Here is a 55,697-nt window from a genome sequence, read left to right as displayed (position 1 = left end):
GCAGCTGCTTCACCGTTCCTGAAATATGCTCGGCAATGGTATGCGGCGTTAAAGCCATGCGACTCTCCTGACGGTCGGGTTCAGATAGCGGGGTTGGTCGAATGGCTATCATGCCAGAAAATGGTTGTGCGTCATAACGCACAATGTTAGCGTGGCCATCCGTGCGCTATAGCGCACGATCAACATAACCACGTGGGAGCCACCCATGGACACGCCAACGACGCTGCCCTCTTCATCATCTGCCTCGCCTCATCTGTGGCGGGACATGAGCCTGTCTACGCTGATTGCCGGTTTCGTCGCCGTCATCATCGGCTATACCAGCTCCGCCGCGATCATTTTTCAGGCCGCCGCCGCTGCGGGCGCCTCCACGGCCCAGATCAGCTCCTGGCTATGGGCGCTGGGCATCGGCATGGGCATCACCTCGCTGGGGCTTTCGCTGCGTTACCGCATGCCGCTGCTGACCGCCTGGTCGACGCCAGGGGCCGCCTTCCTGGCCACCAGCCTGCCGGGAATTCCTATCGAAGAGGCCATCGGCGCGTTTCTGTTTTCGGCGCTGTTGATCACACTGTGCGGTGTCACCGGGCTGTTCGAGCGTTTGATGCGCCATATTCCCGGCGCCATCGCCTCGGCCCTGCTGGCGGGCATTCTGCTGCGTTTCGGGCTGGAGCTGTTCAACGTCATGGAAAGCCAGTGGCTGCTGCCGCTGGCCATGCTGGCCGCCTGGGTTACGGGGCGGCGCTGCTGGCCTTCACTGGCGGTGCCGGGAGTCCTGCTGGTGGGCGTGGGGCTGGCCCTGTGGCAAGGCCAGATCTCGACCCAGCCGATCCCGCTGGCGCCTACGCTGCCGGTCTTTACCGCCCCGGTATTCAACCCGATGACGCTGATCAGCATCGGCATTCCGCTGTTCGTCATCACCATGGCGACCCAGAACCTGCCCGCCGTCGCCGTCTTGCGGGCGGCAGGCTATCGCCCCAACAGCTCACCGCTGATCACCTGGACCGGTGGCGCCACCCTGCTGTTGGCGCCGTTTGGCGGCTATGCGCTCAACATGGCGGCCATCAGTGCAGCGGTATGCCTGGGCCCAGACGCCCATCCCAACCCCAAGCGGCGCTACACCGCCGGAGTGGCTGCCGGAGTCTTCTATATCGCCATGGGCATCTTCGGAGCCACCGTGACCGGGGTGTTCAGCGCCTTGCCCAGCGTTCTGGTCATGGCACTGGCGGGCATTGCCCTGCTGAGCACGCTGGGCACGGGCCTGGCGGGCGCGTTCGAGAAGAGCGAACAGCGCGATGCCGCCATCGTGACCTTCCTGCTCACCGGTTCCGGCGTGACGCTGCTGGGGCTGGGCGGGGCTTTCTGGGGCCTGGTGGCGGGGCTTGTGGTACTCAAGATCGGCACATTCAGCGCCCGCGCGCACCAGAAGGATCGCTAAAAAAACGCCCCGCCATCGTGGATGGCAAGGCGTCTATCGGCCAGCGGTGTACGGTGGTTACATCACCGCTGGTTCCATGTTGGCCAGGCGCTCTTCATCGAACACGCCGGACATGCGCACCATGGCCAGCGCTTCATCCAGGCTGCTCATCTCTTCGATGACCAGCAGCTCGTTCTCCAGCGTTACCGGCTGACCGGCCTTGTCGGACAGCAACTTCTCTAGCGAGGCCACGTCCATGGCATCGTCGAGATGATGAATATCCACGGACGCACTGTTCTCGCTGGGCAGGTAGATAGTGCCGTTGGAGAAGTCCACGGCGTAGGCGATCACGCCCGGCACGATGAAGAACAGCAGGCCAACGCTATTGGCGATGGCGACCACGGGGTCGACATCACCACTCATCTGACCTTTGCGTTCCGGATAGAAAAGCGTACCGCACCCACTCAATGCCACAATGGAGACACCAACGACCGCCCCCGTCAACCAACGGCGCACTGCTTGCTGCATGGAGGTTCCCTCGGAATTTTCAATGTAACGATAGCCATCGTATGAAGTGACACGCTTGTTATAGGCGCAGGTTATCGCGTTACAAAACGGGTCGAGTTTAGCATATTTCGTGCTAAGCACACGCCCTGACGTCGACACAGGATTTTGCCGCCTTCCCCGCTTGGCCGTACAATGCCGCTTTCAACGCTGGATTAAGCGCAACGCGCTTCTCATACTCAGCACCATCGACAACCCAAGGAATGCTCACGCCCATGCGCGCCAGCCAACTATTGATCGCCACCTTGAAAGAAACCCCGGCCGACGCTGAAGTCATCAGCCACCAGTTAATGCTGCGCGCCGGTATGATTCGCCGTCTGACCTCGGGCCTGTATACCTGGCTGCCGCTGGGCCTGCGCACGCTGCGCAAGGTCGAAGCCATCGTGCGTGAAGAGATGAACCGCGCCGGGGCCCAGGAAGTGCTGATGCCCGCCGTACAGCCCGCCGACCTGTGGCAGGAGTCGGGCCGCTGGGAGCAGTACGGTCCCGAGCTGCTGCGCCTGACGGACCGTCACGACCGCGACTACTGCGTGGGCCCCACCCATGAAGAGGTCATCACTGACCTGGTGCGCCGGGAAATTTCCAGCTACAAGCAGCTGCCGGTGAACTTCTACCAGATTCAGACCAAGTTCCGCGACGAAATTCGCCCCCGTTTCGGCGTCATGCGCTCGCGTGAGTTCATCATGAAGGATGCCTACTCCTTCCATCTCGATGAAGCGTCGCTGAAAGAGACCTACCAGGCCATGTACGATGCCTACACGCGCATCTTCACACGTCTGGGCCTCGACTTCCGCCCGGTCATTGCCGATAACGGCTCCATCGGTGGCACCGGCTCCCATGAGTTCCATGTGCTGGCCGACTCCGGCGAAGACGACATCGTCTTCTCCAACGCCTCCGACTACGCCGCCAACATCGAAAAAGCCGAAGCCCTGCCCGCCCCGTTGGGCAGCCAGGTAGAGCGCAGCGCGCCCAGCGAAGAGATGCGTCTGGTCGACACTCCCGATGCCAAGACCATTGCCGCCCTGGTCGAACAGTTCAACCTGCCTATCGAAAAGACCCTCAAGACGCTGATGGTCCACGCCGCAGAAGGTGGCCTGATTGCTCTGCTGGTGCGTGGCGATCACGCGCTGAACGAGGTCAAGGCGGAGAACCTGCCGCAGGTCAAGGCGCCCCTGACCATGGCCAGCGAAGAAGAGATTCGTGCAGCGGTAGGAGCCGGCCCGGGCTCACTGGGCCCCGTGGGCCTTGACATGCCGATCATCATCGACCGCAGCGTGGCGCTGATGAGCGACTTCGGCGCGGGCGCCAACGTCGATGGCAAGCACTACTTCGGCATCAACTGGGAGCGTGACGCCCCCCTGCCCCAGGTTGCCGACCTGCGCAGCGTGGTAGAGGGCGATCCCTCGCCGGATGGTCAGGGCACCCTGCTGATCAAACGCGGTATCGAAGTGGGTCATGTGTTCCAGCTGGGCCAGAAGTACTCCCAGGCCATGAATGCCAGCGTACTGGGCGACAGCGGCAAGACCAGCCACCCGTTCATGGGCTGCTACGGCATTGGCGTGACCCGTGTGGTTGCCGCTGCCATCGAGCAGAACCACGACGATGCAGGCATCATCTGGCCCAACGCCATCGCGCCTTTCCAGGTAGCGCTGGTGCCCATGAACGCCCACAAATCTCAGCGGGTGCGTGAAGAGTCTGAGCGCCTCTACCAGGCACTCACGGCGGCAGGTCTGGACGTGCTGCTGGATGACCGCGACACTCGTCCCGGCGTCAAGTTCGCCGACCTGGAACTGATGGGCGTGCCGCACCGCCTGGTGATCGGCGACCGTGGCCTGGACAACGGCGAGCTGGAGTACAAGGGCCGCCGCGACAGCGACGCCACCATGGTGCCCGCCGACACGATCGTCGAGTTCCTGCGTGACAAAGCGGGCCTGGCACAGGGCTGATCGCCCCCTCATGCTGCACGGCCTGGTGCGAGCCCTGATCCTGGGGCTCGCAGTGATGGGACTCAGCAGCGCCCTCACGGTAAACGCAACGGAGCCCCCGCTGCGTTCGACCCTCGATGCGGCCGCGCTGCAAACGCCCTATCACCAGTGGCACCTCCAACAGTGGCGCACCCGTCAGGATGCGCCACTGTCGCGTTTCATGAATGACCCAGACATGCGGATGGCCTTGCTGACACGGGTGTATCAGGAGGCCCATCTGGCCGGCCTGCCCCCCGACCTCGTGCTGGCGCTGATTCAGGTAGAGAGCGCCTTCAAGACAGATGCCGTTTCTTCGGCGGGGGCCGTTGGGCTGATGCAGATCATGCCCTTCTGGGTCGCCGAGCTGGGCCTGCCCATGGACGACCTGACCGAACCCAACCGAAATCTGCGCTACGGCAGCACCATTCTGGCTCATTATCTTGCCGTTGAGCGGGGTGACTTCACCCGCGCTCTGGCTCGCTACAACGGCAGTCTCGGGCAAACCTGGTACCCCGAGCGGGTATTGAAGGCCTGGCGCGACCATTGGCGTTAGCCGGTCACTCAGTCACCCTGTCAACCTCTGCTTCAACACTGTGCAGCAAGCCCGCCTTGGCCAGATTGGCCAGCAACTGTGCCACGTCACGCGTTACCTGCAGCAGCGACGCCCCTTCGAAGAACGCCACGAGCGTCTCACTCAATTCCTGCAGGTTCATCGGCTCATGCTGCAATAGAGCCCATACTGCGCGGCTGGTCGCGTTCATTCGATGAATATCACCCCCGTTCTGGCCAATCACGAACAGCTCATCGCCCAGCGACCACTCGAAGGCCGCCGGGCTGGTGTGCCAGTAGCGGGCGTCGTCCAAGGGCAGCGCAGGCACCTCCGCCCGTTCAGCACTTGCCACCGATTGCCCCTGCTGCCGATCTGCAGAGAACGGCTGACCCTCCCAGCGCTGTGCCAGCCACAGGGCTGCCTCATAAGCATCCGAGTATCGCAGCAGAAAGCACGGTAGCCGCTGCAGTAGCGGCAGGAAGCGATCCATCAGCGCCTGATCCGACTCGTGCTCGGCAAAGTTCTGTTGCAACAACTGCCATAGGCCATCGCCGGGCTGCAAGCGTGTCAGTTGGGGGGCCGTCAACGTGGGGTCTCGGTCGATCAGCAGCACGGCCCCCAGCGGGGAGCGGTCGCCATGGGCTGCCAGTTGGGAACTCGACAAGTTCAGATAACCGTAACGGTCGTCGAAAGGACCAAGATGGCAGGCCACGAAGTGCTGAAAATCTACCGACAAGGCCTCCGGGACCGGTAACCGCAAACGCGGCGCCACGCCAAGCGCGATGCCTTCACCTTCAGGATTGAGCGCCAGCACATCATCCCCGAACACACGGCAGCCTGCGGCAGCAAATGCCGAGGTCAAGGTGCTTTTTCCAGCACGGTGGGCATCGGGAAAAATCACCAACTGGCCGTTGAGCTCCACCGAGCCACAATGCAAGCCCACCAGCTCAGGGTGGCGATGCAGGAACGCCCCGGCCAAATCGGCGACGACGCTACAGGCAGTGCCGACATCAGTGTCCAACAAGGCACCTTGGGGCAGCGCGGGAGCTTCCTGCCAGTAGCCGTCGGGATGCTGCCAAACGCAGATTTCGGGGGCTTCCGGCAACGCCGAGCAGCGTTCGATGGGCCAGCCTGGCATCGCCTGCTGCAACACGGGCAAGAGCTCCTCCGCCTCTACCAGGCGCAGGCAGGGGCCGATACTGGTCAGATGGTAGTCGTGCTCATTAGGGATGGCCATGATCGGTTACCACCTGGGCAGCACGCGACTAAGGCGGATTTCAATGACGCCATCACGCTCCCAGCGGGATCGATGCGGGCGTGAATAGCCAGCCCGGCGACGATCATAGGGACGGTAGTAACGCTCATCACGATGAGCATGATGCCTGTGCCGAGGGCGTGAATAGCTGGGGCGAGAATAGCTGAGCCGCGAGCGGCTGTGACGTGAGCGGCGACCACGCGCTTCCGCCTGTCCCATCGACAGGAACGTAGGGGCGACATAAAGCGCTGCGGCACCCAGCCCAAGGCTGGCCAGTACCTGGCGGCGCGAGCGGCGCTTCTGCAACACCTCTTCGGTTTCATGGGACATGGTGGTTCTCCTCGTCAAGATGATCTTCAAGTTAACGAACACTGTTTCTCAAATTACTCTAGCCAAGGCGACCCACCGACACCAGATACCCATACCGACTTCCCCATTGTTTACTCTTTTTTACCTTTCAGGGTTTTATCGTTAGAGCAAAAACATGACTTTTCAACATAATAAATACATCATAAGGCCATTTCCCTGACCCCACTTAGGTAGCCCCCCATGCCTGCATTGCGTCAATTTGCGAGAACCCGCACTTTTGCCTGGCCACTTGGCATTGCCGCGTCGCTGTGCAGCTTTTCAGTCTTCGCAGCCAGTGTCAGCGTCACCGACACTCAAGGCGCGCCGTTGGAAGATGCCGTGGTCGAGATCTATATCGATGGGGCAACGTTACCGGCAGCCACCGAAAAAAATATCGTGCAGCGCAATGCCGCCTTCAACCCTACCGTCACCACGATCCCGGTAGGCAGCCATGTCGCTTTCCCCAATGAGGACACGACTCGACATCACGTATTCTCGTTTTCACCCGCCAAGGTCTTCGACCTGGAGCTGTTTCTGAGCGAAACACCGCCACCCGTTCACTTCGACCAGCCAGGGGTCGTGGTACTCGGCTGCAATATCCATGACCAGATGCAGGCGTTTATTGTGGTCAGCGAAGCACCCTATGTAGGCATGACCGATAGTGCGGGCAAGCTCGATCTGAGCGACCTCCCAGCAGGTGACCATCGTATTCGAGTCTGGCACCGTCGCATGGATGACAGCCAGAATGTATGGTGGGAAGGCAGCATCAGCGACGCCGACGACCTGATGGTCAGTCTGGAGCTTAACGCCCTGACCCCGGAGCCTCCCGAGCTGTCACCGCTACAGCAGCGTTTTCGTAATGCGACTCACACTCACTGAACGCTGCCAAGCAGCGATGAAACGAGGTTGAAATGCGCTTTCGCACGCGCTTGACCCTGGTTCTGCTGACCGTAGTGATCGTCTCCCAGCTCGCTACGGGCGTGGCTTTCTTGCGCGCTACCCAAAACGATGCCCTGGCAAAAGGCAATCAGCGTTTGGAGGTCGGCGCACGCGTCTTCGAGCAGTTCCTGGAGATTCGCGGTGACCAATTGCGGGACAACGTTGCGATTCTGACCGACGACTTTGGCTTCAAGAGTGCCGTGGCAACCCAGGATACGGCCACCCTCTATTCCGTGTTGGGAAATCATGGCGACCGTGCCCAGGCGGACATGGTGCTGCTGAGCAATTTGAACGGCGAGGTCCTGGCCAGCAGCCATCACGATCAGGACAGCGCCATGCCGTTTCCTGAACTGTTCGATCGCGCCCAGCAAAGCGGCAGCGGCGTGGGCGTCGTGATCGATCAGGGCCAGCCCTATGAGTTTGCACTGCTGCCCGTGCGTGCGCCCAACCTTATCGGCTGGGTAGGCATGGGCTTTCTGATCGATGAAGACGTTACTCAGGAGATCAACACGCTGACCGGCCTGGACGTGAGCGTCGTCACCTACGATGCCGCAGGCGAGCTTAGCTACCTGGCCAGCTCAAGGCCCGGGGGAGCCGAGCAAGCGCTGAACTTGGCAGGCGACCACCGTTACCTGGCCTACTCATCGGCGCTGCTATCCACCGAGCAATATCAATCCCACGTATTGATTCAGCTCTCTCGTGATGAGCTGCTGAGCGCCTATAGTCGGCTGCAGTGGCAATTGTTCGGTATCGTCGTATTGATGCTGCTGCTCACATTGGCAGCCGCGCTGTGGAGCGCTCGCAGTATCAGCCAGCCGCTGATTGCGCTGGCCCAGGCCGCTCAGCGCATTGGCCGTGGAGAACGGATGGCGCTGCCCAAAGAGGGCTCGGTGGCCGAAACTCAACAGCTGGCCAGCACGCTCTACTCGATGCAGGAAGCCATCGCCAAGCGGGAGGCCACCCTGCTGCATCAGTCTCGTCATGACCGTTTGACGAACTTGCCCAACCGGCTCAGTGCCGTCGAAGACATCGAGCAGCTCGTTGCCAGAGCGCGTCCCTTCACGTTACTGCGTTTTTCGATCAACGATTTTCGTGACATCAACGATACCTTCGGGTACGAGCTGGGGGACCATTTGCTGGTTGCCCTGGCGCACCGTTTACAGCAGTTGCCTGAACCTATTCACAAGGCCTATCGGCTGGATGGGGACGAGCTGATGCTGCTGATTCGACAGGCGCACTTCATCGAGGCACAGCGGGAAGAGATGATGACGCTGATCAGCGAGCCGATTCGCCTGGATCAGTCCATGATCGTACCTTCCCTCTCTGCCGGTGAGGTCAGCTACCCAGAACACGGCAATAGCGCCCGCTTGCTGCTGCGCCGTTCAGACATCGCCCTGGATCAGGCACGCCGACACCGCCACAGCCACAAGCGCTACCAGGATGGACAAGACGAGCAGCATCTGCGCCAGCTCATGCTGATCCGAGACCTGCAGGAAGCCGTGGATAAAAACGAGCTGTGGATGGCCTATCAACCCAAAGTGGATACCTCCACTGGCCGTGTCTGCCAATTCGAGGCACTGATGCGCTGGCGCCATCCTACGCTGGGCTTCGTGCCGCCGGATGAGTTCATCGAACTGGCCGAGCGCTCAGGCAACATCGGCCTGCTGTCGGACTGGATGCTGATCCATGTCTGCGAGCAACTGCAGCGCTGGAAACACGCGGGGCATCACCTCTCGGTGGCTATCAACCTGTCGGCCAGCGATGTCATCGATAGCGATCTCGCCTTGCACATCCAGGACCTGATGGAGAGCTACGGACTGACACCTGACCAACTGGCCGTAGAGGTCACCGAAAGCGCGGTCATGCAGGATGTCGAAGCTGCCACGCGTACGCTGCTGGCACTCAGCGACATGGGCTTGAAAATTGCGGTGGACGATTACGGCACGGGCTACTCGTCACTGGCTCAGCTCAAACGCTTGCCCGTGAATGAACTCAAGATCGACAAGTCCTTCGTGCTCAAGCTCGATACCCAGGAGGAGGATCAGACCATCGTGCGCTCGACCATCGAGATGGGCCACAACCTGGGGGTGCGTATTGTCGCGGAGGGCGTCGAAAACCTCGCCAGCGCAGCGCTGCTCAAGCAATTACACTGTGACTACCTGCAAGGCTACTGGATATCCAGACCCATGCCGGCCCAGGACGTTGCCCCCTGGCTGGAGGCCTTCGAGCCGATCAACTTTGCCGCTCCTCTGACGCAAGCACACTAAAAAAAGGGAACACCATGCGTAAAGCGCACTTACTCAAACGGCCCCTGTGGGTGGCGGCCACCGCCCTCAGTGCGCTGCTGCTGGCCAACTCGGCCACGGCAGGCAGCCGTATCATGGGCACCGGAGCGGTCACCGCCATCGAAGGGGCAGCAGGCGGCGGGCTTTCCCCATGGGCGGTGCTCGCCAGCACGGCCAGTGACGATGAAGTGGGCGTCACTGCCGCCGTGACACGAGCGTGGCTGGATGATTATCGCCTGACCGTGACCGGCGCCAACATCAACATTCATGACCGTGTGGAGGTCTCGATTGCCCGTCAACGCTTCGAACTGACGACCCTTGGCGGCGAACTGGAACAGGCCATCTACGGCGCCAAGGTGCGTTTATGGGGCGACGTGCTGTATCACCCGTGGGGTATCTGGAGCGCTGGCGTCATGCACAAGCGCCTGGACGATGGCACTGTGCCCACCGCACTGGGGGCTTATGACACGAGCGGGACCGAAGCGTACCTGAGCGCCAGCAAGCTGCTGTTCAACGCCGTGCTGGGCCGGAATGTGTTGCTCAATGGCACCCTGCGCAACACCTCCGCCAACCAGGGCGGACTGCTCGGTTTTGGCGGCGACCAGGGCGGACGATCCTGGATGGCAGAAGGGAGCGTCGGCGTGTTCATCACGCCCAACTGGATCATCGGCACCGAATACCGACAAAAACCTGACAACCTGAGCGTGGCCGACGAAGAGGATTGGCAAAGCATCTATAGCGCCTACTTCTTCAACAAGCACGTTTCCTTGACGGGGGCATGGCTGGACCTGGGCGACATCGCCGGTCTGCCTTCTCAGCGCGGTGGCTATCTCTCGTTACAGGCGGCGTTTTAACGCGGCTTCGGCCCATGAACCAGCCCTTCATTTTCAGGAGTCGACATGAGTAACCGCCACTTGGCCATCCGCAATACGCTGATCATTGGAGTCCTGTCAGGGCTCCTGCTCACTGGTTGCGCCCATCAGCAGCCATCCACCACGTTATACGAACGCGTCGGCGGGCAGGCCAGCCTGGAAAACGTCGTGGAAAACCTGCTGTATCGTATCGCCGATGACGCCGATATCGTCGGCTATTTTGCCAATAGCAACATCGATTTGTTCGCGGCGTCCTTGGTCACTCAGCTATGTGACATCAGCGATGGCCCTTGCCAGTACGAAGGCCCGCCCATGGATCGTGCTCACCAGACCATGGGCATCACCGATGCTCACTTCAACCGAGTAGTAGAGTACTTGAACGAGGCCATGATAGAGGAAGGGATACCGCTAGCCGCACGTAACGACATGCTGGGCCGCCTGGCGCCCATGTATGCCGACGTCATGCGCCTGCAGTAATCTGCCAGCCATCACGTCCGGCGGTCTTGACCTGGTACAGGGCTTTATCCGCCGCTTCGTAGGCACCGGCAAAGGCCGTTGCCATGGCAATGAAACGCGTGGCGCCCACGCTAAGCGTCACGCGCTTTTTATCCGGGTGAGCGGGATGCGGGTACTCGGCCGCATCGAGCGCCGCCTGAAGCGCTTCGCACTGCTGTGCCAGTACGCTATTGGAAGGGCACGGTAGCAACGCCGCAAACTCATCGCCTCCCAATCGATAAAGCTGGGCCGTCGGCCCCAGCGCCTGCTCGATCATGCTTGCCAGTTGGCGCAACAGTCGGTCGCCCTGAGGATGCCCCAGCGCATCGTTGTACTGCTTGAAAAAATCGATGTCGATCAAGATCAGTCCCAGCGACTCACCCTCGCGACTCACCACGTCCTGATGCAGTGCACTGCGATTACCGATCCCCGTGAGCGGGTCGCGCATGGCGCGGGCCATCCAAGCCAGCTTTTCGGCAGTGGCGTGTTCCGTCTGACGTAGCTGCCGCTCATGCATCGCCCAAAACCCTAGACCCAGCACGAAGATCAGCAGACTGGAGTAGGTCAACACCTGGTTGTGGCGACGGGTGCTTTCGGAAAAATCATTGATCGCCATACCGCGCCGATCCAACTGGTGCATTTCGATACGCGTCAGGCAATCGACGGCGATGAATAGCGCGTGGGCCGCGTCGATGGGTTCGATCTGCTGTTGTTCCAGGCGTTCGGTCATCTCGTCGACCAGTGCCAAGCTGGGCAGGGTACAGGAGTAGTTCTGACGGTATACACTGACATCGAAAAGCCCATAGGCAAGATCCAGCGCATGGTTGGCCTCGCTGATCTCCAGCGGCGACGTCGCCACCAGCAGCGACTCTTGGGCGCTCTGCACGTAGCCTCTCGCCCGAGTCGCCAGCTGCTGTCCGGTCAGGCTGCCGGTCTGGCTGAAGTAGGCCTGGATTTCCGGGTAGACCCAACGAGACTCATAGACGATCAATACCATCAGGCCCATGAAGCTCATCAAGCTCAAGGAGAGCCACGTCATGTAGCGGGGGCGACGCTTTGGCTCTCCTGGTGGCGCTGCACTCACCACTGCGCCTCGATGCTGCGAATCATCCAGATCCAGTCGTTGAATTCACGCAGGTTTTCGGTATCACGGCCAGAGTATTCACGCTCCACCAGACGCACCGGGCCCCGCGAGCGCAGCGTCAGCGGCTCACCATCTTCCACGGTGACCAGATACCAGACCGGGTTGTCCCAGCCCCCCAGGGTCACTTCGTAATCATCCCAAGCAGTGAAGTGCAGTTGCGGGGGTACCGACCCGAAGTGTTCCACCAGGAACTCACGAAACGGAATTCCCTGCATTTCCACGTCGCGCCCTTGATAAGGGTCGTAAACGGTAAACGTGGTATTGGGCTGCTCACGCAGATCACTGATGGCGATTTTCTCGGTGGTTTCCCCATCGATCAGGTTCAACGCCTGCGCCTGGGCCAAGGTCGGGAGACATAGCGCAAGGAGCAGTCCCAGCACCATGTTGCAGAGAGGTTTCAAAGAAGTGCGGGGCGTTACAGCAGTACGTGGCAGCACAGCGTTCATGGCCGTTCGGTTCCTGGTAAGGGTAGGCGTTCAAGTGGTCACACTTTACCAGAGCATCAGGCCAAAACACTTCAACGGCTGTCAACTGATTTACCACAGGCATAAAAAAGCCGGCCCAGTGGGCCGGCAAAAGGAAGTTTACACTTGCATGTAAACCCCCTCCCCTGACGACTGCTACAGCCTGCTGGATCAAGGCTTCTTGCGTTCATCCTTGCGTAGATGATCACGCACCACGAAGCCAATCCAGCCCACCATAAACGCGATCACCAATGCGACAGTTACCAAGCCGAAAATGACTGCATCGTCCCAGTACATGATGTTCCCCTCCCGCCGTGATGTATGAAGCCATCGTACGGGTTTCGAGCAGGGGAACACTGACCTGGGTCAACCTTTGAAAACCACTCCACTCTGGGGCGTGGCGAACTTGATATAGGTCAGTTTTAGAGCACTTTGCGGTCTTCGACCTTGCTGTGTTCGGTACCCGGCGGCAGCGGATGGCCTTTGGCCAACTCGGCTCGGGTCGCCTCGCGCACGTCCAGCAGCGTCACGTGGTAGCGCAGCGTGTGCCCGGCCAGCGGGTGATTGGTATCCACGGTCACGGTATCGTCTTCGATGCTCAGTACGGTGACGATCTGCGGACCGGCCTCGCCTTCGGTTTGAAAACGGCTGCCCGGCGCAAGCTCCGCGCTGCCAAACGATGCTCGGCTTACCTCTTGCACCAGCGCTTCATTGCGAACGCCATAAGCGTCTGCCGGGGTCAAGGTGACCCGCAGCTCATCGCCAACAGAGCGTCCTTCCAGGTCGCGCTCCAGGCCAGGCAGAATATTATCGTGGCCATGCAGGTACTCCAGGGGCTGTTCGCGCGCGCGGGAGTCGTCCAGCACACGGGTACTGCCATCGCTGAGCACGTCGCTGAGGACATAATGCAAGGTGACGACCTGATGGGCGGTAATCGACATGGAAAACTCCTCTCCGGTAAGCTGTCGGCTTGATAGGATGTCGGGCCCAGTTTACCACCGACCGGTTTTTAGCGGGCCTTGCGCCCTGGTTTTCTTTTGGAGCGAAACACCCCATGCCCACCCCTACCCCCCAGCGTAGCTGGCTGGCGGCACTTGCCATCTATCTCAAGGCGCCGGTCATCACCATGCTGTTTCTTGGTTTTTCCGCTGGCCTGCCCTTTCTGCTGGTATTTTCGACCCTCTCGGCGTGGCTACGCAGCGATGGCGTGGAAGTCGCCGCCATTGGCTTCTTCGCCTGGATCGGCATGCTCTACTCCATCAAGTTCTTCTGGGCACCGGTAGTCGACCGGCTGGCCCTGCCCCTGCTGACCCGCACCTTCGGGCAACGTAGAGGCTGGATGCTGCTGGCACAGGGGATGATTGCCGCAGGGCTGGTGGGGCTGGCCGGGCTCGACCCCGTGGGTAATCTGGGTTGGGTCGCGGCCTTTGCGCTGCTGGTGGCGTTTGGCTCGGCCACCCAGGACATCGCCATCGATGCCTACCGGATCGAATCGGCCAACGACGACCTTCAGGCAGCCATGGCCTCGACCTATATCATTGGCTATCGCGGGGGACTGATTGCAGCGGGCGCTGGCGCGCTTTACGTGGCGTCGGCCTTTTCCTGGAGCGCCGCCTACCTGAGCATGGCGGCGCTGGTGGGTATCGGGGTGCTGACGGTATTGATTCGCCCCGAGCCTCAGCGCGCGTCGCTGAGCGTGCAGTTGATCCATGAGCCCAGGGTGCGCGCCTTCCTCCGCGCCAGCCGCGGTCAACCCAAGGTATTCCGGCGCATCACCGCCTGGGCGATTGGGGCCATTGTCTGCCCATTCACCGATTTCTTTCGCCGCCACGGGGTGAAGGCACTCGGTATTCTGGTATTTATCGGCGTGTTTCGCATCAGTGATTTGGCCATGGGCTCCATGGCCAACCCGCTGTACATCGACCTCGGGTTTTCGCTGGGCACCATCGCCAGCGTCACCAACATCTTCGGCATCGCCATGAGCATTACCGGTGGGTTGCTGGGGGGCTTGCTGGTGGCCCGCTACGGGATTGGCCCGGTGCTGATTCTCGGCGCCGCCGCGGCCACGCTGACCAACCTGCTGTTTGCCGTGCTGGCGTTGATCGGTAACCAGGTGCCGATGCTGGTCATCACCATCATTGGTGACAATCTGGCCAATGGCCTGGCCAGCGCAGTGTTCATTGCGTTTCTTTCCAGCCTCACCTCACGGGCCTATACCGCCACCCAGTATGCGCTGTTCTCGTCCTTGATGACGCTGCCGGGCAAATTCCTGAGCGGCTTTGGCGGCCTGGTGGTCACGGCGCAGGGCTACGCCACTTTCTTCGTGGTCGCCACCCTGCTGGGCCTGCCCGCCATCCTGCTGGCCATCTGGATCAGCCGCGACAAGCAGCTGGTGCCCACGCCCAATATCGCTTCCCGCTAGCGGTGGCGCTCCAGCCAGGCCAGTGCGCCTGGCGTGGTGCGCCACTGGTCACGCATCAGGGTGCGGTACTGCCAGGCTTCCGCACGGGAGCCTGGGTCGACCTGGCCATCCGGATGGGGCATGGAGGGGCGCGGGTTTTCCGCGCAGATCAATTCCAGCGCATAGCGGCTGTGGGCCATCACATCGGCCAGCGCCGCTTCTGCGGCTTCCTGTTGGCCCAGGCGATAAAGCGCCAGCGTGCGGCCCATCAATAGTCCCAGCACCAGCGAGCCGTCGTCCTTTTGCGGCTCGTTGGTCAACGCCAGGGCCTCCTCGTTGCGGTCATCGCGCAGCAACTGGTCCAGCACCAGTTCACGCAGCCCAAGGCTATCTTCCTGGTCGATGGCCAGCAGCTCTTCGGCCAGCTCACGAGAGTGCTGGCGCGCGCCCCGCTCCATGCCCACTACCAGCGCCAAGCCGGTGCGCAGCAGCATGGCATTGTCGGCATCGTCCCAGCACAGGCTGCCTTCACCAGCGGCCCGAGCCTGCTCCAGCCAGCGCGAGAGGCGCAGCGCCAGAGGCTCCAGCAGGCTGGGTGCCATCCACGGCAGGCTACCAAAGCGGCTGGTCAGCGCCAGCGTCAAATCCTGCACGACCTGAGGGGCATCCAGCCACTCGGGGTGGGCGCACAGCTCGGACATCCAGTCGATGGCGTTGACCCAGGGGTCTTCCCGAAAACCCAGCGCCACGTCTTCGTCCACCAGCACCTGGAACTGCTCATGCCAGGCGGCAAACAGCGTCTCTTCACGGGCGGTGGTGGTGTACAGCAAACGACCCCGCTCATCGTCACGGGTAAGGGTCAACAGCGGCGCAGTGGGCAGTGCAGCCAGCAGCGCCTGCAGGGCCACCAGCGGCGTGGCCATGTCCTCTTCGGCGCTCAATAGCTGGTCGGCCAGGGTGGCCCCAGGGTTATCGGCCAGGGCGGCGAGAAAATCGAGCTGCTCGTCATCCAGCCCGCCCTGGCGTGCCAGGCGACGATACCAGAAATCGGCTCGTTCCTTGGCCTCCTGCTCATGGCCTTCGTGGAGCAGCAGCATGGCTTCGATATAGGCCAGCGTCGGCGAGTCGGGCAGCGCCTGCTGGGCTTTGACAAAGGCCCCGCGAGCGCTGTCGAGATCGTCGTTATCCAGGTGCATCAGGCATAGCCGCTCGAGGGCCACGCCGCGCAAGAACAGCGGCCCCCGCTCCATCACTTCGTCCAGCAGGTCGGCGCGTTTGCGGGTGAACCCGCGCTCCTGGTAGATATCGAGCAGAATTTCGAAGGCAGGCTCGGCCTGTTCGGGCAGCCGCGACCAGTCGCTGCCATCGAACAGCGACTCCAGTATCTGCATGGCGCGGCCGGTCTGGCCACTTTCTGCCGCGATCAGCCCGGCTTCCAGCAGCGCCTGGGGCGGTGCCTGCTGGCTCTCCAGGGCAGCCTTGAGGGTGGCGCCTTTCCACTCGCGCAGCGAGAGCATCCACATCATCTGCTCGGGAATGTCGGTAGGGAAGCTGACCCGGTAGCAGCACTGCTTGTATTTACGGCCCGAATCACACCAGCAGGGTTCGTTGCGCCCAGGCGTGGCCAGTGGCTCGCTGGCGAAATTCAGCCGCTCCAGCGGCGTCTGCGACCATAAAATGGGCGCCAGTGCCTGCGCAGTGGCCACGTTATCGTTGAAGGATGCAGCGCCTTCGGCACGCACCCAGGTCATGAAATCCGGGTAGTGCTCCTGCTGCCTGATGGCCGAGAGTGCCCCAGAGGCAAATCCCAGCAGTTGATCGACCCATACCGCCAGCATTGCCGTCTCCACTGTCTTCAATACGCGTTTTCAAAGCGCCGTAGTCTAGCATGGCTGACCACGCTGCCGCAGCGACAATCGCTCAGGGAGAACGCCCCCTCAGGGCGTGCGCGCCCAGGCCAACAGCGGCTGCGTGCGCTCATGCATGTCGAGGCGCGCCTTCAGCCTTACCAGATTCCAGTAATGGCCGTTCAGGGCTCGGGAAAGCAGCAGCGTATCCGCTGGCGGCTGCAGCCGGTCCATGGCTGCCCATACCTTGGGCGTCAGCTCACGCAGTCGGCGGTGTACACGCACATCGCTGAAGTCCTGCTGACCGGGCGCAAACAGCGGCGTGATGCACTCTGCCGACTCCTTGTAGAGCGCCAGCGGAGCGCCCTGACCCTGGCGTCCGCCCATCTTCATTAGCGCATCGTCCATGGCCATGGGGTCCTGTGCCAGGGTGGCATCTAGAAGCTGCATCATGGCTTTCAGGCGCGCTTTCGGCACCGGAATCACGGCGCCCAGATCATAAATCACCAGCCTGCCCTGCTCGTCACAGGCAAAGTTGCCTGCGTGGGGGTCGGCATGCAGCTCGCGGTAGGTGAACAGCTCTTCGGTGATCCAGTCGGCCAGCGCCACGGCCACCTGCTGGCGGGTGGCATCGTCGGCGCTCTCCAGCTCACGCAGCGGCGTTCCGCCCACGTAGCGCATGGCCAGCACATGCTGCCCGGAAAGCTCGAACAGCGGCTCGGGAATCACCAGCGCCGGGTTGCTCAGGTAGCGCTCGCGATAGCGCGCCAGCGCCTGGGCCTCGGCGTGATAATCCAGCTCGTCACGCAGGCCTGCCGCCAACTCCTCGAACAGCGCATCCAGCCGTGCCTGGGGCACCTTGAACCAGCGGCCCAGGGCCATGATCCGCTTGACCTGCTTCAAGTCGCTTTCCAGCACCTCGGCAAGCCCGGGGTACTGCACCTTGAGCACCACGGTTTCACCGTCATGGGTCACGGCCTTGTGCACCTGGCCCATGGAGGCGCTGGCGAACGGGCGCTCTTCGATGCTTTGAAAGTGCTTGTCGATATCGCCGTACTGCAACACCAACGCCTCGCGAATTTTGGGCCACGGCATCGGCTCTGCCTGACGCTGCAGGCGCGCCAGCTCGTTGGCCAGCTCTGGCGGCAGCAAATCGTCCCACTGCGACATGATCTGCGCCAGCTTCATGGCCGGGCCTTTCAACTCGGAAAGCCCCTCGAACAGCGCTTCGCCCAGTGCCTGCCAATCTGCCTGGCCGCCCAGCCGAGTCTTCAGCAGGGCACCGCCGGTGCGGGCACCCAGCCCCAGTAAACGTCGTGTTCTGCCGCGTTCGCGCATGGAGATCGCCTTTTCGGATGCTTTTGAGCCAGCTTACTCAATCAGCTAATTTTATACAAAAACTATACGCAAAAAATCATCGCCGCATGTCCATGACACCTGTATACATTTTCATGTATAGGACTCTAACCCGTTGGCCACTTCTGCTACCATGCCCTTTCGTTCTTCACTGCCTCCAGGATCACACCCCATGCGCTTGATTATCGCCGAGAAACCCAGCCTGGCGCGGGCCATTGCCGATGCCCTGCCCGGCAGCCAACGCCAGGACGGAGCGATTGTATGCGGCGATACCATCGTGACCTGGTGCCTGGGCCACCTGCTGGAGCAAGCCCCACCGGAGGCCTACGACCCTGTCGACAAACAGTGGCGGTTGGACAGGCTGCCCATCGTGCCCCAGCAGTGGCAGCTGGCTCCGCGCCCCAAGGCACGTGGCCAGCTGGCGGTGATTCGTAAACTGATCAAGCAAGCCACCAGCGTGGTGCACGCGGGCGACCCGGATCGCGAAGGCCAACTGCTGGTACAGGAAGTGATCGAGCACCTGAAATACCGTGGCCCGGTACAGCGACTGCTGGTCAGTGACCTCAACCGACCCGCCGTCAGCCGCGCCCTGGCCAGCCTGCGGCCGAACAGCGAGTTCCAGCCGCTGTTCGAAGCGGCCCAGGCACGCGCTCGCGCCGACTGGCTGTACGGCATCAACCTGACCCGTGCCTGGACCCTTACCGGCCGCCAGGCAGGCCACGACGGCGTGCTTTCCGTGGGCCGTGTGCAAACCCCGGTACTCGGGCTCATCGTGCGGCGCGACAACGCCATTCGTGATTTTGTGCCCCACCCCTTTTACCCGCTGTGGGTGGACCTTCAGGTGGCCCAGGGCCAGCTGCGCGCCTGGTGGGCACCCAAAGAGCACCAGCCGCTGGATGAACAAGGGCGCTTGATTGACCGCACCCCCGCCGATGCCCTGGCCGTTCAACTGCCCGGCGCCCGCGGCACGCTCACCACATTAGACCAGCAGGAGAAGCGCCAGGCCCCGCCGCTGCCCTACTCGCTCTCTGCACTGCAGGTAGATGCCGCCCGTCGTCATGGCCTCTCTGCACAGATGGTGCTGGATATTTGCCAGCGGTTGTATGAGCAGCACAAGCTGATTACCTACCCCCGCTCCGACTGCCGCTACCTGCCCGAGGAGCATTTGCCACTGGCCCGACAAACCCTGGCCAGCGCCTGCCAGCACGACGACACCCTGCGCGGGTGGCTCCACGGGGCTGACTTTACCCTGCGTTCAAAAGCCTGGAACGACAAACAGGTAGGCGCGCACCACGCCCTGGCCCCCACCGGCAAACCCGCCGATTTCAGCCAGCTTTCCGCCACCGAAGGGCATGTGTTTCGACTGATCGTGCGCAACGTCATGGCACAGTTCTATCGCCCGCTGCGCACTTTCGAAGTCAAAGCCGAGTTCACCCTGTTGGATGAAGCCTTCCGCACGCGGGGCCAGAGCATTCTCGACCCCGGCTGGAAGCCGCTGTTCACCACCCGAGAAGAGGCCCCGCCGCTGCCGCCACTGACCCAGGGCGAAGCCTGCCAGGCTCTCGGTGCAGGCGTGGAAGAGAAAGAGACCCGACCGCCAGAACCCTTCACCGACGCCAGCCTGATCAAGGCGATGATGAACATTGGCCGCTACGTGGACGACCCGGAAGTGCGCCGCACCCTGCGCGACACCGACGGCCTGGGCACCGAAGCCACCCGAGCCGGCATCATCGAAACCCTGGTGCAGCGCGGCTACCTGGTACGCCAGCAAAAAGCCCTGCGCGCCACACAGCTTGGCGTCGCCCTCATCGCCGCGCTGCCCAGCGCCGTCAGCACTCCCGAACGCACCGCTCTCTGGGAGCAGCGCCTGCGCGCGATCTCCGAACGCCAGGACGACCCCAACGCCTTCCAACACGCCCTGCTGGAAGACTTGCACACCCTGCTGCGCCAAAGCGATGCCAGCAAACTGCGCCACAGCCTGCAAACCGCTCAGGGCGAAGCCGCAGGCCCCGCCAAACGCAGCGGAACCAGCAAAAAGAGCTACGCACGGCGCAAGAGTACCGGCAGCAAGACGGGCAGCAAGAAAAGTACGGGAAGCCGCAGTAGCACGGCGGGGAAGCGAGTGCGCTCAAGGCGAACTGACTAAATCGGCCACATTCGATTGATGAGCCCGCAAAAAGCCATGATCACCACGTCTCATCCGTACCTGGTGGCCCCACATCCATCGGCGTATCCGGGGCGATGTCTACCACGCCTTGCACGCGTTTGAGCCGCTGGACGGTAGCGTCATCGGCGGCGCCGGTAATGCAGCCGATCTCCTCCAGCACCTCGCGGACGGTGAACCCTTCGGCGCTGAGACGCGTGGCGATGTCATGGATGGGCTGATCGCTGGAGATCGTGATCAGCCAGAGCGTTACCGTTGCCATTGAAGGTATCTCCCGAAAATCAATGCCACACGTGTTGATGGGCATGCGCTGGACGGCCGGAGAAGACCGCCAGCGCACCACGCAGCCTAAGGGGCTTGTACCAGCCCCGCGCCTACCTGCTCTTGCGATAGCGGCAAAGGGCGAGCAGAGGCTATTAACTGATCCCACAGTTTTCGGCCTCGCAATGAAGCATCCGACTGGGCCCAAAGGGCCGCACTGCCCGCCACGTGCGGAGTCGCCATGCTGGTACCGCTGATGGCCTTGTGACAGGTCGGCCGAGGCCAGGCAGACAACACGTCGCGCCCTGGAGCGGCCAGCTCGATCTTGCCATGATTGGAGAAGCTGGACACCGACAGGTTGGGATCCAGGGAAGCCACCGACATCACCGTGGGCGAGTTCGCCGGGGCGCCGGTTGGCAGGGTTGAATTGCCTGCCGCCGCTATCACCAGGCAGTCGTTGCGTAGCGCTGCCGCACCGGCATGGGTGTAGGCGGCCTGTACCGGGCTCTGGCTGCCCAGTGACATGGAGATCACTTCACAGCGATTGGCAATCGCCCAGTTCAAACCTGCCAACACGCCTGCGCCCGTACTGCTGCCCGAGTTGGTCAACACTTTCCCCACCAGCACCTGGGCATCGAAGGCAACCCCGTAACGGGGGGTATCACCGCGGGGAGACTTCGGGCCGCAGGCGGTTCCAATACAGTGTGTACCATGCCCATTGAGGTCCTGCACCGGCTCGCCGACGAAGCTGCGCGCGACAAATTCACGGCCCGCAAACTCCGGGTGGCCCAGGTCCATCCCGGTATCCAGCACGGCGACCTTGATACCTGCCCCACTCCATTGGCTGGCGGGTACTCGGCAACGGGCCAACCCCCAGGTGGTGGTGCGGCCCTCTTGTTCTGGCTTTTCGACGGCGTTTTCCATCTCCAGCTCCACCCCCATGTCACGGGCAATGGTGGTCGCGGCACGCAGAAAACCGCGCAAGTACTCCGAGTTTTCCGAAAAGGCAAAATATTCGGGCTCGATGATCTCGATGGGGCTATTCACCGCGAGCTTATCCAGTACGTCCATACCATGGTGCTGCAAGGCATCGCCCCCCACCAAGGCTACGCCCAGCTCTGGAAATACCAGCGCCTCGGCGTCACCGGTTTCGTCCAGGCTGACCGCTTGCTCGCTGAAATCGCGCGCGTCGGCAATACGGAAGTTAAGGGCTGCAGTGCCTTGATGCCCTCTTCCACCTGGCCGTCTCGATAGCTGATCAAGTAACGCCCTGTTTCCAGGCAGCTGCCACCCCGCTCCAACGCTGCCAGCAGCAGCTGCTCGGTCTTGCACGAAACGGTCGCTATCGAAGCGTCACCCTGTCCATTTGGTCGTTTGGTCATCCTGCACCTCTTTACGCTTGGCACTCTGCATGATCGCCCTTTCTCCAGCAGACGCCTGCCCCGGCAGGCACGTTGGCGAAACGGCGGCTATACCCCTCAGCCTAACGCACCTTCCGCTCCCTGCCAGCACGACTGCAATGCATTACGGGCTACGGCAGCCACCTGCAAACCTCAGCCCCGCTGGCGGGCAACGGGCCGCACCACCCACCAGCTGGCCAGCACCAGGCTACCGAACAGGGTATATACCACCACGAACACCCACTCCGGTGCCGTGTAGTACAGCAGCCGCTGGAGCCAGTGTTGAATGAAGGAACCAGCGTAAGTGGCTGAACCGGCTTCGGCACGCAGCGCCATTTCAAGGGTGGTGAGCGGGCAGACGGCACCCAGCCACGCTTGCACGACCACATAACCAATGGCGCCTAGATGAACAAGCCGAAACCGGCGGTGGCGCACCCAGTGCCAGCCCAAAATACCGCCCAGGTAGATAGCCAGTAGCCCCAGCACCACGAAGGCTACGAACAGCACATGCAACAGCAACACGGCATCGGCCAGTAACAGTAGGAGCGATGAAGGCATGGGCGTTCACCCCATGGAGTGAGTATCGCTGTCGGGCTCTTCCAACAGCGGCGGCACTGGGCAGCCGAGCATATCGGCCACCGCGCGGAACAGCTCTGCCTCGGCGGCGCGAATTACGCCACTGTGCTCTACACAGCGGGTCATGGCGTTCAGCAAGCGGGCTTTATGGAGCGGTTTCAAGCGGCGCAAGCGCTCTACGGCCAGGCTGAGCGCCTGCATGTCATCGGCGTCTTGCAGGGAAGACAACGTGAAGGGCAGCGAGGCCTGGGCAGCCCGCAGCGCGGCAGCCACGGCCTCGTCACCCGCCTGCCCTAGCGCCACTCCCGCCTCAGCCAACACGCCCAACAGCCGCTGACATTCGGCCTGGGTCTGTTCCAACGTCAGGGTTTCGGCACCGCCGTGACGCTCGCTCAGATGGCTCAGCAGCAGCTGGTAGAGCGTCCACTCGAACAGGCTGACCTTGCCATCGCTATGGATCAAACGCTCCAGGCAGAGCCTGAAGTGCTGGGCCTGCTGTGTAGAAAGCGAGGTGAGCGCAGGCAGGGCAAGTTCGATCAGCGGCAGGCGCAGCTGTACGTCGAGCCGGGCCACCTGCTCCTTGAGGGTATGCAATGCTGCGAACACATCCGGCAGCGCCACGGCCTCCAGCGCCGCCAACTGCTGTGTGCGTTCGGCATCATCGTCGCTCAGCAGCATGGCGTAGATCAGCGCCCTGGCACTGTAGGGTTCATGGGCGGCCTCTACCAGGGTGGCGGGCAAGGCATCGATCACGTCGCGGGCCTTTTGCAAATGGCGCGGATCGGGCTGCCCCATGGCCCCCAGCGCCACCTGCATGGCCGCCATACTGAACAGCGCCTCGGGAGACGTGGGCACACCTCCCATCTGGCGGCCATGGGAGCGTTGGTCTGCCTCGGCACCAGGGGTGTCGGGCTCTTGCTGCGAAGGCGCTGGCCGCAAGGCTTCGAAACGACCGTGCCAGTCGGGTAGAACGCGCTGAATGCGCGACTTGAGCGGCGGATGCGTCGCCATGAGCTGGCTTAGCCCCGACGACACTCCTTGACTGAAAAACAGGTGGCTGAATTCGGCCGCCTGAGGTGCCGAGAGGTGCGAGCCCTTGGCATGGGCACCCACTTTCACCAGCGCACCGCCTATCCCCTGTGGGTTGCGGGTGTACTGCACGGCTGCCGCGTCGGCCAGATACTCCCGCTGACGGCTCACCGCCGATTTGATCAGCCCGCCAAAGAAGGTGCCCGCGTAGCCGATCAAGGTGAGCGCCAGCCCAAGTCCCAGCACGACCGCCGCCGAGTTGTCGCGCTTGTTGTTGCTGACTCTTCGAAAGCGCAAGCTGCGCAACATCATGCCACCTGCCAGACCAATCAGCAGCACGCCATGCAGCAGGCTCACCAGCCGGATGTTCAGACGCATGTCGCCGTGCAGAATATGGCTGAACTCATGGGCGACCACCCCCTGCAGCTCATCGCGGGTGAGCTGCCGAATGGCGCCTCGGGTAATACCTACCACCGCATCGGCAGGCTGATAACCGGCCGCAAAGGCATTGATTCCCTCCTCTTCCAGCACGTATACCGCAGGCACCGCCGTTCCGGAGGCAATGGCCATCTCTTCGACCACGTTCAGGATCCGCCGCTCGTCGTGATCGCGCGTGTCGAGGTTGATCAGACGGCCGCCCAGCGCTTCCGCCACCACACGGCCGCCTCGACGCAGCTGGCGCTGCTTGTACAGCCCCCCGAACCCCACCAGCGCCAGCACGCCGACAGCCACCGCCACCAGCAGCTCCCAGGAGAGCATGGTCAACACCCCCTGCTCGACCGACTGAGCCTGACTGCCGCTGGCGCCCATCATGTACAGCGCAATGGCCACCACTAGCGTGGTCACGCCGATCAACGAGACGATGGCGAGGAGCAACAGCACCACCCAACGCCCCGTATTGCGCCTGGCGTGGTCTTGTGCGGTAAAGAAATCCATGGCATTGGCCTCCCTGTGGTCACCCGGGCCTGGGCATCACGTCTAGAACGAGACGCTCGGCGCCGTTTGCAGTTGGGCGCTGTCTTCGAAGGTCAGCAGCGTGGCATCCTGCCCATGCCCCAGCATGCCCGCCACGGCAATCGGCGGGAAGCTCTGGCGATAGGTGTTGTAGTGCATCACTGCGTCGTTGAACGCCTGACGGGCAAACGCTACCTTGTTTTCGGTGCTGGTCAGCTCTTCCGACAGCTGCTGCATGTTCTGCGAAGCTTTCAGGTCCGGGTAGGCTTCCATGACCACGTTCAGCCGCCCCATGGCCTGAGTCAGCGCGCCCTCTGCACCACCCAATTGCGCCATGGCCTGGGCGCTGCCAGGGTTGGCCGCGGCGGCTTTCAGGCCGGCGGCGGCGGTGTTACGCGCTTCGATCACCGCCTGCAGCGTTTCCCGCTCATGATTGAGGTAGCCCTTGGCGGTTTCCACCAGGTTGGGAATCAAGTCGTGACGCCGCTTCAGCTGCACCTCGATTTGCGCAAAGCTGTTTTGAAAGCGGTTGCGCAGCGACACCAGTCGGTTGTACACCGACACCATATAGACGGCGATCAGAGCCACCACCACCAGCACAATAACCATAGTGAGCATCATGATATTTCCTTCCGTAGACCCAGATTCATGGAGAGCGGGTGTGCCCCATTACATGATCGGCTGACCATTGATCATCAGGCTTCCTTCTTGCCAAAGCACTTCCTGCTCTTCCGCCTCGCTGTCCAGCATGGCGGCAAACGGCATCGGAATAAAGCCCAATACCAGATCGGGAGGTGTGGTTACGGCCAGCGCCAGGCTCAGGCGACGGCTGAGATACTCCTGGGCTTCGAAGGGGCTCATCATCTGCTCTTCGCTCATCAGGCCCTGGGGTAACGGCTGCCCAACCGGCCAGAAGGCACCGTAGAGCGCTCCTTTGGCGAGGTCCTGACCGTCGAAGGCCATGTGCGTAGTGAGCCGAGGCTTGAAGTCGATGCCCAGGTCGGGCAGTACGATGTGGGCCTGCAGGGGGTCGATGGCCATGGTGGGGCTGGCAACCAGCATGGCGTAGCTGCTTTCCAGAGCCTCGGCCATCAGCACACGCTCTTGCTCGGCATCCACCGGCACGCCGCGCTCTTCGGCATCCAGGTGCATGGCCATGAGGGGGGCATAGGCTTCTTGAAAGGCTTGCAGCGCCTCCAGGTCCCAGTTGTCGGCACTCACCTCGAAGGCCAGGCTACCAAAGGACGTATCATCCACGCCCATCTCGGCAATCCGGAAATGGCCGCTCTGGTGGACAATGGTCTCCCCTCGTGACTCGCTCTCCGACTCCATGCCCTCCAGGTAAACCCGCACGCCTTCCACGAATATTTCCGTGCGCGGTATGTCGAGACTCTGCAACAGCACGGGTTCGCCTTCGTGATGACGAGTGTTCAGGATCAGCCGTGGCGTCGCCATGCGCACGGTTTCATTGTCGCCATGGTAGGTGATCTCCTGAGCCCGGGTATCCAGGTGCCAATGCCCGTCGGCACCGCGATCGAGCCCCACCACCAGTTGGTCGACCAGCACATCCAGCGCCACGCCATCCAGCTCGGTGGCGCTCAGTTGCCCTGCGATGGCGGAACGTGTTGCCTTGAGGTCGATATCGATGATGCCCTGCACCAGTGCCTGATTGGGCACGAGTTCGCCGGTAATATCGGCGCTCAGCGCCCCGTGCTTGACGAACAGATTGACGTCCGCCGTAGCGTCTTCGAACCCGCGCATGGCGACCGTGGCCGTGGCTCGGGTATCGAAGAGGCCCTTGTCGATCTGCACATCATGCACCTCGTAGGAGACCGACTGATCCAGCTCGGCGAAGCTATCGACCAGCGCCTGCTCCACCTGATTGCCCACCATCGCCTGAGCTGCGACATACCCACCAGCGCCAACCACCACCACGCCTGCTGCCGCCACGCCCCATCCCTTTGTGCTTAACGCCATGCCCAGCCCTCTCGATAGAATATGTTGCCAACATCAACATAAGAATAATTATCAATGATGCCAGATTCGTTTCAAAAAGAAACGTCGATTCAGCGCCTGTCACTGGTTATTGACCATTTGCACACACGAGGGCAGCGAGCTATCATCGCATCGAGTACTTGTTATGTTATAACATTCTATCAATTGACCGCCGAGCTGCTCATGAATCACACGCTGCAAGACATCGCCCGCACCTCCAGCCGCCTGCATGGCACGCTAAGCTGGGTGGGCATGGAAGGCATCGCACTGCCGCTGAAGGTAGCGGGCCACACTCTGGCAGGCCGCGCGTCGGCAGGCGTCAGCCTGGACGACCGCCAGGCCCGCGGTATCCACATGTCGCGGCTCTACCTGGCCCTGGCGGCCCTTGAACATCAGCAACTCACCCTGGGCACTGTTCGCCAGATCCTGAACACGTTTCTGGCCAGCCATGAGGACCTTTCCCAGCAGGCATTTCTGGAGCTGGCAGGCGATGCCCTGCTCAATCGCCCTGCGCTGATCAGCCCGCTCGCCGGATGGAAAACCTACCCTTTCACCCTCCGCTGCCGCCTGGGGCCTGACGGGTTCGACGCAGAGCTGAGCCTCAGCGTTGGCTACTCCTCCACCTGCCCTTGCTCTGCAGCGCTGGCCCGTCAGCTGATTCAGCAGGCGTTTGCCGAAGACTTCACCGATATGCCCGTCAGCCGCGAGGCCGTCCACGCCTGGCTGGGCAGCGAACAGGGCATTCTGGCCACGCCCCACAGTCAGCGCAGCCAGGCCCATGTCACGGTTCGGCTGGCAGACGGCGAGAACGACCTGCCACTGCTGGCCCTGGTCGACAAAGTGGAACACGCCCTGGGCACGGCTCTGCAAACTGCCGTCAAGCGTATCGATGAGCAGGCTTTTGCGCTGGCCAATGGCCAAAACCTGATGTTCTGCGAGGATGCCGCCCGTCGCCTGCACCACACCCTGTCGCAACACTCTTTCCTCTCAGGCTTTGCGCTCAAGGTGGTGCACGCTGAAAGCCTGCACGCCCATGATGCCGTAGCACGCAGCGAGTGGAACTGGAGGAGCCTGCCATGAGCCGCTGGCATAGTTCAATAAACATGGCTCAGGTGGGTCAGATTAATTGGCCATTAACATTAACAAAAGTGACGTGTGTCGTTCTGCAGGGCATGCTGTTCCCCAACCCTGGAAAACCTATCCTCTTTAACACGTCAAAGTCGATTGATAGGCTTGCTGCAACAGCTATCTGCCCGGTTGAAGTCGAAGATCGATGTATCTGTAGGGTTTGGAAATAAATGCGGGCGCCCACCGCACTCACGGCTCAGTTACCATTCTTTGTGCATCGCGGCCGCGCGGCTAGTTGGTAGCTGTTCTAAGCCTAGTCAGTGCCGCCCTTCGCCCCAAGCCCCATAGTCAGATTTGAGAAATGACAGTAGGCGATGCCGCAACGCGCTTCATCGACCTATGTAAAACGACTCCTTTATCGAAATAGTGCACTCATCGCTCTCCACGGCGATCCCTTCATCGCGAATTGCACCGCCCAAGACGATCTGCACTGAAATCAATACTTTCTGATGCCTCTTGATTAGAGATGCCAGCCATAATCATCTCATCGCCAACGCATACGGCGTTCGGCAGCCAACACACTCTCACTCACTACTGGAAGCTCAGACATGAAAACCATAGGCATTGAAAACTCGAAGTCCAGCGTACAGGCCCACTTAACGCTTGGAACCAAAACTATGGGGCTAGGTATCTATGGCGCGTACTTGGCTCTCGCTATTATTTACTTCTGGTTCGGCGGCATGAAATTTACCCACTACGAGGCCGAGGGCCTGGTTCCACTGGTGAGCAACAGCCCGCTTTTGGGATGGGTGTATAGCATTTTTTCGGTCGACATGTTCTCCAGCCTGCTCGGCATACTAGAGATTTCGATCGGCACTCTGATCGCAGGCCGCATGCTGTCGCCCAAACTATCCGTGGTAGGAGGCGCTCTGTCTGCAGGCCTGTTCTTCACAACCCTTAGCTTTATGTTTTCCACTCCGGGCGTCATTGAGCCTAGTTTAGGGTTTCCGGCGATTTCCGTTGCGCCAGGTCAGTTTCTGCTTAAAGACTTAGGGTTGCTTGCTGTTTCGATATTTGTGGCAGGCCATTCGCTGGTTGAACTGGAAAAACGTAAAATTAATGCATAATTTTTTCAATGGCTTAAGGCAGTAATGCCTTAGGCCTTTTTGCCATCATTTTCCCCCGCCAGATCTTTCAACCAGTCACGAGGGCTCAACCCCGTCTTGCGTCTAAATGCGCGAGACAGCGCCGAAGGACTTTCGTAGCCGACTTGAGCTGCAATCAGCGTAATCGAGCGCCCTTCTCGCATCAGCTTCTGAGCCAGGCTAACTCGCCAACTCAACAAATAATCAGCAGGCGTCTGTCCGATGACACTCTTGAAATGCACGGCATACGCAGCGCGTGACATATTTGACTCACTGGCCAGCTCTGCTATTGACCAGGCATGTTCCGGGGAGTTGTGCATCTGTAAAAGCGATCGGGCAAGCCGCATGTCGGCCAGTCCAGCCATCATTCCGGTGCGCAACTGGTGATGATCGAGCAGGTAACGGAGCAACAGAATGATTAGGAGCTCAAATAAGCGCTCAAGCGCGGCTTCCCTTCCACAATGCACATTTGCCGCCTCGGCAAACATCCACTCCAACGTGTCTGCCAGCATGGGCAGATCATCGAGTGCGAGCACCAAACAGTCCGGTAATGAAGCCGACAAAGGATTATCAATTCCGCCCTCAAACTCCATGGAAGCACACAACAACTTTGCGCCATCGGACTCACCCGCAAACAATTGATGCTTGGCGGGGCGTGGCATAAAAATCAAGCTAGGGCGAGTGAGCTGCAAATCCTTGCGATCGGGACCAAGCAACGTCACGCTGCCGGCCTGAAGCAGATGGATATAACCTCGCCGCTCGGCGCCATCGTAAGATGCAGAGCCGCATAGGTCGCCGTCATAGAACAGATTGGCCCGCACGCCGAACCGCGAGAGCAAATTAGACAAACGATCCATTGGCCGATCCTTGACGAGTCAGAACGCACAGACCATACCATCTGCGTTGTCGTTCAGTGCCTGTAGCGAACATGCCGGCGTAAATCAGCCAACGGATAAAGTGATCACTGAGCAGCTCAGCCTCCCTTTCCAGTTCGGCTGTTAAAAAAACAACACCGTAGTTTGAAAGCACCAGCAAATCAAGTGCTCACTCTTCTATTTTACAGTACCTGGCAACAGCACTTTGCGGTGCAGTCGATCAGATATCCGGAAGGTTGATCGTAAGCTTCAGCCTAGCGCTCTTCGAATTTAATGTCGTCGAGCTTCGGCCCAACCATTCCCCCGACCTACTCTTCCCTCCCCTAGAGACCCTAGCAGTCACTTGAATCGCGGCTGTCTGCGATAAGGTGTTGCTGGTAACTATTGCATCAGCGCCTGAAAACTCCACCTCGGCCGGCAGACTTGAGACCTTAAGTCGTATGGTAGCGAGAGGTACCTTGGAGCCCGATAGCGTCTGTACGAAAACGAACACACTGTCATCCAAAGCGACCTTTTCGAAAATTTCCGGGGAAATGTCCACCCGTACCTTGAGCGGTGTTGGTGGCAAGCCAGCAACATGGTTAATCGTCAAATTGTTGTTTTTTTCATCCGCTGAAAGACCGTTTCTTGCCTTTCCAATGGCCTGTACTAAAGCAGCGTGTGACGGATGGTCGGAACCCATCTCTGCTAATGCGTGATGCCAATATTTTAAAGCATCTTGGTAACGATGCTCTTCAAACGCAGCCAGACCTATGAGACTCAAGCTCTGGAGCTCACCCGGATTTCCATTTAAAGCTTCATCTGTCAGCGCCTTGATTGGCGGAGACCACATTTTGTTGTTAGAGAAATACAATGCTTTAGCCCACTCGCCTAATAACTCCGGTCGGCGACCGGCCAGTGACACCGTTCGTTCGAACATTCTAGCGGCATCGTCGGGCCTCCCTTGAGCCATGTAGTTTTGGGCCAGGTTATAAGCGTTCTCAGCTGACTCCGGTTGGGCGTTAACCGCGCGTTCCAGACGGTCGTTCATTTGCGCGAGTGAACCGGGAGGCTGGGCGAACTCACGAACCAGCTCGACTTTGTCGCTGGCGCCAAAATGCAGGTACAGCGCGAGCCCCAGCGCCGGTATCAAGAAAGCCACGAATACTGGTAGCGGCTTGCCTGTAGTCGAAAAACGTTCGAGGCCAGCTCCTTCGGTGTCCGCCAGCAATTCGCGGTCCGCCTCAGAGCGGGCACTGTTTTTTTGCGCAGGAGACATCACTCCGTCCCCTTGCTGAAGCTGTAGCTCCGCCAGGCGTTCCTGATACAGCGCCACGTAAAAAGCGGTGCGATCTTCTTCGCTTTGGGCACGACGTACAAACAACACAGGGATTAGCACGAAACTGAGGGCAACCAGCAACAGCAGGCCGACCCATAGCCAGAAATCAATCATTAGATTCTTTACCCAATAGGAGGAGGAGCCGTTGACGCTCTTGGTCAGAAAACACCTCAACATCATCGCCATGCCGACCACGATGACGTGCAACGATCAAGTAAATCACCCACACACCGCCCAACAACAAACCGCCAGGCCCAAACCAGAGCAACCAGGTGTGGCTGTTCAGCTCAGGTTTGTAGCGCACGAATTCGCCATAGCGATCGACCATGAAGTCGATGATCTGCTGATTACTCTGACCTTCATCGAGCATGCGAAAGATCTCTTTTCGCAGATCGGCGGCGATGGGGGCATTGGAGTCTGCGATATCCTGGTTCTGACATTTCGGACAACGCAGTTCCCGGGTCAACTCGGTGTACCGGGCGCGTTCGACCTCATCCTTGAACGCGTAAGCATCGATGGCAGCTTGGGCGGCACTAGCGGAACACAACACTAAGAGAGTTCCACATAGAAACCGGCTCATTGCGTGCCCTCCTGCACCAGACCTTGATAAAGATCTGCAAGCTGTTCACGCCACACCGTCTCATCTATAACGCCGACGTGCTTGTAGCGAATGATGCCCTTACTGTCGACCAGGAATGTTGCCGCTGACCGAAAACTGACCCAGTAGAGGCTGTTCTGCCGACTGAAAACTGACCCAGGTGTTCAACTGCTTCTGCTCAATTTTTGAGCAGGAGAACACAGGGTGATCAGTATGGAAATGATGGGCAAAATTCGCCGGATGTATTTCCGCGACAAGCTGTCGCTGCATGAGATAGCCAAGCGCACCGGGTTGGCGCGCAACACGATTCGCAAGTGGGTCAGAGCACCTGAGGCCAAGCCGCCGGTCTACCAACGCCGCGCGATCTTCAACAAATTCAGCCCTTTTCACGCCACGCTGGAGCAGGCGCTAAAAGCCGATTCGCTGCGGCCCAAGCAACAGCGGCGCAGTGCCAAGGCGCTGTTGGCGCAAATCAAAGCCGAAGGTTATGACGGTGGCTACAGCCAGCTCACCGCGTTTATCCGTGCCTGGCGAGGGGGACAGGGCAAGGCGTCGCAGGCCTTTGTGCCGCTGACCTTTGCTCTTGGCGAGGCGTTTCAGTTTGACTGGAGCGAGGAAGGCTTGCTGGTCGGCGGCATTTACCGGCGTATGCAGGTGGCACATCTGAAGCTGTGTGCCAGCCGTGCGTTCTGGCTTGTGGCGTATCCGAGCCAGGGCCATGAGATGTTATTTGACGCCCATACACGCTCGTTCGGCTCCTTGGGCGGCGTGCCGCGCCGGGGCATCTACGACAACATGAAGACCGCCGTCGACAAGGTCAATAAGGGCAAAGGCCGGGCGGTGAATGCGCGCTTTGCGGTGATGTGCGCGCATTACCTGTTCGATCCGGACTTCTGCAACGTCGCCGCTGGTTGGGAAAAGGGCATCGTTGAAAAGAACGTGCAAGACAGCCGCAGGCGTATCTGGCTAGACGCCCAGGACTGCCAGTTTCACTCCTTCGAGGAACTCAATGCCTGGCTGGGCCAGCGCTGCCGCGCGCTTTGGAACGAGCTGACGCACCCTCAATACAGCGGGCTGAGTGTGGCCGAAGTGCTGGAGTTGGAGCGCGCTGAACTGATGCCTGTGCCAGCGCCATTCGACGGTTACGTCGAGCGGCCTGCGCGGGTCTCCAGCACCTGCCTGGTCAGCGTCGGGCGCAACCGCTACTCGGTGCCGTGTGAGTATGCGGGTAAGTGGGTCAGCAGCCGTTTGTATCCGACGCGAATCGAGGTGGTGGCTGACGACGCGCTGATCGCCAGCCATGTCCGCTTGCTGGATCGCGACCAGGTCAGCTATGACTGGCAGCACTACCTCCCGCTGATCGAACGCAAGCCCGGTGCGCTGCGCAACGGCGCGCCCTTTGCTGATCTGCCGGCGCCGCTGCGTCAGCTTAAGCACGGTCTGGGGCGTCATGCCGGCGGTGACCGGATCATGGCGCAAGTTCTGGCTGCCGTACCGGTCGCCGGGCTCGATGCGGTGCTGGTGGCTGTTGAGCTGGTACTGGAAAGCGGCAGCCTGAGCGCCGAACACATCCTCAATGTCGTGGCGCGCCTGGCCGCGACCGAACCACCACCCAGCGTCGAAACCCACTTGTCGCTCAAGGAAGCCCCCGTCGCTAACACGGCGCGCTACGACCGCCTGCGTGGCCAGACCGAGGAGATCGGTCATGCGTGATTTGATGGCGGAACTCAAGGAGCTGCGCCTGCACGGCATGGCCACGGCCTGGGCGGAGTTGACTGCGCAGGGTGAGTCGAACACAGCCTCGTCCAAGTGGCTGCTCGAACACCTGCTGGAACAAGAGCACACAGATCGCGCCATGCGCTCGGTGAGCCACCAGATGAACATGGCCAAGCTGCCGATGCACCGCGACCTGGCCGGCTTCGACTTCAGCGCCTCCAGCGCAGACGCTCGTTTGATCAGCGAACTGGCCAGTCTGGCCTTTACCGACACCGCGCAGAACGTGGTGCTGATCGGTGGGCCTGGCACCGGTAAAACCCACCTGGCCACTGCGCTGGCCGTGTCCGGCATCACCCGGCACGGCAAGCGCGTGCGCTTCTACTCCACGGTCGATCTGGTCAATCTGCTGGAGCGCGAAAAGCACGACGGCAAAGCCGGGCGGATCGCCCAAGCTCTGCTGCGCATGGATCTGGTCATCCTCGACGAACTGGGTTATCTGCCCTTCAGCCAGGCCGGCGGTGCGTTGCTGTTTCACCTGCTATCCAAGCTGTACGAACACACCAGCGTGGTGATCACCACCAACCTGAGCTTCGCCGAATGGTCGAGCGTGTTCGGCGACGCCAAGATGACCACCGCCCTGCTGGATCGGCTGACCCACCACTGCCACATCGTCGAAACCGGTAACGAGTCCTATCGCCTGCAACACAGTAGCTTGGCGGCCCAGGCCAAGATCAAATCACGGGAGCGAAAGCGTAAGGGCGGCCAGGAACCGGAGGACGATGAGCCGTTCTGATTTCATGGCGACGACGGCCTGCTACATGGCTGCGTGTGGCAGGTCTTAAACAACTGAACTGGGCTAGCGAAGGAGTGGGGGCAACAGCAGCTGCGCTGGTAGACTTATCCACAGTTGCTGGTAACAAAATCAGCAATCCGCCCTGGGTCAAATTTCAATCGGCAGGGTGGGTCAATTTTCCATCAGCGCCAACAACACTGTATTATATAATCGTGCTTTTGTGTTATTTTTTTAATATTTACTGATTACGTACTTGCTTAACCACTCAGTTGCGCTAGAATTAATAGACGCGAAATTTAAATCTCTAATTTTCCAACACTTAGTAAAACCTCGTTTGCCATCCCACTACCATTGTAGGAGCAAATCAGGAGACATAAAAAATTAGCGGTAGCGTGCCTGGCCCTCTAGATAAGTATTGGAGACTGTAATGAAGTTTGAAAAGTCACAGACAGCAATCGACCACCTGACTCCCGAGCAACACCGAATTACCCAGGAGGCGGGCACCGAAAGGCCCTTCACGGGCGAGTACAACGACAACAAGGAGCCTGGCATCTACGTCGACATAGTGTCGGGAGAGCCACTGTTCGCTTCGACGGACAAGTTCGATTCGGGTACTGGCTGGCCCAGCTTCACCAAGCCGATCGTTTCGGCAAACGTGAACGAGGTGCGGGACAGCGCACACGGCATGGTCCGGACGGAGGTCAGGTCAGTACACGCAGACAGTCATCTCGGCCATGTGTTCCCCGATGGTCCTTCCGACCGCGGCGGTCTGCGGTACTGCATCAACTCAGCGTCCCTTCGCTTCATCCCGCGCGACGAGATGGAGTCCGAGGGATACGGTGAATATCTCGATCAAGTAGAGGAGGCTTAACATGCATCAGCGCGCTGTTCTCGCAGGAGGATGTTTCTGGGGCATGCAGGACCTAATCCGCAAGCGGCCCGGCATCATCTCGACCCGTGTGGGTTACACGGGCGGCGATATTCCGAACGCCACGTATCGTAATCACGGCACGCATGCCGAGGGGATCGAGATTGTCTTCGACCCGACAGTGACGAGCTACCGGAACATCCTGGAATTCTTCTTCCAGATCCACGATCCGACGACGCTGAACCGCCAGGGCAATGATCGTGGGCTCTCCTACCGGTCGGGCATCTATTATGTCGACGAGGAGCAGAAGCGCGTCGCCGAGGATACGATCGCCGATGTGGATGCCTCGGGGCTGTGGGATGGCAAAGTGGTGACCGAGGTCCAGCCGGTCGGCGAGTTCTGGGAGGCCGAGCCCGATCACCAGGATTATCTGGAGAAGCGCCCGGGCGGCTACACCTGCCACTTCGTCCGTCCCGGCTGGGTGCTTCCGAAGCGCCAAAAGGTTGACGACGTACAGCCAGCGGCCGGGACCGCGGCGGAATAGGCTTCACTGCCGTTGCCACTGCGCCGATCCGGTCCGCAATCTTCGTGACCGCGTCGTTCAGCGACGCGGTCATCGAACCCTACTTCAGAGTGACGGCTCGTTCCAGTCAGTCGCCATCGCAACACCAGGATCGCAGATTTATGCCAGACCTCTCGTCCTTTCCGATCACGCAGCGCTGGCCGGCATCTCATCCCGATCGCCTGCAACTCTACGCAGCCCCTACGCCCAATGGCGTCAAGGTCTCGATCATGCTTGAGGAGACTGGCCTGGCGTACGAGCCCCACCTGATCGACATCTCGAACAACGAGTCGAAGGATCCGGCGTTCGTGTCGCTGAACCCGAACGGACGCATACCGGCGATCATCGATCCGGCTGGCCCTGACGGTAGACCCATCGCCTTATGGGAATCCGGTGCGATCCTCCTCTATCTGGCCGACAAGACGGGTCAGTTCATCTCCACCGAACCAGGCCAGCGTTACGAGACCCTAGCGTGGGTGTTCTTTCAGATGTCGGCCATCGGGCCGATGTTCGGTCAGCTCGGCTTCTTCCTGCGATTTGGCGGCAAGGACTATGAGGACAAGCGGCCGCAACAGCGCTTTATCGACGAATCCACGCGTCTGCTGGGGATTCTGGATCGCCGGCTGGAAGGCCGCGACTGGATCGTCGACGACTATTCGATCGCGGACATCGCGACGCTCGGCTGGGTGAATGCGCTGGTGGAATTCTACGCTGCGGGTGACATCCTTGGCCTCAGCAGCTTTTCGAACGTCCGCGCATGGCTTGGACGCGGGCTGGCTCGACCGGCCGTCCAGCGTGGCCTCCACATTCCCGCGAGGCCAGCATGAGCATCATCGCCGCCTATTATTACAACGAAGGCAAGCGAGTTCGCGAAATCGCGCTCGATGAGCACGTCAAGTTGGGCGAGAGTCGCTCGGGCTTCTGCTGGATCGCGCTTAGCGAACCCACCCCCGAGGAACTACTCGCGATCCAAAGGACATATAATCTTCATCCGTTGGCGATCGACAACGCGATGCACCCGCTGTGCCCGCCCAAGCTCGAGGTCTACAACGATGAGTTGTACGTCGTCGCGCAGACCGCCGAGCTGGTCGGCGACCGGATCAGCTACGGCAAGATGGCGATCTTCACCGGTCACAATCACCTTATCACCGTGCGGCACGGCAATGCCGGAGCGCTGGGCAAACTTCGGGAGCAACTCGAGGCATCGCCGACGCAGTTCGGCAAGGGTGTCGACTATGTGCTGCACGCGATCTTGCATCGCGTGGTCGACCAGTATCTGCCCATCTTCGAAATGATCGAGGACGACGTCCTGGCGATGGAGCGACGGTCGCTGCACGATTTCCTCGGGCCAGAAGAGGTGGCGCGAATCTTCGAACTAAGGTCCGAACTCACGCGGTTCCAGCGCACGCTCGGGGCTATGGCCGAGCTGGTGCGAAAGCTCGTTCGCGGCCACTTTCCCTGCATCAGCGCCGAAATGACACCATATTTCCACGACGTCGCGGACCATGTCCACCGCGTGCAGTCCATGGTCGACGGCCTCCTGCTTGTCCTGTCCACGGTCTTTGAGGCCAGCAGCCTTCTTGAAGCGCAAAGGACGGGGGTGATCACCCGCCAGCTGGCGGCTTGGGCGGCAATACTGGCAGTCCCGACGGCGATCGCTGGAATATACGGCATGAACTTTAAGCACATGCCGGAGCTGGACACGGCCTACGGATACTTTGTCGTGCTCGGAGTGATAGCGATATCGTGCGTTTTCCTATTTGTGCGCTTCAAGAAGGCTAAGTGGCTGTGAATACTGCCCATCGTTTTCTTCGCCGTCATCTGACGGTTACAGCGGGCCTTATACGGAAGCTTGTCCAATCCAACTCAAGATGAAGGTGCGTCCATGACATAGCAGCTGACCGACGCTCTACAAGCAGTTCAGTCCTTCATCGCCAAGGGCTAAGACCGCGAATAGCGCGTCAAGGACAGCAATCTCGTCGATCTCGAGCCAGGATCAACCATCGGTCCGTGCGGCATCTGCGTCGACGCGGCGTTTCGCCTCGGAAGCGGTGATGATGGCGATAACGCCTCCACCCTCTACGCGATCACCGATCCGGCGACCGAGCATAAGGGCCTGTTGATCGACGTGTTCGATGAAATCTGCTACCGCGACCCAGTTCAAGAGTCGGGACCTCAATGTAGAAGAAGTTGACTAACGAGCATTCGCGTCATCCGATCAAGCAAGCTGGAGACATTTATGAAAGCCATTGGTTACAAGGTTCCGGGACCCATCGCCGCGGATGCCGCGCTGGTCGACATCAATCTGCCTCGGCCTGTCGCTGCAGGATACGATATCCTGGTTGAGGTGAAGGCCGTCTCGGTCAACCCGGTCGACTACAAGGTCCGCAACAGCACGCCGCCGGCAGATGGCGATTGGAAGGTGCTGGGATGGGATGCCGCCGGGATTGTGCGCGAGGTCGGCCCCGACGTCACGCAGTTCGAGTTAGGCGACGAGGTCTATTATGCCGGATCGATCACACGGCCCGGTACCAATGCGGAGTTCCATCTCGTCGACGCCCGGATTGTCGGTCACAAACCTGCGTCGCTCTCCTGGGCGGAAGCGGCGGCGCTGCCGCTGACGACGTTGACGGCCTGGGAGGCGATGTTCGACCGCCTGGACGTGGCGAAGCCCGTACCCGGTGCGGCGGAGGCGATCCTCATCATCGGTGGCGCGGGCGGGGTTGGGTCGATCGCCGTCCAGATCGCGCGACAGCGCACGGACCTCACCGTCATCGCCACAGCCTCTCGACCGGAAACCCAAGAGTGGGTAAGAGGGCTTGGAGCTCACCACGTCATCGACCATTCTCGTCCGCTCGCGCCACAGATCGCCGAACTCGGCATCGGTGCTCCCGCTTTCGTCTTTTCGACCACACATACCGAGCAACATGTCGCCGACATCGCCGAACTGATCGCCCCACAAGGACGGTTCGGACTGATCGACGATCCCAAGGCATTCGATATCATGGTTTTCAAGCGCAAGGCGGTGTCGATCCACCACGAGCTGATGTTCACGCGGTCGATCTACGGCACGCCCGACATGAATGAGCAGGGCGAGATTCTGGATGCGATGGCAGCGCTGGTTGACGACGGCAAAATCCGCACGACGCTGACCCGGCGACTGTCGCCGATCAATGCCGCCAATCTGAAGACGGTGCATGCACTGATCGAAAGTGGCGCGGCTAAAGGCAAGATCGTCCTCGAAGGCTTCTAACGACCGCGATCGCCAAACATCTTGTCCAACCTCAAAAAGCCGAACGGGTTATGCCCCAGCGATGAGAATCCCATGACCAAATCTATTGCCACCGCCTCGATCAACCGCGAAACCGCAGTCGCCCTCATCGACGCGGCGCTCGCTGCGGCCCGTGCCATCGGCATCCCGGCTGCCGTCGCCGTCGTCGACGCCACCGGTAACCTGCGCGCGTTCGAGCGCACCGACGATGCGCCGTTCCTTACCGTCGATGTTGCCATCGACAAGGCCTGGAGTTCCGCCTCGTTTGGGTTCCCGACCCATGTCTGGAACGACTATGTGACCAACGATCCAAAAGTGGCGCCGCTAGCCTATCGCCCTCGGATGGTCGCTGTCGGCGGCGGTTATCCGATTCTGGAGGATGGGAAGTTGATCGGCGGCATAGGCATCTCCGGAGGCAACTATCAGCAGGATCAGGATGCGTGCGTCGAGGCACTCATGAAAATCGGGTTCCAGTTGCCAGCCTGACGACTGTGAGGCCATCACCGGTGGTAATGGCCAACAGATCCAACCTTTGAGAGGCCTAATGATGGAAGCGTTCGTCGTCTTTACGCGGGAAGAAACCAGCGACCCACATGCACTCGCAACCTATTCTGCAGGCGTCGGACCATCGTTCGATGGTCACGACGTTACCTTTCTCGCCGCTTATGGCGCGATCCAGCATTTGGAGGGGCCGCCCATCGAAGGGGCCGTAATCTTGCGTTTCCCGACGATGCAGGCCGCTCGCGACTGGTATGACAGTCCCGCCTACCAAACCATCGCTGCTCATCGCTTTGCCGGTTCCCGTTACCGCGCCTTTATCATTGAAGGGCGGCGGTGACATACCGACAGAAGCACTTCGGCGCTGACCACGAGGTATCGGCGTGTGAACTCGCATCTTGGGAATCTGTGGGGGGGACCAAGACAGCGGCGCTAGGGGCTCATATCGTCGATCGGATCAGAGAGTTGCTCGGCGAGAATGGGTTATCTATTGCCGAGCTGACGGAGCGGAGCCGCCCTCTCCCAACGGATTGATTCAATCGTTGACGCTCCTCCTATCCGGATCCGGGTTTTCGCACGCTGATCAACAGAGTTACAGCGCGCAACGCCTGTAGTGGGCATCAGGGGATGGGTGGCAATCAGGATGATTGCCCACCTTCCAACGATTAACCTTGCTCAAGTTGCTTCACTAGTCGCTCCGCGTCGAGATGGAAGTCCGAGAAAACAATGCTACCGCCAGCGTCGATAACCGTAAACCACGGAGTTCCTCGTGTGCGGTAGTCTTCCATGAAGGTTGGAAACGGCGAGCCGGTCGGTTGCTCGTCGTGACCGAAAACGATAGGAAGCTCATACTTGAGCTGGTTCACGCGCAACTTCTCGAAGGTATTCTCATGCGTTCCTTCGAAGACGGTCTGGATCACTGCGAACCCCACGTCTTTTGAGCTCAACGCTGCATGCAACTTTTGTAGCGTCGGAAACCCATGCAAATGGCAACCTTGGCACCAATGCTGGAAGGCAAACAAGATTTTCGGGCCGGGCCCGATATCTGACAGTTTGAACGGCGCGATACTTTCCCCATCTTTGCCAATCCATTTTTGCACCCGCAGCTCAGGCGCTTGTCGTTCGATCTCGTTCATCTGATCCTCCAACCCCGATACAGAAGCTTAGTGGATGATCGCGCGTCGCGACGGTGCGCGAACGTCCGACCTTATTTTCCCTATTTCCTGAAGCCAGAATAGATCAGATCGACATTTCGTCCTTAATATACTCAAGCTGCCGGCGAGCGCGAACTGGGCAACCATGCGCTGGTGAGCCTTGAGCTTTGCACGCTGCCCATCCGTTTGAGAGCGAACCTGCAACTTCCGCTCCGCATACCGCAGATCAGCGTACGCAGCCTTGGGGTTATCTACCCTATAGCCATTGGGTATTGGGAATCATGCTGGCCTGACGCTATGTTCGATACGCGATTTTTTACGATGATAGAGCATCTGTATCTGATTTTTAGTCGATTGGCTTATTCGGCGGATGTGCGGGCAAATGCTTTACGCAGAGTACTGAAATGAAGGCCGGCTTCGGTCTGCCGTATCGAGCAAGAGGGGTCACTATGGTCACCAGAGGTTTCACCGGTCGCGGTTCAGGCGACCAGTCCGATCGGATTCCGCCAGGTCAGCATCTGGTGGAGGATTTCCCTGTTCTGTCGGCCGGCCCTACGCCGAGGGTAGAGCCCTCCGACTGGAAATTCACAGTCAAAATTGGTCCGAAGCCCGTCAAAACGTGGAATTGGGGCGAATTCAACACTCTACCAAAGACCCAGGTGACAAAGGATATTCACTGCGTCACCTCTTGGTCCAAACTGGATACCGTTTGGGAGGGTGTACTCATTGAAGACATCCTTGCAGATGCAGAGCTTGATCGGCCTACCGATTTCGTCTTGGCGCACTGCTACGATAATTATTCGACAAACGTCCCTCTGACGGATCTGCTTTCCGGGAAAGCGATGGTCGCCCTCAGTTATGCGGGCAAGCCACTTTCCCGCGATCATGGGGGGCCGGCGCGTCTTCTAGTGCCGCACCTTTACTTCTGGAAATCCGCCAAATGGGTGAATGCGCTGCAATTCACGACGCGTGACGAGGCCGGCTTTTGGGAGCTGCACGGCTATCACATCTACGGCGATCCGTGGCGCGAACAACGATACACCCATGACTGAAAACGAAGCGCAAGTCCGTTCGTGGCAATCATGCGTGATCGACGACATCATCCAGCAAACACCGAGTATCAAGAGCTTCTTCCTTCGGTTGAGCAAGCCGTTCGCGCACACCGCAGGTCAGCACGTCGATATCCGGCTGACCGCGCCCGACGGCTACAGTGCAATGCGCAGCTACTCGATCGCGTCATCGGCAGTTTCGACCCCGATCGTCGAGATAGCTATCGAGCGCATGCCGGATGCCGAAGTTTCGCCGTTTTTTCACGACATCGCGGCGATTGGTGACGAAATCGAAGTTCGCGGTCCGCTCGGTGGCCATTTCCTTTGGCCTGAGCCTGCCATAGATCCGGTTCTGTTGATCGGGGGAGGCTCCGGCCTCGTGCCGTTGATGGCAATGATCCGGCAGCGCCGCGCATTGGCCCAAGCCGTTCCGACAGCGTTGCTCCTGTCCGCACGAACCGCCGAGGACGTTCTCTTCTCAGAAGAACTTCATTGCATCGAAATCAGCGATCCGGCGTTCGTCCTGGCGCTCGCGATTACGCGCGAGAAACCGGTTCGCGCATCGGACTTTGCGCGACGGATCGACGGCATGATGGTCCAAGAAATTCTAACCAGGCTTCAGGGAAAGCCGACGCAAGTGTTCGTCTGCGGGTCTAACGGATTCGTCAACATCGCAACCGATAGCGCGCTGCTGGCGGGCTTGGACGCCTCCATCATCAAGACGGAGCGCTACGGGGGCTAGCGGCGCGAGCTATCTCACGTCGCGCCGATCGTAGACGTGCGCCCTGGGAAGCTTTGGCGATCAACGTGAACCGTTTTGCCGAACACAGTCTTCGTACCCCCCGGCCTCTAGAACGCCTTCGCTCGCGATACCTGGCTCGACATCAAGCTCAATTTGAAAGTTCCTGCACTATCCGTCGTCCTGATATGCTCGACCAGCATGATGGGCGATTCGAGCGGGACCGCTTCCGTCCCAATCGAGGCTCGGTTACCTTAGAGCATCGGCTCGGCGCTACAGGAGGCGCGTGCGGCCTCTGCCTGGCGGTGAAAGCACTTTGGGCCATGTCGCCTGGATAGCGGCCAATCGTCAGCATCTGCTCCGATGTCGGCCAAGGTGCAGTCGCCATCTTTGAACGCCGCGAATTGGAGATCAACGCCATGACAGCGATCCGCGTGCAACTGCCGGAGATGCAATATGACAACTGATGTATTGCTGTACACCACGAATTGGTGCCCGTTCTGCCGCCGAGCGAAGGCGCTCCTCAAGGAAAAGGGCGTGCGATGGAAGGAGCTCGATATTGAGGCGGATCCGGCTCACCGGCAGGCCATGGCGGAAGCGTCGGGGCGAAGCTCCGTGCCGCAGATCTTCATCAATGGCACCCTTATCGGTGGCTCCGATGAGCTATTCGCGCTCGATGTCAGAGGCGAGCTCGACAAACTTCTCGGGCGCAACCCGCCTGCCACCTGAGGAGGTGCGGCTTGGGGCAGCCAGCCCGCGAGCCTTCGCCGGTTGATGAATACAAAAGGAGAGTCCGTTGGTCTCAGCCATCTGGAAAGACACTACTATCGCCACAAGCGACGAAACAGTCATCGTCGAGGGAAATCACTACTTCCCACCGTCAGGAGTCGACCTGAGCCTGCTTGAGATGAGCCCGCACACATCTGTCTGTCCGATCAAAGGCGCCGCGCGCTTCTTTCATGTTCGCGCGGGTGACGCGCTCAACGTGAACGCCGCTTGGACCTATCCCGCCCCCACTCCGGATGCCGAGGGTATCCGGGATTACATCGCTTTCTGGAAAGGCGTGGACGTTGCCTAGCAGACTGGACGGACGACTTCGCTGATAGCCATGCGGGCGCCGACATCTCAATTATCCTGCCCACCCCGGGCCTCGTCGGCTGCAGGAATCTGCCCGGCACCTTAGCGCGACCCGGCACTGGCGGTCTCGCACCCGCCGCGCCTCTGTTCTATCAATAAGGATGGATGACATGGAGCATTCCGAGTTCGATGCCGTTTTCGCGAAGCTTGCGGAGGGATACAGAGAAGGGACTTATGAAGGCCGGCGTTTCAGCTTGATCGTCCGGCGATCTGGGGACGGACGTCGCAACAGTCTGTTCGCCAGGGAGTTGGACGGGACTGACATTGTCAGCTTCAACCTCTTCCGCGTTACATCAGATAGGACATTGTTGAAGCCGTGCGAAATGTCCGCCGAAAAGGTCGTAGCGTTCGTGCTGGAGTTCCGACCGGACACCTGACGGGCAGAAGAAGATCCCGGCCAACCGGCGCGCCTGCGACGGCCGGCTATCTAAGGCTGCGCAAGCCTATAGCCGCAGCTCATTGCACTTCGTCTGGCGAGGAATTCAACATCGATACGTCGCCATCCGCGGGGATATCGGTACAGGCGCCCGTGTAAGCCAGATTGAGAAATCCTAAGCGATGACTAACACCAATGACGCCACCCTTCCGACACATTCTATTCTTGAGGAATGCACAGCGATGGCTGTCGTCAACGCTCTGAAGATTATTCTGAAGAACAGCTACGCGATCTACCTTAAGACAAAAAATGCCACTCGGGCGCATCCCGCCCCTACTTCAGGGACTTTCACTTGCTTCTCGCTCTGTCACTCACAGCATCGGCACGCCCATGACGCATGGTATCCAGGCCTCATAATTTTCCCATATAACCTTCTTGTCTTTTGCGCACCCAGAAAGACTCGAGGCTTTAACTGGACAGATGAGCCCTCGAGGGTAGTGTTCACCTGATTGGCTTTCTCATATCTGATGTTGATTCGCACAGTGTGCCAACCAGGTGATAGTTTCAAAAAACCTGCGCTTCAGAGCGAATTAGACGATCTTCGATAAGAGCGATCCGCCTCAAAATCCAAAACATCTAACATTGTCCTAGAGCCATATTTGTACCTAGTACTATGGCGCTCCCATTAACACATTTGATGATGCACAGAAAACTTAGCTCATGATAGCTTTCAGCTAACAGCTATTCGGAAGCCCGAAAGGATTCAACCGTTTAAGCGTGAACCGTCGATTATAAATACTTTCGTAAGTTAGCTTTAAAGGACGCTTTTAGTCCTTGTAAATACGCATTACGACTCCACAGCTACCAAATCCATACGGCGCCAGCAACCATTAAAACACCCGACACTACTAAAACAATAGTAGAGGCGCGATTGCTGCCTTTCAAAGTATGACCAACACCCACATCCATAACTAGGTGTCGAATTCCGGCTACGAGATGATAAATAAATGAAGAGTATACCAACCAGAAACTAACTTTGCCGAAAGGTGAAGAAAAAATCTCCTTGACTTCATTAAAACCCTTTTCTGACTCCAACGATTTGCTCAGCATATACAGTATCAGTCCCAGAAAAATAAAGAGCATAATTCCTGAAATCCGGTGCAGAATCGATGTAAGCGCCGTGAGAGGAAGCTGAATGGTTCGAATATCAAGATTAACCGGCCGCTTTTTATTCATTTTGACTCCAGTCAACAATTCTAGTGGGGGATTTCAGTTTTCGATCTCATTCATCATAGCAGCTGTAACTAAGGCTGGCGGCGACAATAATGGAGATATTCGGGGCTTACGTTGCATTTTGAGGTCGCAAGTGCATGTGCGTAAATTGAAGCAAATTGCAAGGTTATGCCCAATAGGTAGCTAGCTTATTAATTTAACTGTCAATGGCCATTAATTTTGACCCATAGCTCGTTGACATAGCTCGTTGACATAGCCCTTTAACACAGGACATCCATGGAACTCTTCAACACGCTGACGCGCCAACGCGAACGCTTGCGTACCCAACGGCCCGATCAGGTGACGCTCTACGTATGCGGCCCAACTGTCTACAACTACGCGCATATCGGTAATGCGCGTCCTGCCGTCGTGTTCGATCTGCTCTCTCGCGTGCTGCGTCACGACTACCCAAAGGTGATTTATGCGCGCAACTTCACCGATGTGGATGACAAGATCAACGCGGCCGCCTCGGCTGCTAATGTGCCCATTCACACCATCACGGAGCGTTTCATTGCCGCTTACCATGAAGACATGCAAGCGCTGGGCGTGCTGGCTCCCGATCTGGAGCCCCGAGTAACGGACCACATTCCCGCCATCGTGACACTGATCGAAACGCTGATCGAACGCGGACATGCCTACGTAGCTCAGGGGCATGTGCTTTTTCACGTTGCGTCTTATCAGGCGTATGGCGCACTCTCACGGCGTCGCCCTGACGACATGTTGGCGGGCGCCAGGGTAGAGGTCGCTCCCTACAAACGCGACCCTCTGGACTTCGTCTTGTGGAAACCCTCTGCGCCGGATCAACCCGGCTGGGACAGCCCTTGGGGGCGTGGTCGTCCCGGCTGGCACGTGGAGTGCAGCGCCATGATCGGACAGCACCTGGGAACGACCATCGATATTCACGGTGGAGGTCAGGATCTGATCTTCCCCCACCACGAAAACGAAATTGCCCAAGGGACGTGCGCTCACGACACGCTGTATTGCCATACCTGGGTACACAACAGTTTTGTCACGGTGGATGGACAAAAAATGTCGAAGTCTCTGGGCAATGTTCTGCTCGTGCGCGACCTGCTCTCCCAGGCCCCTGGCGAAGCGATCCGTCTGGCTCTGCTTTCGACCCACTACCGCCGCCCACTGGACTGGAATGACGAGCGCCTGTCACGAGCACGCCACACCTTGACCCGGCTCTATCGCCCCCTGGCAGAGGTAGAAACGCTGGCCGTCGAACATTCCGCTCAGCCGGACACCAGACTGCTGGAGGCGCTACGAAGCGACCTCAACGTCTCTGAGGCGCTTACTCGCCTTCAAGAACTGCGCAGCGCGCTGGAAGATGCCGACAACGATACCCAGCGGGCACGCGCCAAGGGCAAGCTACTAGCGTCGGCGCGGTTGCTTGGGCTCCTGCAACAAACGCCTACACGCGCGCTGGCTCCCTCTCAACCAGCGCTACCCGCCCGGCAGATAGAAACACTCATGGCGGAGCGTGCAGAAGCCCGGCGACAGGGCGACTTCGCTCGGGCGGATGCGCTGCGTGATGCCATCTGGCAACTGGGTGCCGAGGTACGCGACACCCCCGAAGGCCCCCGGTGGCAGCCACACTGAACGTTACTCCGCCCGTTACCACTGACCATGAGAAGCTCCACATGCCCCATACGCCCCAGGCGCCAGACACACTCGTCACGATCACCCTGCCGGACCAGCAACAGCTCCAGTTGGCATCTCCTACCAGCGTGGCCAACGTAGCCGCTGCCATTGGCCCGGGCCTGGCACGCCGCACGTTGGCCGGCCGCGTCAACGGCGAGTGGGTCGATGCCTGCGATCCCATCACCCAGGATGCCGAGGTTGTCGTCATTACCGATCAGGATCCTGACGGTCTCGATATCATCCGCCACTCCTGCGCTCATCTGCTTGGGCACGCCGTCAAACAGCTCTACCCAGAAGCTGAAATGGTGATCGGCCCCGTCATCGAAGATGGCTTCTATTACGATATTGCCTACGCGCGCCCCTTCACGCCGGAGGATATGGCCGCCATCGAAACGCGCATGAAAGCGCTGATCGACCAGGAGTACGAGGTCGGCAAGCAGCGTGTTGCCAGAGATGACGCGCTAACGCTCTTTCGTCAGCGTGGCGAAAGCTATAAGCAGCGCTTGATCGAAGAGCTGCCGGATGAACACTATCTGGGGCTCTACTTCCATCAGGAATACGTCGACATGTGCCGCGGCCCCCACGTGCCCAACACCCGGTTTCTCAAGCACTTTACGCTGACCAAACTGTCGGGGGCCTATTGGCGAGGTGACGCACGCAACGCACAGTTGCAGCGTATCTACGGCACTGCCTGGGCAGACCGCAAGGCGCTCAAGGCGCATCTGCAACGCCTGGAAGAAGCAGAAAAACGCGACCACCGGCGCCTGGGGCGCCAGCTTGGGCTCTTCCACTTTCAAGAAGAAGCCCCGGGCTCGGTCTTCTGGCACCCCGATGGCTGGACGGTACTGCAGACATTGATCAGCTACATGCGACGCCGCCAGCAGAGCAGTGGCTACGTCGAGGTCAATACGCCCGACATGATGGACCGCAGCCTATGGGAAACCTCTGGGCACTGGCACAACTATCAGGAGCACATGTTCACCACGAACACGGAAGACGGCCGTGCCCTGGCACTCAAACCCATGAACTGCCCCGGCAGTGTGCTGCTGTTTCGTCACGGTCTGAAGAGCTATCGAGACCTGCCCATTCGCATGGGAGAGTTTGGCAAGGTACATCGTTACGAGCCTTCGGGGGCGCTCCACGGGCTGCTGCGTGTTCGGCACTTCACCCAGGACGATGCCCATATCTACTGCACCCCCGCGCAAATGAACGAAGAGTGCCGCCGCGTCGTGGCGCTGGTGCTCGATATCTATCGCGAGTTCGGTTTCGAAGACGTGAATCTGAAACTGTCTACCCGTCCCGCCAACCGCATGGGCAGTGATACCCTATGGGATCAGCTCGAGGACGCGCTGACCACGTCCCTCGACAGCATGGACCTGCCGTACCAGATCAACCCCGGCGAGGGGGCCTTCTACGGCCCCAAGCTGGAGTTCGTGCTGCGTGATGCCATTGGCCGCGACTGGCAATGCGGCACTTTGCAAGTGGACATGAACCTTCCCGAACGTTTCGGTCTCGACTACATCGACGAACAGGGCCAACGGCAGCGTCCGGTACTTTTACACCGCGCGCTGTTCGGCTCTCTGGAGCGTTTCATGGGCATTCTGATTGAGCATCACGCTGGCAAGCTGCCGCCCTGGCTGGCCCCTCGACAAGCGGTCGTTCTGTCGATCACCGAGGCGCAGGCGGACTATGCCGCTACGCTGGCAGAAGCTCTTTGCGGCGCAGGCATTCGCGCTCACGCTGACGTTCGCAATGAGAAGATCGGCTATAAAATCCGTGAACAGACGCTGCAATGCCTACCGTTTCTGCTGATCGTCGGCAAACGCGAAGCTGCGGAAGGTAGCGTCACTCTGCGTCAACGGGACGGCACGGAATTGGGAACGTTGCAGGTAGATGCGGCCATCCGCCTGTTGGCAGATCACACCCAGCCCCCCGACCTTGCAGCTCGGCAACGGGCGCAAGCCGAACGCCTGCAACGCCTTCGCGCTCCCATCCACACAGAAGAAACGGTATGAAAGCAGAGACTGATTGATCTATCTCATTCACGACTGAAGCGCCAGCGGGAGCGGGTGGACCCCCAACCACGAGAAGCCCGTGAGCCGCTGGTCAGTGGCTATCGTGGTACCATGCCATACCGTTTACCGTCACCTGGAGGCAACATGCCACTACTTGATAGTTTTACCGTCGACCACACCATCATGAATGCCCCCGCCGTGCGGGTTGCCAAAACCATGACCTCGCCTTCCGGCGACACCATCACCGTTTTCGACCTGCGCTTCAACAAGCCCAATGACACCATGATGGGCGAAAAGGGCATTCACACGCTGGAACACCTATTCGCAGGCTTCATGCGCCAGCACCTCAATGACGAGCACGTCGAGATCATCGACATTTCGCCCATGGGCTGCCGCACTGGCTTCTACATGAGCCTATTGGGAAGCCCCAGCGAATCCCGCGTCAGCGAAGCCTGGCTGGCCGCCATGCACGACGTGCTGGCCGTCAAACGCATGGAAGACATTCCCGAACTCAATGAATATCAGTGCGGCACCTTCGTGATGCACTCATTGGAAGAGGCACAGCAGATCGCCCAAGAGATCATCGACCAGGGCATTGGTGTGAACAAAAACGAAGACCTCACTCTGAGTCGTGAGCGGCTGGCCAGCCTGGGCAACGCGCCGAGCTAGCGCTCATTTCTCTTTGCTACACGTCACCACCCGGTCAGGTTCGCCATGACGCCAACAAGTCCCTGATAAAGACGTATAACGATGAACACCCACTGGATTCTTGGCCCCGGGGCCATTGGCCGCTTGTTGGCACACTCACTGGCACCGCTCGCTGAGGTGGCCGTCATCGGCCGTCGCCCACTGCCTGGGCGGCAAATGCTGACCACCCCGGAAGGCGAAACACGGGTGCAACACTTGCCTTCGTTCACCGCCGAACGATTGGCGCCTAGCGCGGCGGAACCGCCCGCTTTCGTCCACATCACCACCAAAGCGATGGTTGCCGAGGCGGCGCTGGCGAGTGTAGCCAGCGTACTGCCCTCCTCGACTCCCCTGGTGCTATGGCAAAACGGTTTTTATGCCCAGCCGCGCATCAGCCAAACGTGGCACGGCCCGGTACTGTGCGCGACGACCACGCAAGGCGCTTATGTAACCGGCGATGACAGTGTCGTCCACGCTGGTCGCGGGCCTACGTTTGTGGGGGATTTGGACAATCAGCACACAGCATTAGCGACCACCTTGGCAGCACTGCTGAGTAACGCCGGATTTACCGCCACGGCGGTAGGTGATATTCGCAGCCGCCTATGGCAGAAATTAGCGGTGAACGCGGCAATCAACCCGTTGGTAGCCCTGCATGGTGTGCGTAATGGAGCGTTGCGCAGCGATGCCTACTCAGGCCGTGTGATAGCTGTGGTAGAGGAAGTGGCGACGATTCTAGAAAAAGAAGGTATTGCACCGCCAAACGGTGGTGAAGGGAAAGCCGCTTGGCTGGCGTTGGTGTGGCAGGTGGTAGAAAACACCGCAAATAACAAGGCTTCGATGTTGCAGGATGTGGAGGCGAAGCGGCTAACCGAGCGCGGCGCTATTCTTGGGCCGTTGATTGAGAGCGCGAAACGGCATGGGTTGTGGTGTGAAGTGTTGAAGGGGTTGGATCAGGAGCTGGTGTTGCTGGAGGCGGGGTTTTAATTGGGTTTGGGTGGTTTGATCGTCGCGCGCTAAAGCGCCCTCCCACAAACGCACCCAAAGTGAGTGCTGTACCAACGGCCAACAGATTGATTGAGCATGTCGACAGCCGCCCCGGCTGTTGCGCCCCCCCCCTTCCTTCACGTCACGGGAATCATCACGACCTTACGGTACGCGGGGCGTTCGGCGAGCTGCTCTGTCCAGCGCTGTAGATGGGGGTAGGATGGCCAGGCGAGACCGCTGTTGAAGAGGTTGTAGGTGAACGGGGCGATGGCGATATCGGCCAGGCCGAAGTCTTCGCCAGAGAACCAGGGCTGCTGGCTCAACGTGTTATCCAGTTGAGCGAAGAGCTTTTCACAAGTGGCGATGGCGGGATCGAGTGCCTGGCTGTCGCGCTGCTCGGGTGGGGTGCGTACATAGCCCATCAGAATGGTGCGGTGGGCAGGCGTGAGCAGGCTGGTCGACCAGTCCATCCACTTTTCCATGCTTGCCCGCTGGGCGGGTGCCTCGATCCATAACGGATTGGGACCGTACTGCGCCGCCAGATAGCGAAGAATGGTGTTGGACTCCCACAGCAGGCTTTGAGTGGCGTCATCCTTGAGCAGGGGTACCAGGCCACTGGGGTTCATGGCGAGGTATTCCGGCGTGTCGTTTACCCCGTGTTGCAGGCCTGCCATGATCTGCTCGTACGGCAGTTGCAGCTCTTCCAGTGTCCAGAGCACTTTCTTGACGTTGGTGGAGTTGTTGCGGCCCCAAAGTGTAATCATGGCAGTCCTTGTGTTTGGCTCAATCGGTTGTTGAGTATGCCTTGGGTGGGTGTGAGTAGTGAATGGCATACTTACGGGGCAAGGGCTTAGTCAAGGGCTTAGCCAACCGGTCGCGAGCTAAAGCTGCCTCCCACCCCACAATCCCACATATGCCCCACTCACTCCACACTCCAACTCCTCACTATTCACCCCTCACCCCTCACTCCTCACTCCTCACCCTTATCCTGATACAGCTTGAGCAGGCTGGAGAAATCGAGTTTGCCGTTGCCGCCCGCCTTGTGCAAGGTGAACAGCGCTCGGGCGGCGGAGCCCATGGGAATGGCTGCGGCGCTTTGCTGGCTGACATCCATGGCCAGGCCAAGGTCCTTGATCATCAGATCCACCTGGAAGCCGCCCTGATAACCTTTGGAGGCGGGAGCGTTTTCCATGACCCCGGGGTAGGGGTTATAGACGTTGAGCGCCCAGTTGCCGCCGGAACTCTGCTTCATGATTTCCGACAGCACGGCGGGGTCCAGGCCGTTCTTGACGCCCATATTGATGGCTTCACAGGTGCCCGCCATGAGGATTGAGAGCAGCATGTTGTTGCACACCTTGGCCACCTGCCCTGCCCCGTGGTCTCCGGCGTGGAAGATGTTCTTGCCCATGGCCTGCAGCACGGGCTGCGCCTGAGTGAACTGGGCTTCCGAACCGCCCACGATGAAGGTCAGTGTGCCCGCCTGGGCACCGCCCACGCCACCGGAGACTGGCGCATCCACGAAGCCGATGCCCTTTTCAGCGCCAGCGGCGGCGACGTGACGCGCGGTGTCGGCGTCGATGGTCGAGCAGTCGATGACCAGGGCGCCCGCCTTGATGACGTCGAACAGCGGCGCGTCGCCCTCCATGTACAGCCCCCGCACATGCTTGCCCGCCGGCAGCATGGAGATCACGAAATCGGCATCGGCTGCCGCGGCCTGGGCGGTGGCGGCGGTGTCGCAGCCCTGAGCACGGGCGGTTTCCAAGGCCTCGGCGGCCAGGTCGAAGGCCCGCACTTGAAAACCGGCTTTCACGAGATTGGCTGCCATGGGGCCGCCCATATTACCCAGGCCGATGAAGGCTACGCTGGTCATGTTGTTATCCTTGTTGAGATTGGTCAGCAGTCGATTGGATAGCGCTCTCGGAAGAGACAGCACACATTATTGAAGATCCGCCAGAGGGCTGGTCTCCCAGGGGGATGACAGCAACTCTTCCATGAAGCTGGGCGGCACCGAGGCCACGTCCGGGAAACGCCAGCGCGGCTGGCCATCCTTGTCGACCAGTAGTGCACGCACGCCTTCGGGGAACTCCTCATGGCGGCAGCACTGCACGGAAAGCGCCAGCTCGAACTGGAACACTTCGGCCAGCGACATGTGCCGGGCGCGCTTGAGCTGCTCATCGATCAGCCGCAAAGAGACCGGGCTGCCATGGGCCAGGGTGCGCTGGGCTTTACTGAACCACTGGTCGTCGCTGTCGACTCCCAGCACCGCCGCCACCTGCTGCTCGACGGTGTCGTGGTCCATCAGCTCGCGTATCAGTGAAGACGTCTTGTAGACAGGCGCTTCCAGCTCGGCAAACGCCGCCTGAGAAGCCTGCTCCAACTCGCGCAATACGCGGTTGACCACGCCATGGGCGTCGGTTTGCTCCCCTTCTCCCCAGCGGGCTTCCAGCAGCGCCTGGGCCAACGCCTCGCGGTGGTGGCTGGCAATTGCTCGATCTGCCAGACCCAGATGCAGCGCATCGGGGGCATTGATCTGGCCACCGGTCATGGCCAGAAAACGCCCGGTACCATTGGGCAGGCGATTGAGAAACCAGCTGGCCCCCACATCGGGGTACAGGCCAATGGTCACTTCCGGCATGGCCAGTCGCGACGTTTCGGTAACGATACGGTGGCTGCTGGCACTGAGCAGCCCCATGCCACCGCCCATCACGATGCCATGCCCCCAGCAGATAATCGGCTTGGCGAAGGTGTGCATCAGGTAGTCGAGCCGATATTCGCGCTCGAAGAAACGCTCGGGGAAGTCCGGCTCACCATCGCCGGTGATGGCCTTGTAGAGATTGACCACGTCGCCCCCTGCACAGAAGGCTTTTTCGCCTGCGCTGTCCAGCAGAATGGCCACCACACGCTCATCCTCCTGCCACTGGGTCAAGCGGGGCAGCAGCGCGTCGATCATCTCCAGGGTCAGCGCATTCAGCGAACGCTCGGCGTTGAGCGTGATCTCGCCGATCACATGGCCGTCCTGGGTCGTGTGCTCTTCAAACAGTACGCAACTCATTGCCTCTTCCTTATCTGCTCGGGTGCCAAGGCTACAGTTCGGCGGCGCCATCGGCCAGCACGCGTCGGGATATGATCAGCCGCATGATCTCGTTGGTGCCTTCCAGAATGCGGTGCACGCGGGTGTCACGCACGTAGCGCTCCATGGGGTACTCCTTGATGTAGCCATTGCCACCGTAAAGCTGCAAGGCTTCATCGCACACCTTGAACCCTACATCCGTGGCAAACCGCTTGGCCATGGCGCAGTAGGCCGTGGCATCCGGGTGGCCAGCGTCCAGCTTGGCCGCGGCCATGCGCACCAGTTGGCGGGCAGCCACCAGCTCGGTCACCATGTCGGCCAAACGGAACTGCAGGGCCTGGAAATCGGCCAGTCGCTTGCCGAACTGCTTGCGCTCCAGCAGGTATTCACGGGCTTTGTTGAGCGCTTGCTGGGCGGTGCCGATCGAGCAGGTGGCAATATTGATGCGTCCACCGTCCAGCCCCTTCATGGCGATCTTGAAGCCGTCGCCCTCCTTACCCAGCAGGTGGCTGGCAGGCACACGCACGTCTTCGAAGGTAATCATCCGGGTGGGCTGGCTATTCCAGCCCATCTTGTCTTCCTTGCGGCCGTAGCTGATCCCGTCACTCTGGGCATCCACGGCAAAGGCAGACACACCGCCCGCCCCTTCGCCGCCGGTGCGGGCCATCACCACCAGAAAATCGGTGCTGCCTGCCCCGGAAATGAACATCTTGCTGCCATTCAGCACGTAGTGCTCACCGTCGCGCCGGGCGGTGGTCTTGAGCGATGCGGCGTCGGAGCCCGCGTTGGGCTCGGTCAGGCAGTAGGAGCCCAGCAGCTCACCGGTCGCCAATCGCTCGCCCCACTGCTCCACAGCTTCTGGCGTGCCGAAATCCGCCAGCATCCAGGTCACCATATTGTGGATGGTGAGGTATGCCGTAGTGGAGGTACAGCCCATGGAGAGCTGCTCGAAAATAATGCTGGCATCCAGCCGCGAAAGCCCCAGCCCGCCCACACGCTCCGGGGCATACAGGGAGCAGAACCCCAGTTCGCCTGCCTTGCGAATCACGTCCACCGGGAAAAAAGCCTCGGCATCCCATTTGGCGGCGTGGGGCTCCAGCTCGTTCTGGGCAAACCCCCGCGCCATATCGGCAAAGGCAACCTGGTCTTCACTCAGCTCAAAATTCATGGCGGTCTCCGCTGCGGCGAGCCCCTGAACTCAGTCAGAAACTTCGCCGAATATTATCGTTATCGGTCACGTTGACGTTTACGTTAACTTATATTTTTAGGCGGATTTGCGCAACCGAATCCCCCACGACCTTTGGCGTAGAAAGACAACGCTCCCCTCGCCAAAGGTCCACGCACCAGAGGCCAGCGCCCGCACCCACAAAAAAGGGTGCCACGAAGGCACCCAAATCCACAGACAGACGCAGTTTCCCGGCCCTTTCCGGGCGCTACTTGAAATTCTTACGGTATATCTTTGCCAACTCGCCCACGATACCGCTGCGGAAGCTGAGAACACACACCACGAAGATGATACCCAGGATGACGTTGACCCAGTTGCCCAGCGGCGATTGGGCCAGAACATGCTGTAGGCTGACCACCAGACCCGCCCCCATCACCGGCCCGAGCAGAGTGCCCACGCCGCCCAGCAGGGTCATCAGGATCACCTCGCCGGACATGTGCCAGTGAGCATCGGTGAGCGACGCCAGCTGGAACACCACGGTCTTGGTCGCTCCGGCCAGCCCGGCCAGCGCCGCCGACAGGACGAACGCCAGCAGCTTATAGGCATCGACGTTGTAACCCAGCGAAATCGCCCGGGGCTCATTCTCGCGGATGGCCTTGAGCACCTGCCCATAAGGGGAGTGTACGGTGCGCTGCACCAGGGCAAAGCCCAACAGGAACACGGCAAACACGAAGTAGTACATGCTCAGGTTGTTACGCAGGCTGATGAAGCCGAACAAATGCCCCCGTGGCACGCCATGCAGGCCATCTTCTCCCCCGGTAAAGGGGGCCTGCACGAACACGAAGTACACCAGCTGGGCCAGCGCCAGCGTGACCATGGCGAAGTAGATCCCCTGGCGGCGAATGGCCAGCAGCCCGAAGCCCGCGCCGACTAGGGTGGCGGTCAGGGTCCCTGCCAATATGCCCAGCTCCGGGGTCAGGCCCGGATAGCTGGCCAGCAGATACCCGGTCACGTAGCCCCCCGTCGCCAGAAAGGCCGCGTGGCCAAACGAGAGCAGCCCGGCATACCCCAGCAGTAGATTGAAGGCGCAAGCAAACAGGGCAAAGCAGAGGATTTTCATCAAGAACACAGGGTAAGCGACAAAGGGTGCCAACAACCCCACGACGATGAGTGCCAGATAGAACATGTTGCGGCGCAGCCTGGCCCGACGCTGGCGCTCCTGCACGGCGGAGGGCAGCGCGACGGCTGATGAAGTATGCGGCGTTGCCATGGTTAAGCCTCCTTACCGAACAGCCCAGCGGGGCGTAACATGAGCACCAGGATCATGACCAGAAAAATGACCGTATTGGAGGCTTCCGGGTAATACACCTTGGTCAGCCCTTCGATGATTCCCATGCCCAATCCCGTCACGATAGCCCC

The 55,697-nt window shown here is 60.0% G+C and carries 57 protein-coding genes (2 of these 57 cut by a window edge); 29 read left to right on the top strand and 28 right to left on the bottom strand.

Annotated elements, in window-relative coordinates; genetic code table 11:
• Nucleotides 1-58 carry the beginning of a helix-turn-helix domain-containing protein gene (locus tag IE061_RS10790; RefSeq protein WP_039178328.1) on the bottom strand. It extends 530 nt beyond the left edge of the window, so 58 of the gene's 588 nt are visible here — the first part of the coding sequence; its start codon is at nt 56-58; its stop codon lies off the left edge, out of view.
• Nucleotides 59-205: 147 nt separating this feature from the next.
• Between IE061_RS10790 and IE061_RS10785 the strand changes: the two genes are divergently transcribed.
• Entirely contained in the window at nt 206-1,432 is a 1,227-nt protein-coding gene (locus tag IE061_RS10785; RefSeq protein ID WP_308429530.1) for a benzoate/H(+) symporter BenE family transporter, read from the top strand.
• A 57-nt stretch (nt 1,433-1,489) separates the two neighbouring features.
• On the opposite strand, the gene IE061_RS10780 is transcribed toward IE061_RS10785, so the two are convergent.
• On the bottom strand, nt 1,490-1,939 hold the full coding sequence (locus IE061_RS10780) for a hypothetical protein (RefSeq protein ID WP_193461596.1): 450 nt from the start codon (nt 1,937-1,939) through the stop codon (nt 1,490-1,492).
• A 251-nt stretch (nt 1,940-2,190) separates the two neighbouring features.
• Here IE061_RS10780 and IE061_RS10775 point away from each other — a divergent pair, with 251 nt between their 5' ends.
• Together IE061_RS10775 and IE061_RS10770 are read left to right on the top strand one after the other, a co-directional pair.
• Complete coding sequence (locus IE061_RS10775) at nt 2,191-3,921, top strand: proline--tRNA ligase (RefSeq protein ID WP_193461595.1); 1,731 nt, start codon at nt 2,191-2,193, stop codon at nt 3,919-3,921.
• A gap of 10 nt (nt 3,922-3,931) precedes the next feature.
• Nucleotides 3,932-4,492 carry a transglycosylase SLT domain-containing protein gene (locus IE061_RS10770; protein WP_193461594.1) on the top strand — a complete coding sequence of 187 codons (561 nt, stop codon included), beginning with the start codon at nt 3,932-3,934 and terminating at the stop codon, nt 4,490-4,492.
• 4 nt (nt 4,493-4,496) lie between these two features.
• Here the strand turns inward: IE061_RS10770 and IE061_RS10765 are convergent, their stop codons facing one another.
• Both IE061_RS10765 and IE061_RS10760 read right to left on the bottom strand, forming a co-directional pair.
• A complete protein-coding gene (locus tag IE061_RS10765; RefSeq protein WP_193461593.1) occupies nt 4,497-5,726 on the bottom strand; it encodes a PqqD family protein in 1,230 nt (409 codons plus the stop codon).
• A 6-nt stretch (nt 5,727-5,732) separates the two neighbouring features.
• Nucleotides 5,733-6,074, bottom strand: a complete 342-nt coding sequence (locus IE061_RS10760; RefSeq protein WP_193461592.1) for a hypothetical protein — start codon at nt 6,072-6,074, stop codon at nt 5,733-5,735.
• Between the two features lie 219 nt (nt 6,075-6,293).
• Here IE061_RS10760 and IE061_RS10755 point away from each other — a divergent pair, with 219 nt between their 5' ends.
• From IE061_RS10755 to IE061_RS10740, 4 genes are read left to right on the top strand one after another with little or no spacing between them, the layout of a single operon-like run.
• Nucleotides 6,294-6,971, top strand: a complete 678-nt coding sequence (locus IE061_RS10755) for a cupredoxin domain-containing protein (RefSeq protein ID WP_189464265.1) — start codon at nt 6,294-6,296, stop codon at nt 6,969-6,971.
• A gap of 32 nt (nt 6,972-7,003) precedes the next feature.
• On the top strand, nt 7,004-9,298 hold the full coding sequence (locus tag IE061_RS10750) for a putative bifunctional diguanylate cyclase/phosphodiesterase (protein WP_193461591.1): 2,295 nt from the start codon (nt 7,004-7,006) through the stop codon (nt 9,296-9,298).
• 14 nt (nt 9,299-9,312) lie between these two features.
• Entirely contained in the window at nt 9,313-10,170 is an 858-nt protein-coding gene (locus tag IE061_RS10745; RefSeq protein WP_039178354.1) for a DUF3034 family protein, read from the top strand.
• A 45-nt stretch (nt 10,171-10,215) separates the two neighbouring features.
• Nucleotides 10,216-10,665 carry a group I truncated hemoglobin gene (locus IE061_RS10740; RefSeq protein WP_096923104.1) on the top strand — a complete coding sequence of 150 codons (450 nt, stop codon included), beginning with the start codon at nt 10,216-10,218 and terminating at the stop codon, nt 10,663-10,665.
• On the opposite strand, the gene IE061_RS10735 is transcribed toward IE061_RS10740, so the two are convergent.
• The 4 genes from IE061_RS10735 to IE061_RS10725 all read right to left on the bottom strand — a co-directional run bounded on the left by IE061_RS10735 (nt 10,649) and on the right by IE061_RS10725 (nt 13,232).
• A complete protein-coding gene (locus IE061_RS10735; protein WP_096923105.1) occupies nt 10,649-11,722 on the bottom strand; it encodes a GGDEF domain-containing protein in 1,074 nt (357 codons plus the stop codon). The genes IE061_RS10740 and IE061_RS10735 overlap by 17 nt on opposite strands.
• Nucleotides 11,723-11,763: 41 nt before the next feature.
• Nucleotides 11,764-12,273, bottom strand: a complete 510-nt coding sequence (locus tag IE061_RS18085; protein WP_039178358.1) for a hypothetical protein — start codon at nt 12,271-12,273, stop codon at nt 11,764-11,766.
• Between the two features lie 189 nt (nt 12,274-12,462).
• Nucleotides 12,463-12,588 carry a cytochrome c oxidase subunit CcoM gene (gene ccoM, locus IE061_RS18190; protein WP_268992387.1) on the bottom strand — a complete coding sequence of 42 codons (126 nt, stop codon included), beginning with the start codon at nt 12,586-12,588 and terminating at the stop codon, nt 12,463-12,465.
• A gap of 125 nt (nt 12,589-12,713) precedes the next feature.
• The gene (locus tag IE061_RS10725) at nt 12,714-13,232 is read right to left on the bottom strand and encodes an FKBP-type peptidyl-prolyl cis-trans isomerase (RefSeq protein ID WP_193461590.1); all 519 of its coding nucleotides are present in this window, start codon (nt 13,230-13,232) and stop codon (nt 12,714-12,716) included.
• Nucleotides 13,233-13,345: 113 nt separating this feature from the next.
• Between IE061_RS10725 and IE061_RS10720 the strand changes: the two genes are divergently transcribed.
• A complete protein-coding gene (locus tag IE061_RS10720) occupies nt 13,346-14,713 on the top strand; it encodes an AmpG family muropeptide MFS transporter (protein WP_193461589.1) in 1,368 nt (455 codons plus the stop codon).
• Here the strand turns inward: IE061_RS10720 and IE061_RS10715 are convergent.
• Both IE061_RS10715 and IE061_RS10710 read right to left on the bottom strand, forming a co-directional pair.
• Nucleotides 14,710-16,530 (bottom strand): SEC-C metal-binding domain-containing protein, encoded by a 1,821-nt coding sequence (locus IE061_RS10715; RefSeq protein ID WP_144982556.1) that lies wholly within the window; start codon nt 16,528-16,530, stop codon nt 14,710-14,712. The genes IE061_RS10720 and IE061_RS10715 overlap by 4 nt on opposite strands.
• A 99-nt stretch (nt 16,531-16,629) precedes the next feature.
• Nucleotides 16,630-17,877, bottom strand: a complete 1,248-nt coding sequence (locus IE061_RS10710) for an ABC1 kinase family protein (protein ID WP_193461588.1) — start codon at nt 17,875-17,877, stop codon at nt 16,630-16,632.
• 190 nt (nt 17,878-18,067) lie between these two features.
• Between IE061_RS10710 and IE061_RS10705 the strand changes: the two genes are divergently transcribed.
• Complete coding sequence (locus tag IE061_RS10705) at nt 18,068-20,041, top strand: DNA topoisomerase III (protein WP_193461587.1); 1,974 nt, start codon at nt 18,068-18,070, stop codon at nt 20,039-20,041.
• Nucleotides 20,042-20,081: 40 nt separating this feature from the next.
• Here the strand turns inward: IE061_RS10705 and IE061_RS10700 are convergent, their stop codons facing one another.
• The 6 genes from IE061_RS10700 to IE061_RS10675 form a co-directional block, all read right to left on the bottom strand.
• Nucleotides 20,082-20,321 carry a hypothetical protein gene (locus IE061_RS10700; protein WP_193461586.1) on the bottom strand — a complete coding sequence of 80 codons (240 nt, stop codon included), beginning with the start codon at nt 20,319-20,321 and terminating at the stop codon, nt 20,082-20,084.
• A gap of 86 nt (nt 20,322-20,407) precedes the next feature.
• Nucleotides 20,408-21,652 (bottom strand): S8 family serine peptidase, encoded by a 1,245-nt coding sequence (locus IE061_RS10695; RefSeq protein WP_230478439.1) that lies wholly within the window; start codon nt 21,650-21,652, stop codon nt 20,408-20,410.
• Between the two features lie 221 nt (nt 21,653-21,873).
• The gene (locus tag IE061_RS10690; protein ID WP_193461585.1) at nt 21,874-22,278 is read right to left on the bottom strand and encodes a DUF2784 domain-containing protein; all 405 of its coding nucleotides are present in this window, start codon (nt 22,276-22,278) and stop codon (nt 21,874-21,876) included.
• A gap of 6 nt (nt 22,279-22,284) precedes the next feature.
• The gene (locus tag IE061_RS10685) at nt 22,285-24,261 is read right to left on the bottom strand and encodes a M48 family metallopeptidase (protein WP_193461584.1); all 1,977 of its coding nucleotides are present in this window, start codon (nt 24,259-24,261) and stop codon (nt 22,285-22,287) included.
• Between the two features lie 42 nt (nt 24,262-24,303).
• Nucleotides 24,304-24,900 (bottom strand): LemA family protein, encoded by a 597-nt coding sequence (locus IE061_RS10680; protein WP_081137183.1) that lies wholly within the window; start codon nt 24,898-24,900, stop codon nt 24,304-24,306.
• Between the two features lie 48 nt (nt 24,901-24,948).
• On the bottom strand, nt 24,949-26,256 hold the full coding sequence (locus tag IE061_RS10675) for a DUF945 family protein (RefSeq protein ID WP_193461583.1): 1,308 nt from the start codon (nt 26,254-26,256) through the stop codon (nt 24,949-24,951).
• Between the two features lie 201 nt (nt 26,257-26,457).
• Between IE061_RS10675 and folE2 the strand changes: the two genes are divergently transcribed.
• Nucleotides 26,458-27,354 carry a GTP cyclohydrolase FolE2 gene (gene folE2 / locus IE061_RS10670; RefSeq protein WP_193461582.1) on the top strand — a complete coding sequence of 299 codons (897 nt, stop codon included), beginning with the start codon at nt 26,458-26,460 and terminating at the stop codon, nt 27,352-27,354.
• A gap of 596 nt (nt 27,355-27,950) precedes the next feature.
• Nucleotides 27,951-28,469, top strand: coding sequence for a YkgB family protein (locus tag IE061_RS10665; RefSeq protein ID WP_003464991.1), 519 nt, complete (start codon nt 27,951-27,953; stop codon nt 28,467-28,469).
• Between the two features lie 29 nt (nt 28,470-28,498).
• Here IE061_RS10665 and IE061_RS10660 read toward each other — a convergent pair whose 3' ends face one another.
• From IE061_RS10660 to IE061_RS10650, 3 genes are all read right to left on the bottom strand, one after another.
• Nucleotides 28,499-29,344, bottom strand: coding sequence for an AraC family transcriptional regulator (locus tag IE061_RS10660; RefSeq protein WP_003464995.1), 846 nt, complete (start codon nt 29,342-29,344; stop codon nt 28,499-28,501).
• Between the two features lie 238 nt (nt 29,345-29,582).
• Nucleotides 29,583-30,794, bottom strand: a complete 1,212-nt coding sequence (ccmI, locus tag IE061_RS10655) for a c-type cytochrome biogenesis protein CcmI (RefSeq protein ID WP_012080656.1) — start codon at nt 30,792-30,794, stop codon at nt 29,583-29,585.
• Nucleotides 30,787-31,260 carry a cytochrome c-type biogenesis protein gene (locus tag IE061_RS10650; protein WP_012080655.1) on the bottom strand — a complete coding sequence of 158 codons (474 nt, stop codon included), beginning with the start codon at nt 31,258-31,260 and terminating at the stop codon, nt 30,787-30,789. The genes ccmI and IE061_RS10650 overlap by 8 nt, the downstream gene beginning before the upstream one ends.
• 231 nt (nt 31,261-31,491) lie before the next feature.
• Between IE061_RS10650 and istA the strand changes: the two genes are divergently transcribed.
• From istA to IE061_RS10615, 6 genes are all read left to right on the top strand, one after another.
• A complete protein-coding gene (gene istA / locus IE061_RS10640; protein WP_193461581.1) occupies nt 31,492-32,991 on the top strand; it encodes an IS21-like element ISPst3 family transposase in 1,500 nt (499 codons plus the stop codon).
• Nucleotides 32,984-33,787: an IS21-like element ISPst3 family helper ATPase IstB gene (istB, locus tag IE061_RS10635; RefSeq protein ID WP_010454871.1), complete on the top strand. Its 804-nt coding sequence runs from the start codon at nt 32,984-32,986 to the stop codon at nt 33,785-33,787. The genes istA and istB overlap by 8 nt, the downstream gene beginning before the upstream one ends.
• A gap of 427 nt (nt 33,788-34,214) precedes the next feature.
• Nucleotides 34,215-34,658, top strand: a complete 444-nt coding sequence (msrB, locus tag IE061_RS10630) for a peptide-methionine (R)-S-oxide reductase MsrB (protein ID WP_003464965.1) — start codon at nt 34,215-34,217, stop codon at nt 34,656-34,658.
• Between the two features lies 1 nt (nt 34,659).
• On the top strand, nt 34,660-35,199 hold the full coding sequence (gene msrA, locus IE061_RS10625) for a peptide-methionine (S)-S-oxide reductase MsrA (RefSeq protein WP_003464967.1): 540 nt from the start codon (nt 34,660-34,662) through the stop codon (nt 35,197-35,199).
• 140 nt (nt 35,200-35,339) lie between these two features.
• Nucleotides 35,340-36,044, top strand: a complete 705-nt coding sequence (locus IE061_RS10620) for a glutathione S-transferase N-terminal domain-containing protein (protein ID WP_003464969.1) — start codon at nt 35,340-35,342, stop codon at nt 36,042-36,044.
• Nucleotides 36,041-37,009 carry a magnesium and cobalt transport protein CorA gene (locus IE061_RS10615; RefSeq protein WP_003464971.1) on the top strand — a complete coding sequence of 323 codons (969 nt, stop codon included), beginning with the start codon at nt 36,041-36,043 and terminating at the stop codon, nt 37,007-37,009. Before IE061_RS10620 ends, IE061_RS10615 begins: the two co-directional genes overlap by 4 nt.
• 204 nt (nt 37,010-37,213) lie before the next feature.
• Here IE061_RS10615 and IE061_RS10610 read toward each other — a convergent pair whose 3' ends face one another.
• Nucleotides 37,214-37,381, bottom strand: a complete 168-nt coding sequence (locus tag IE061_RS10610) for a hypothetical protein (RefSeq protein ID WP_016487060.1) — start codon at nt 37,379-37,381, stop codon at nt 37,214-37,216.
• A 75-nt stretch (nt 37,382-37,456) separates the two neighbouring features.
• Here IE061_RS10610 and IE061_RS10605 point away from each other — a divergent pair, with 75 nt between their 5' ends.
• From IE061_RS10605 to IE061_RS10595, 3 genes are all read left to right on the top strand, one after another.
• Nucleotides 37,457-38,470, top strand: a complete 1,014-nt coding sequence (locus IE061_RS10605; protein ID WP_002118279.1) for a zinc-binding alcohol dehydrogenase family protein — start codon at nt 37,457-37,459, stop codon at nt 38,468-38,470.
• Between the two features lie 72 nt (nt 38,471-38,542).
• Nucleotides 38,543-38,974 carry a GlcG/HbpS family heme-binding protein gene (locus tag IE061_RS10600; protein WP_005006001.1) on the top strand — a complete coding sequence of 144 codons (432 nt, stop codon included), beginning with the start codon at nt 38,543-38,545 and terminating at the stop codon, nt 38,972-38,974.
• A gap of 58 nt (nt 38,975-39,032) precedes the next feature.
• Nucleotides 39,033-39,326, top strand: a complete 294-nt coding sequence (locus IE061_RS10595) for a DUF1330 domain-containing protein (protein ID WP_003464978.1) — start codon at nt 39,033-39,035, stop codon at nt 39,324-39,326.
• A gap of 325 nt (nt 39,327-39,651) precedes the next feature.
• On the opposite strand, the gene IE061_RS10590 is transcribed toward IE061_RS10595, so the two are convergent.
• Nucleotides 39,652-40,122 (bottom strand): TlpA family protein disulfide reductase, encoded by a 471-nt coding sequence (locus IE061_RS10590; protein ID WP_003464979.1) that lies wholly within the window; start codon nt 40,120-40,122, stop codon nt 39,652-39,654.
• A 467-nt stretch (nt 40,123-40,589) separates the two neighbouring features.
• Here IE061_RS10590 and IE061_RS10585 point away from each other — a divergent pair, with 467 nt between their 5' ends.
• From IE061_RS10585 to IE061_RS10565, 5 genes are all read left to right on the top strand, one after another.
• Nucleotides 40,590-41,192 (top strand): sulfite oxidase-like oxidoreductase, encoded by a 603-nt coding sequence (locus tag IE061_RS10585; protein WP_003464980.1) that lies wholly within the window; start codon nt 40,590-40,592, stop codon nt 41,190-41,192.
• On the top strand, nt 41,185-41,931 hold the full coding sequence (locus IE061_RS10580) for a ferredoxin reductase (RefSeq protein WP_002118292.1): 747 nt from the start codon (nt 41,185-41,187) through the stop codon (nt 41,929-41,931). The genes IE061_RS10585 and IE061_RS10580 overlap by 8 nt, the downstream gene beginning before the upstream one ends.
• 453 nt (nt 41,932-42,384) lie before the next feature.
• Nucleotides 42,385-42,657 (top strand): glutaredoxin 3, encoded by a 273-nt coding sequence (grxC, locus tag IE061_RS10575; protein ID WP_005005995.1) that lies wholly within the window; start codon nt 42,385-42,387, stop codon nt 42,655-42,657.
• 67 nt (nt 42,658-42,724) lie between these two features.
• Complete coding sequence (locus IE061_RS10570) at nt 42,725-43,006, top strand: DUF427 domain-containing protein (RefSeq protein WP_003464986.1); 282 nt, start codon at nt 42,725-42,727, stop codon at nt 43,004-43,006.
• Nucleotides 43,007-43,175: 169 nt separating this feature from the next.
• Nucleotides 43,176-43,442, top strand: a complete 267-nt coding sequence (locus IE061_RS10565) for a hypothetical protein (RefSeq protein ID WP_193461580.1) — start codon at nt 43,176-43,178, stop codon at nt 43,440-43,442.
• 860 nt (nt 43,443-44,302) lie between these two features.
• On the opposite strand, the gene sdhC is transcribed toward IE061_RS10565, so the two are convergent.
• Nucleotides 44,303-44,677 carry a succinate dehydrogenase, cytochrome b556 subunit gene (gene sdhC, locus IE061_RS10560; protein WP_005005993.1) on the bottom strand — a complete coding sequence of 125 codons (375 nt, stop codon included), beginning with the start codon at nt 44,675-44,677 and terminating at the stop codon, nt 44,303-44,305.
• 273 nt (nt 44,678-44,950) lie between these two features.
• Here sdhC and cysS point away from each other — a divergent pair, with 273 nt between their 5' ends.
• From cysS to IE061_RS10540, 4 genes are all read left to right on the top strand, one after another.
• Nucleotides 44,951-46,315, top strand: a complete 1,365-nt coding sequence (gene cysS / locus IE061_RS10555) for a cysteine--tRNA ligase (protein WP_016913628.1) — start codon at nt 44,951-44,953, stop codon at nt 46,313-46,315.
• A gap of 41 nt (nt 46,316-46,356) precedes the next feature.
• A complete protein-coding gene (gene thrS, locus IE061_RS10550) occupies nt 46,357-48,372 on the top strand; it encodes a threonine--tRNA ligase (RefSeq protein WP_193461579.1) in 2,016 nt (671 codons plus the stop codon).
• Nucleotides 48,373-48,516: 144 nt separating this feature from the next.
• Nucleotides 48,517-49,041, top strand: coding sequence for an S-ribosylhomocysteine lyase (gene luxS / locus IE061_RS10545; protein ID WP_081137179.1), 525 nt, complete (start codon nt 48,517-48,519; stop codon nt 49,039-49,041).
• A gap of 81 nt (nt 49,042-49,122) precedes the next feature.
• Complete coding sequence (locus IE061_RS10540; protein WP_193461578.1) at nt 49,123-50,043, top strand: ketopantoate reductase family protein; 921 nt, start codon at nt 49,123-49,125, stop codon at nt 50,041-50,043.
• A gap of 137 nt (nt 50,044-50,180) precedes the next feature.
• On the opposite strand, the gene IE061_RS10535 is transcribed toward IE061_RS10540, so the two are convergent.
• The 6 genes from IE061_RS10535 to IE061_RS10510 all read right to left on the bottom strand — a co-directional run.
• A complete protein-coding gene (locus IE061_RS10535) occupies nt 50,181-50,807 on the bottom strand; it encodes a glutathione S-transferase family protein (protein ID WP_081137176.1) in 627 nt (208 codons plus the stop codon).
• A 206-nt stretch (nt 50,808-51,013) separates the two neighbouring features.
• A complete protein-coding gene (gene mmsB, locus IE061_RS10530; protein WP_193461577.1) occupies nt 51,014-51,913 on the bottom strand; it encodes a 3-hydroxyisobutyrate dehydrogenase in 900 nt (299 codons plus the stop codon).
• Nucleotides 51,914-51,979: 66 nt separating this feature from the next.
• Nucleotides 51,980-53,095 (bottom strand): enoyl-CoA hydratase/isomerase family protein, encoded by a 1,116-nt coding sequence (locus tag IE061_RS10525; protein WP_193461576.1) that lies wholly within the window; start codon nt 53,093-53,095, stop codon nt 51,980-51,982.
• A gap of 31 nt (nt 53,096-53,126) precedes the next feature.
• Nucleotides 53,127-54,281, bottom strand: coding sequence for an acyl-CoA dehydrogenase family protein (locus IE061_RS10520; protein WP_039177097.1), 1,155 nt, complete (start codon nt 54,279-54,281; stop codon nt 53,127-53,129).
• A 265-nt stretch (nt 54,282-54,546) separates the two neighbouring features.
• A complete protein-coding gene (locus tag IE061_RS10515; RefSeq protein ID WP_193461575.1) occupies nt 54,547-55,548 on the bottom strand; it encodes a branched-chain amino acid ABC transporter permease in 1,002 nt (333 codons plus the stop codon).
• Between the two features lie 2 nt (nt 55,549-55,550).
• On the bottom strand, nt 55,551-55,697 hold the end of the coding sequence (locus tag IE061_RS10510) for a branched-chain amino acid ABC transporter permease (RefSeq protein ID WP_081137171.1). It continues 741 nt past the right edge of the window; only the last 147 of its 888 coding nucleotides appear in the window; its start codon lies off the right edge, out of view; its stop codon occupies nt 55,551-55,553.

Origin of the sequence: Vreelandella hamiltonii, assembly GCF_014651795.1 — a bacterium.
Taxonomy (GTDB): domain Bacteria; phylum Pseudomonadota; class Gammaproteobacteria; order Pseudomonadales; family Halomonadaceae; genus Vreelandella; species Vreelandella hamiltonii.
This window is presented reverse-complemented; position numbering and strand designations above follow the sequence as displayed.

Excerpts from the sequence above, each read along its gene's own strand:
- IE061_RS10785 (WP_308429530.1), top strand. The coding sequence starts at position 206 with ATGGACACGCCAACGACGCTGCCCTCTTCATCATCTGCCTCGCCTCAT.
- IE061_RS10780 (WP_193461596.1), bottom strand. The coding sequence starts at position 1,939 with ATGCAGCAAGCAGTGCGCCGTTGGTTGACGGGGGCGGTCGTTGGTGTC.
- IE061_RS10775 (WP_193461595.1), top strand. The coding sequence starts at position 2,191 with ATGCGCGCCAGCCAACTATTGATCGCCACCTTGAAAGAAACCCCGGCC.
- IE061_RS10770 (WP_193461594.1), top strand. The coding sequence starts at position 3,932 with ATGCTGCACGGCCTGGTGCGAGCCCTGATCCTGGGGCTCGCAGTGATG.
- IE061_RS10765 (WP_193461593.1), bottom strand. The coding sequence starts at position 5,726 with ATGGCCATCCCTAATGAGCACGACTACCATCTGACCAGTATCGGCCCC.
- IE061_RS10760 (WP_193461592.1), bottom strand. The coding sequence starts at position 6,074 with ATGTCCCATGAAACCGAAGAGGTGTTGCAGAAGCGCCGCTCGCGCCGC.
- IE061_RS10755 (WP_189464265.1), top strand. The coding sequence starts at position 6,294 with ATGCCTGCATTGCGTCAATTTGCGAGAACCCGCACTTTTGCCTGGCCA.
- IE061_RS10750 (WP_193461591.1), top strand. The coding sequence starts at position 7,004 with ATGCGCTTTCGCACGCGCTTGACCCTGGTTCTGCTGACCGTAGTGATC.
- IE061_RS10745 (WP_039178354.1), top strand. The coding sequence starts at position 9,313 with ATGCGTAAAGCGCACTTACTCAAACGGCCCCTGTGGGTGGCGGCCACC.
- IE061_RS10740 (WP_096923104.1), top strand. The coding sequence starts at position 10,216 with ATGAGTAACCGCCACTTGGCCATCCGCAATACGCTGATCATTGGAGTC.
- IE061_RS10735 (WP_096923105.1), bottom strand. The coding sequence starts at position 11,722 with ATGACGTGGCTCTCCTTGAGCTTGATGAGCTTCATGGGCCTGATGGTA.
- IE061_RS18085 (WP_039178358.1), bottom strand. The coding sequence starts at position 12,273 with ATGAACGCTGTGCTGCCACGTACTGCTGTAACGCCCCGCACTTCTTTG.
- ccoM (WP_268992387.1), bottom strand. The coding sequence starts at position 12,588 with ATGTACTGGGACGATGCAGTCATTTTCGGCTTGGTAACTGTCGCATTG.
- IE061_RS10725 (WP_193461590.1), bottom strand. The coding sequence starts at position 13,232 with ATGTCGATTACCGCCCATCAGGTCGTCACCTTGCATTATGTCCTCAGC.
- IE061_RS10720 (WP_193461589.1), top strand. The coding sequence starts at position 13,346 with ATGCCCACCCCTACCCCCCAGCGTAGCTGGCTGGCGGCACTTGCCATC.
- IE061_RS10715 (WP_144982556.1), bottom strand. The coding sequence starts at position 16,530 with ATGCTGGCGGTATGGGTCGATCAACTGCTGGGATTTGCCTCTGGGGCA.
- IE061_RS10710 (WP_193461588.1), bottom strand. The coding sequence starts at position 17,877 with ATGCGCGAACGCGGCAGAACACGACGTTTACTGGGGCTGGGTGCCCGC.
- IE061_RS10705 (WP_193461587.1), top strand. The coding sequence starts at position 18,068 with ATGCGCTTGATTATCGCCGAGAAACCCAGCCTGGCGCGGGCCATTGCC.
- IE061_RS10700 (WP_193461586.1), bottom strand. The coding sequence starts at position 20,321 with ATGGCAACGGTAACGCTCTGGCTGATCACGATCTCCAGCGATCAGCCC.
- IE061_RS10690 (WP_193461585.1), bottom strand. The coding sequence starts at position 22,278 with ATGCCTTCATCGCTCCTACTGTTACTGGCCGATGCCGTGTTGCTGTTG.
- IE061_RS10685 (WP_193461584.1), bottom strand. The coding sequence starts at position 24,261 with ATGGATTTCTTTACCGCACAAGACCACGCCAGGCGCAATACGGGGCGT.
- IE061_RS10680 (WP_081137183.1), bottom strand. The coding sequence starts at position 24,900 with ATGATGCTCACTATGGTTATTGTGCTGGTGGTGGTGGCTCTGATCGCC.
- IE061_RS10675 (WP_193461583.1), bottom strand. The coding sequence starts at position 26,256 with ATGGCGTTAAGCACAAAGGGATGGGGCGTGGCGGCAGCAGGCGTGGTG.
- folE2 (WP_193461582.1), top strand. The coding sequence starts at position 26,458 with ATGAATCACACGCTGCAAGACATCGCCCGCACCTCCAGCCGCCTGCAT.
- IE061_RS10665 (WP_003464991.1), top strand. The coding sequence starts at position 27,951 with ATGAAAACCATAGGCATTGAAAACTCGAAGTCCAGCGTACAGGCCCAC.
- IE061_RS10660 (WP_003464995.1), bottom strand. The coding sequence starts at position 29,344 with ATGGATCGTTTGTCTAATTTGCTCTCGCGGTTCGGCGTGCGGGCCAAT.
- ccmI (WP_012080656.1), bottom strand. The coding sequence starts at position 30,794 with ATGATTGATTTCTGGCTATGGGTCGGCCTGCTGTTGCTGGTTGCCCTC.
- IE061_RS10650 (WP_012080655.1), bottom strand. The coding sequence starts at position 31,260 with ATGAGCCGGTTTCTATGTGGAACTCTCTTAGTGTTGTGTTCCGCTAGT.
- istA (WP_193461581.1), top strand. The coding sequence starts at position 31,492 with ATGGAAATGATGGGCAAAATTCGCCGGATGTATTTCCGCGACAAGCTG.
- istB (WP_010454871.1), top strand. The coding sequence starts at position 32,984 with ATGCGTGATTTGATGGCGGAACTCAAGGAGCTGCGCCTGCACGGCATG.
- msrB (WP_003464965.1), top strand. The coding sequence starts at position 34,215 with ATGAAGTTTGAAAAGTCACAGACAGCAATCGACCACCTGACTCCCGAG.
- msrA (WP_003464967.1), top strand. The coding sequence starts at position 34,660 with ATGCATCAGCGCGCTGTTCTCGCAGGAGGATGTTTCTGGGGCATGCAG.
- IE061_RS10620 (WP_003464969.1), top strand. The coding sequence starts at position 35,340 with ATGCCAGACCTCTCGTCCTTTCCGATCACGCAGCGCTGGCCGGCATCT.
- IE061_RS10615 (WP_003464971.1), top strand. The coding sequence starts at position 36,041 with ATGAGCATCATCGCCGCCTATTATTACAACGAAGGCAAGCGAGTTCGC.
- IE061_RS10605 (WP_002118279.1), top strand. The coding sequence starts at position 37,457 with ATGAAAGCCATTGGTTACAAGGTTCCGGGACCCATCGCCGCGGATGCC.
- IE061_RS10600 (WP_005006001.1), top strand. The coding sequence starts at position 38,543 with ATGACCAAATCTATTGCCACCGCCTCGATCAACCGCGAAACCGCAGTC.
- IE061_RS10595 (WP_003464978.1), top strand. The coding sequence starts at position 39,033 with ATGATGGAAGCGTTCGTCGTCTTTACGCGGGAAGAAACCAGCGACCCA.
- IE061_RS10590 (WP_003464979.1), bottom strand. The coding sequence starts at position 40,122 with ATGAACGAGATCGAACGACAAGCGCCTGAGCTGCGGGTGCAAAAATGG.
- IE061_RS10585 (WP_003464980.1), top strand. The coding sequence starts at position 40,590 with ATGGTCACCAGAGGTTTCACCGGTCGCGGTTCAGGCGACCAGTCCGAT.
- IE061_RS10580 (WP_002118292.1), top strand. The coding sequence starts at position 41,185 with ATGACTGAAAACGAAGCGCAAGTCCGTTCGTGGCAATCATGCGTGATC.
- grxC (WP_005005995.1), top strand. The coding sequence starts at position 42,385 with ATGACAACTGATGTATTGCTGTACACCACGAATTGGTGCCCGTTCTGC.
- IE061_RS10565 (WP_193461580.1), top strand. The coding sequence starts at position 43,176 with ATGGAGCATTCCGAGTTCGATGCCGTTTTCGCGAAGCTTGCGGAGGGA.
- sdhC (WP_005005993.1), bottom strand. The coding sequence starts at position 44,677 with ATGAATAAAAAGCGGCCGGTTAATCTTGATATTCGAACCATTCAGCTT.
- cysS (WP_016913628.1), top strand. The coding sequence starts at position 44,951 with ATGGAACTCTTCAACACGCTGACGCGCCAACGCGAACGCTTGCGTACC.
- thrS (WP_193461579.1), top strand. The coding sequence starts at position 46,357 with ATGCCCCATACGCCCCAGGCGCCAGACACACTCGTCACGATCACCCTG.
- luxS (WP_081137179.1), top strand. The coding sequence starts at position 48,517 with ATGCCACTACTTGATAGTTTTACCGTCGACCACACCATCATGAATGCC.
- IE061_RS10540 (WP_193461578.1), top strand. The coding sequence starts at position 49,123 with ATGAACACCCACTGGATTCTTGGCCCCGGGGCCATTGGCCGCTTGTTG.
- IE061_RS10535 (WP_081137176.1), bottom strand. The coding sequence starts at position 50,807 with ATGATTACACTTTGGGGCCGCAACAACTCCACCAACGTCAAGAAAGTG.
- mmsB (WP_193461577.1), bottom strand. The coding sequence starts at position 51,913 with ATGACCAGCGTAGCCTTCATCGGCCTGGGTAATATGGGCGGCCCCATG.
- IE061_RS10525 (WP_193461576.1), bottom strand. The coding sequence starts at position 53,095 with ATGAGTTGCGTACTGTTTGAAGAGCACACGACCCAGGACGGCCATGTG.
- IE061_RS10520 (WP_039177097.1), bottom strand. The coding sequence starts at position 54,281 with ATGAATTTTGAGCTGAGTGAAGACCAGGTTGCCTTTGCCGATATGGCG.
- IE061_RS10515 (WP_193461575.1), bottom strand. The coding sequence starts at position 55,548 with ATGGCAACGCCGCATACTTCATCAGCCGTCGCGCTGCCCTCCGCCGTG.